Genomic DNA, 57,671 nt, shown 5'->3' with positions numbered 1-57,671 from the left:
CCGACGGCGACGACACACCATGGTCGAAAGGCTTCCTCGCCTCTTCCTACGCCTCTCGCGGCCTGAAAATGCGCTTTACTTCCGGCTCTGGATCTGAAGTTCAGATGGGTTATGCCGAAGGTAAATCGATGCTTTATCTGGAAGCCCGCTGCATTTACATCACCAAAGCCGCTGGCGTGCAGGGTTTGCAAAACGGCTCAGTAAGCTGCATCGGCGTGCCTTCCGCCGTGCCGTCCGGTATTCGTGCGGTTCTGGCCGAAAACCTGATCTGTTCTTCTCTGGATCTGGAATGCGCCTCCAGCAACGACCAGACCTTTACCCACTCGGATATGCGTCGTACCGCGCGTCTGCTGATGCAGTTCCTGCCAGGTACTGACTTCATCTCTTCCGGTTATTCCGCGGTGCCGAACTACGACAACATGTTCGCCGGTTCCAACGAAGATGCTGAAGACTTTGACGACTACAACGTTATCCAGCGCGACCTGAAAGTGGACGGCGGCCTGCGTCCGGTTCGAGAAGAAGATGTTATCGCCATTCGTAACAAAGCGGCCCGCGCGCTGCAGGCTGTGTTTGCCGGGATGGGATTACCGCCAATCACTGATGAAGAAGTGGAAGCTGCGACTTACGCTCACGGATCGAAAGATATGCCAGAGCGCAACATCGTTGAAGACATCAAATTTGCACAAGAGATCATCAGTAAAAATCGCAACGGTCTTGAAGTGGTAAAAGCGCTTGCTCAGGGCGGGTTTACCGATGTTGCGCAGGACATGCTCAACATCCAGAAAGCCAAGTTAACCGGGGATTATCTGCATACCTCCGCCATTATCGTTGGCGACGGACAGGTGCTATCCGCAGTAAATGACGTCAATGACTATGCCGGTCCGGCAACAGGTTATCGCCTGCAAGGCGAACGCTGGGAAGAGATCAAAAACATCCCTGGCGCACTTGATCCCAACGAACTTGGCTAAGGGGTGAAAAATGGAAATTAATGAAAAGCTGCTGCGCCAGATAATTGAAGACGTGCTGTCTGAAATGCAGACCAGCGACAAACCCGTCTCATTCCACGCATCGACAGCGGCAAGCGCGCCGCAGGCCGCAGCGATACAGGGCGACAGTTTTCTGACTGAGATTGGCGAAGCTAAACAAGGTCAGCAGCAAGACGAAGTGATTATTGCCGTAGGTCCAGCGTTCGGGCTCTCACAAACCGTCAATATCGTCGGGATCCCGCATAAGAATATCTTGCGCGAAGTGATTGCCGGGATTGAAGAGGAAGGCATTAAAGCACGCGTTATCCGCTGCTTTAAATCCTCTGATGTCGCGTTTGTCGCCGTGGAAGGCAACCGTCTGAGTGGTTCCGGGATCTCTATCGGCATCCAGTCAAAAGGCACCACGGTTATCCACCAACAGGGATTACCGCCGCTTTCTAATCTGGAACTGTTCCCTCAGGCGCCGCTTCTGACGCTGGAAACCTATCGTCAGATCGGTAAAAACGCCGCGCGTTATGCCAAGCGTGAATCTCCGCAACCGGTCCCTACTCTGAATGACCAGATGGCTCGACCTAAGTACCAGGCGAAATCGGCCATTCTGCACATTAAAGAGACCAAATATGTCGTGACGGGCAAAAACCCGCAGGAACTGCGCGTGGCGCTTTGATAAAGGATAACTCCATGAATACCGACGCAATTGAATCGATGGTTCGGGATGTGCTGAGCCGGATGAACAGCCTGCAAGGCCAGTCCGCAACTCCGGTTGCGGCAAGTTCATCAGCACATACCGCGAAAGTCACGGATTACCCTCTCGCGAATAAACATCCTGAGTGGGTAAAAACCGCGACCAATAAAACCCTGGATGATTTCACGCTCGAAAATGTTCTGAGCAACAAGGTGACGGCACAGGACATGCGCATCACGCCCGAAACGCTGCGCCTGCAGGCGGAAATCGCCAAAGATGCCGGGCGTGACAGGCTGGCGATGAACTTTGAGCGCGCCGCAGAGCTAACCGCTGTACCTGACGATCGCATCCTGGAGATCTACAACGCGCTACGCCCGTATCGCTCGACTAAAGATGAGCTGATGGCTATCGCTGACGATCTCGAAAATCGTTATCAGGCAAAGATCTGTGCGGCTTTCGTTCGTGAAGCGGCTGCGCTGTATGTTGAGCGTAAAAAACTCAAAGGCGACGACTAACTCAGGGACAGGATCATGCGATATATAGCTGGCATTGACATAGGTAACTCATCAACGGAAGTCGCTCTGGCTACCCTGGATGAGTCTGGCGCGCTGTGTATTACCAACAGCGCCCTGGCAGAAACCACCGGGATAAAAGGCACATTGCGTAATGTGTTTGGCATTCAGGAGGCACTTACGCTGGCAGCAAAAAACGCCGGCATCAATGTCAGCGATATTTCGCTCATCCGTATTAACGAAGCCACTCCGGTCATTGGCGACGTGGCGATGGAAACAATCACCGAAACCATCATCACTGAATCCACCATGATCGGCCATAACCCTAAAACGCCGGGCGGTGTCGGGCTGGGTGTTGGCATTACTATTACGCCGGAAGAGCTGCTCAGCCGTCCGGCGGATACACCTTATATTCTGGTGGTGTCATCAGCATTTGATTTCGCCGATGTCGCCACGATGATTAATGCCTCGGTACGCGCCGGATACCAGTTAACTGGCGTAATTTTGCAGCAAGACGATGGCGTGTTGGTCAGCAATCGTCTGACTCACCCCCTGCCCATCGTGGATGAAGTGCTTCATATCGACCGTATCCCATTGGGTATGTTAGCTGCTATTGAGGTCGCGGTTCCCGGAAAGGTCATTGAAACGCTTTCTAACCCCTACGGGATTGCAACTGTCTTTGGTCTCAATGCCGACGAGACTAAAAACATTGTCCCGATGGCGCGCGCGCTGATCGGCAACCGCTCTGCCGTGGTGGTGAAAACGCCGTCAGGCGATGTGAAAGCACGAGCCATTCCCGCCGGAAATCTGGAGCTACAGTCACAAGGGCGTACCGTACGCGTCGACGTTGCAGCAGGCGCTGACGCGATTATGAAAGCCGTTGGTGAGTGCCCGAAACTGGATAATGTTACCGGCGAAGCGGGGACCAATATTGGCGGCATGCTGGAACATGTACGCCAGACAATGGCTGAATTAACCAACAAACCCAGTCAGGAAATCTTTATTCAGGATCTACTGGCGGTTGATACCTCGGTTCCCGTCAGCGTGACCGGTGGACTTGCCGGTGAGTTTTCTCTGGAACAGGCTGTCGGTATTGCCTCAATGGTGAAATCAGATCGCCTGCAAATGGCAATGATTGCCCAGGAGATCACGCAAAAGCTCAACATTGATGTCCAGGTTGGCGGGGCTGAAGCCGAAGCGGCCATTCTCGGGGCCTTAACCACTCCGGGTACGACGCGACCACTGGCTATTCTGGATCTCGGTGCGGGATCGACCGACGCCTCCATCATCAACCCGAAAGGCGAAATTATTGCCACACACCTGGCGGGCGCGGGCGATATGGTCACGATGATTATTGCCCGTGAACTGGGGCTGGATGACCGTTATCTGGCCGAAGAGATCAAAAAGTACCCGCTAGCGAAAGTTGAGAGCTTGTTCCATCTTCGCCACGAAGATGGCAGCGTTCAGTTCTTCCCTGAGCCTCTTCCGCCAACGGTTTTTGCCCGCGTGTGCGTAGTAAAACCTGATGAGCTGGTGCCCCTGCCAGGCGAACTGGCGCTGGAGAAAGTACGGGCCATTCGCCGCAGCGCCAAGGAGCGCGTTTTTGTCACCAACGCGCTCAGAGCGTTACGTCAGGTGAGTCCGACCGGGAACATTCGGGATATTCCCTTTGTGGTGCTGGTTGGTGGCTCGTCCCTGGATTTCGAAGTACCGCAACTTGTAACCGATGCGCTGGCGCATTATCGCCTGGTTGCCGGGCGCGGCAACATTCGTGGCACCGAGGGTCCGCGCAATGCGGTCGCGACCGGGCTGATTCTCTCCTGGCACAAGGCGTTCGCTCATGGAAAGTAATCTCAACACGCCCGCTATCGTTATCTTCACCACCGGTGACTGTGCTGACACCTGGAACGATGTGCTGCTGGGTATTGAAGAAGAAGGGATCCCGTTTGTGATTCAGGAGAACCATTCAGCCGACGTTATCCACAACGCATGGCTCGCGGCATGCCAGTCGCCGCTGCTGGTTGGCATTGGCTGCAGTCGCGAAAAACTGGTCGTGCACTACAAAAATCTACCCGCGTCAGCGCCGCTTTTTACGCTGATGTATCAACAAGATAACCACGCTCGTCGCAGCATCGGTAATAACGCTGCGCGGCTGGTTAAAGGCATTCCATTCCGGGAATGCCACTCATAACCCACAGGAGACAAGCAGTATGAATAACGCACTGGGACTGGTTGAAACAAAAGGGCTTGTCGGCGCTATTGAAGCCGCTGATGCCATGGTGAAATCCGCAAACGTGCAGTTGGTCGGTTACGAAAAAATCGGCTCAGGCCTGATCACCGTTATGGTCCGTGGTGATGTCGGTGCGGTGAAAGCCGCAGTAGATGCAGGAAGCGCAGCTGCAAGCGCCGTTGGCGAGGTGAAATCCTGCCACGTTATCCCGCGTCCGCACAGCGACGTTGAAGCCATTTTACCTAAATCCGCATAAGTCGTTGCAACCAAGGAGCACAGCGTGAAGCAATCACTGGGATTACTCGAAGTTAGTGGTCTGGCATTAGCCATCAGTTGCGCGGACGTCATGGCGAAAGCCGCCTCCATCACGCTGGTGGGCCTCGAAAAAACCAACGGTTCAGGCTGGACGGTGATCAAGATAATCGGGGATGTGGCCTCCGTGCAGGCGGCCATTTCTACCGGTGTCAGTTTCGCGGACCAACGCGATGGGCTGGTGGCTCACAAAGTCATTTCCAGACCAGGGGACGGAATCCTGTCACATAGCGTTACACCGGAACCCGAGCCAACACCCGACCCCATCCAGGTCGAGCCGCAAGAAGAGATGTTGGTGGACAGCACAGCGTCCGAAGCGCCGCAAAATGCGGAGTTGATTAGCTGCAATCTGTGCCTTGACCCAGCCTGTACCCGCCAGAAAGGTGAGCCCCGCTCTCTTTGTCTGCACTCTGGCAAACGAGGTAAAGCGTGATGGATAAACAGCAACTCAAGTCAACGGTCGCCAAAGTTCTGGATGAAATGCGCGAGCGCCCTATTCCGCTGGGGATCTCTAATCGTCATATTCATCTTTGTACTGAAGATTACGTCCGTTTGTTTCCCAATCAGCCTATCAGCAAGAAAAAAGGGCTATTGCAGCCCGGACAATACGCTGCAGAGCAGACCGTCACGCTGGTTGGACCTAAAGGACAGTTAAAAAATGTGCGTTTACTCGGCCCGCTACGAAGCGCCAGTCAGGTTGAAATTTCACGTACCGATGCCCGTACGCTAGGTATTGCTGCCCCGCTGCGTATGTCGGGCAATATTCAGGGCACGCCGGGTATTCGCCTTGTCAGTCCATTTGCTGAACTGGACTTAACATCCGGCGTCATCGTTGCTCAACGACATATCCATATGTCGCCGCTCGATGCCCTGATTCTGCGGGTTTCCCATGGTGATAAAGTCTCGGTCGCCATTAATGGCGATGAACGCCGGCTGATTTTTGATAACGTCGCCGTACGCGTTTCGCCGGATATGCGCCTTGAGATGCATATTGATACCGACGAAGCCAATGCCGCAGGGGCGGATAATCCGCAGGCATTCGCCACACTGGTGACTTCACAATGAACAACGAACTGCTGCAACGCATTATCGAGGAGGTTGTTTCCCGATTAAAAAAACGCGCGGCAAGCACGATCTCCCTCAGCGTCGCGCAGTTACGGGAAGTAGACCCACGGATACTATGCTGCCAATACTCGTCACTGCACATTTTGCAGGCTGACCTGCTCCTGCTGGAGCAAATTGTCGAAAGCAGCCCTGCCAATATGTCGGTAGTCACGATCCACGAAGCGCTGGCATGCGGAGTCCGCGTGAAAATTTCTCTACATCACCAATTGTTACCCGCAGTACCCGTGAAAAAACTCGCGCGTCTGCCGCTGGAGTTTGGTGACGAACTGGGGCGAGCCATCGTTCTGCATCCTGAAAAACTTCTCAGTTACGCCGACGTCGCCCAATTGCACGATGCGGTTCTAGTGCTACGCCGTCGATGTGTCGTCACTGCGCTTGCTCAGGAAACTGTCAGTACGCGAAATGTCCAATTAATTAAGCAGGAGTGAGCTATGCATCTGGCACGGGTTACAGGCGTTGTTGTCTCCACGCAAAAGTCCCCCTCCCTGGTCGGGAAGAAGCTATTACTGGTACGTCGGGTGAGTGCTGACGGAGAGCTGCCAGCCTCCCCGACGACCGGGGACGAAGTCGCCGTTGATTCTGTCGGCGCAGGAACCGGCGAACTGGTTTTACTCAGCAGCGGCTCCAGTGCCCGGCACGTTTTCTCCGGCCCAAATGAGGCCATCGATCTGGCTATTGTCGGCATTGTCGACACGCTTTCTCGTTAGGAGGAACTATGGCGATTTATACCCGCACTGGCGATGCCGGCACAACGGTCCTCTTTACCGGGCAACGCGTAAGCAAAACGCATCCGCGCGTCGAGGCTTACGGGACGCTAGACGAACTCAATGCGGCGCTTAGCCTGTGTATTTGTGCGGCGAAAAGCCCACAGCACCGCCAGTTACTTGAAAACATTCAACTGCAGCTTTTTTGGTTCAGCGCCGAACTCGCCAGCGAGAGCGAACAACCAAACCCAGAGCAGCGCTACATCAGTTCAGAAGAAATTGCAGCGCTGGAAACCGCCATCGATACCGCGATGGGGAGAGTAACGCCGCTGCGCAGCTTTATTTTACCGGGCCGCAGCGAAGCGGCCAGCCGTCTGCATTTTGCCCGTACGCTGGCTCGCCGCGCAGAGAGGCGACTGGTGGAGCTTTCTGCCGATATCGCCGTCAGACATGTGCTGATGCGTTACATCAATCGTCTGTCCGACTGCTTATATGCGCTCGCACGGGCAGAAGATCATGACGCCCATCAAAACGACATTATTCAGAAAGTGGCTGAGCGTTATCTCGCCGCCATCCGTACATCAGCCACAAAGGAGCCGACTATGTCTCTGTCTTTTCAGGAGCTCCACCAACTGACTCGCGCTGCGGTGACGAGAGCAGAAGAACTTCAGGTTCCGGTCGTCATCAGCATTGTTGATGCGAACGGGACCCAAACGGTGACCTGGCGTATGCCTGACGCATTGCTCGTCAGTAGCGAACTGGCACCCAAAAAAGCCTGGACCGCCGTGGCGATGAAAACCGCCACGCATGAATTAACGTCAGCGGTGCAACCAGGCGCGGCGCTTTACGGTCTGGAAAGCCATATGCAGGGAAAAGTCGTCACTTTTGGTGGCGGATACGCATTATGGCGAGAGGGTCTACTCCTTGGGGGTCTTGGCATCAGCGGGGGAAGCGTTGACCAGGATATGGACATTGCAGAAACGGCCATTGCGGCGATTAACGTGAGAACACATCAATGAATACTTCAGAACTTGAAACCCTCATCCGTAACATTTTGAGTGAACAACTCGCCCCGGCAAAAACAGAAACCAAAGGAAACGGAATTTTTCCGTCCGTGGGTGAAGCTATCGAAGCCGCGCATCAGGCTTTTTTACGTTACCAGCAATCGCCATTGAAAACCCGCAGTGCCATCATTCACGCCCTGCGAGAAGAACTGACCCCTCATCTTGCTTCCCTGGCCGCTGAGAGCGCAGCTGAAACAGGAATGGGCAACAAAGAGGATAAATTCCTCAAGAATAAAGCTGCGCTGGACAATACTCCAGGGATCGACGATCTCACCACCACGGCACTGACCGGCGATGGCGGCATGGTGTTATTCGAGTATTCACCATTTGGCGTGATTGGCTCCGTCGCCCCCAGTACCAACCCGACGGAAACCATTATTAACAACAGCATCAGCATGCTGGCTGCGGGGAACAGCGTTTATTTTAGCCCGCATCCGGGCGCGAAAGCGGTCTCACTGAAACTGATTGCCATGATTGAAGATATTGTTTACCGCTGCTGCGGGATCCGGAATCTTGTCGTCACGGTCACAGAACCCACCTTTGAGGCTACCCAGCAGATGATGGCACACCCTAAAATCGCAGTTCTGGCGATTACCGGTGGCCCAGGCATTGTTGCTATGGGTATGAAAAGCGGGAAAAAAGTCATTGGCGCAGGCGCAGGCAACCCTCCCTGTATTGTCGATGAAACAGCCGACCTGGTTAAGGCGGCGGAAGATATCATCAACGGCGCATCTTTTGATTACAACCTCCCCTGCATTGCTGAGAAGAGCCTGATTGTTGTTAGTGCCGTTGCCGAACGCCTGGTTCAACAAATGCAGTCTTTTGGCGCACTGCTTCTCACGAGCGAAGAGGTAGACAAACTGCGGGCAGTCTGTTTGCCCGAAGGCATGGCCAATAAAAAGCTGGTAGGAAAAAGCCCGGCCACCTTACTGGAAGCCGCAGGAATACCTGTTCCGGCAAAAGCGCCTCGATTACTGATAGGTATCGTCAAGGCTGACGACCCGTGGGTTACCAGCGAGCAGCTAATGCCAATGCTCCCCATCGTCACGGTGAGCGATTTTGACAGTGCGTTAACGTTGGCTCTGAAAGTTGAAGAGGGATTGCATCACACCGCCATTATGCATTCACAGAATGTGTCGCGTTTGAATCTTGCCGCACGCACGCTTCAGACCTCCATTTTTGTGAAAAATGGCCCCTCTTACGCCGGGATTGGCGTGGGTGGTGAAGGCTTTACCACTTTCACAATTGCGACGCCGACCGGTGAAGGAACAACATCGGCACGTACTTTCGCACGTTCTCGTCGTTGCGTGCTGACAAACGGTTTTTCTATTCGCTAATGGGGCCGTTATGAAAAGCTTTTCACTGCAAACTCGATTATTCAGCGGCCAGGGAAGCCTGGATGTGCTCAAGCGTTTCACGAATAAGCATATCTGGATTATCTGCGATGGTTTTCTGGCGCGTTCTCCTGTGATTGAAAAGCTGCGCAACACGCTTCCTGCGGATAATCGCATCAGCATTTTCAGCGATATTACCCCCGACCCAACCATTAGCACGGTGGTGCAAGGGATTGCGCAAATGCAGTCCCTGCGACCGGATGTTGTCATTGGTTTTGGCGGAGGCTCAGCGCTGGATGCCGCGAAAGCCATCGTTTGGTTCAGCCGACAGTTTGGTATTGAAATCGAAACCTGTGTTGCTATTCCCACCACCAGCGGCACAGGCTCGGAAGTGACCAGCGCCTGCGTGATTAGCGACCCGGATAAAGGCATTAAATATCCCTTGTTTGATAATGCGCTTTACCCGGATATGGCCATCCTCGATCCAACGCTGGTTGTCAGCGTACCTCCTGCCATCACCGCGAATACCGGCATGGACGTCCTGACACATGCGCTGGAGGCTTACGTGTCCACGAAGGCCAGCGACTTTACCGACGCGCTGGCGGAAAAAGCGGCACAAATCGTCTTCCAGTACCTTCCCGTCGCCGTCAGCAAAGGCGAGTGTCTGGCAACCAGGGGGAAAATGCACAACGCGTCAACGCTCGCAGGAATGGCATTTAGCCAGGCGGGGTTGGGTATAAACCATGCGATTGCCCATCAGTTGGGCGGCCAGTTTCATCTGCCCCACGGACTTGCCAATGCACTGCTGCTGACCCCTGTTATTCATTTTAATGCCCGCGACCCCAGGGCCGCGAAGCGCTATGCCCGTTTCGCTAAAGCCTGCCATTTATGCCCGGATAACGCGAACGATACGGCTGCGCTGAATGCGCTCATTCATCACATTGAGCTTCTCAAAAAACAGTGTGCGTTACCTTCTTTCGTTGACGCACTCAAAGACGGAAAGCAAAACTGGTCACAGCGTATACCGTCGATGGTTCAGGCAGCGCTGGCTGATGTCACGCTGCAAACCAATCCTCGTGTTGCCGACACCAGTGCCATGCAGGAACTGCTTGAGGAATTATTATGAATACAGCCATGGCGGCAGAGTCCACGCTTTATGATGCGCAGACGATACGCGAACGCGTTCGGGCTGCTGGCGTTGTTGGAGCCGGCGGTGCAGGCTTTCCTGCGCACGTAAAATTACAGGCGCAGGTCGATACATTTCTGGTGAATGCCGCCGAATGTGAACCGATGTTAAAAGTTGACCAGCAATTGATGAGCGTCCAGGCAGGTCGACTTATTCGCGGCGTTAAATATGCCATGACGGCTACCGGAGCCAGTGCCGGTATTATTGCGCTCAAAGAAAAATACCAGAAGGCTATCAATGCGTTAGCTCCTCTGCTACCTGCCGATATCCGGTTACACATTTTACCTGATGTCTACCCGGCCGGTGACGAGGTGCTGACCATCTGGATGGCAACAGGCCGGAGGGTCCCACCTGCCGCACTGCCGGTCAGCGTCGGCGTGGTGGTTAATAACGTCCAGACCGTGCTCAACATCGCCAGAGCGGTTGAACAGCAATATCCCGTTACCCGTCGTACGTTGACCGTCAACGGCGCAGTAGCCAAACCCATCACACTCACTGTCCCTATCGGGATGTCACTTCGCGAGGTGCTGGCGCTGGCGGGAGGCGCAACCGTTGACGATCCAGGATTTATTAATGGCGGCCCGATGATGGGCGGTCTGATTACCTCCCTGGATACCCCCGTCAGCAAGACCACCGGTGGGTTGCTGGTTTTACCAAAATCTCATGCGCTGATTCAGCGGCGAATGCAGGATGAACGCACCGTGCTTTCCGTCGCAAAAACCGTATGCGAGCAGTGCCGTTTGTGTACGGATTTGTGCCCAAGGCACTTAATCGGCCATGAATTATCACCGCATCTGCTGGTTCGCGCGGTTAATTATCAGCAGGCGGCCACACCACAGCTGCTGCTCACGGCCCTGACCTGTTCAGAATGCAATGTCTGTGAAAGCGTTGCCTGTCCGGTTGGAATATCGCCGATGCGAATCAACCGTATGCTTAAACGCGAACTACGGGCGCTCAACCATCGTTATGAAGGGCCGCTAAATCCTGAGGATGAAATGGCGAAGTACCGGTTGATCCCGGTTAAGCGCCTTATTACCAAACTGGGTCTTAGCGACTGGTATCACGATGCGCCACTGGCTGAGACTGATTTTTCCACCGATGAAACGACGCTGTTGCTACGCCAGCATATTGGCGCCAGCGCCATCCCATGTGTGCAGCAAGGCGATCGCGTTGTTCGCGGTCAATGCGTTGCCGATGTGCCGACAGGCGCATTAGGTGCGCCTGTCCACGCCAGTATTGACGGTATTGTCAGCGAAATCACTGAGCAATCCATCACGGTAATAAGAGGTTAATCATGTCTCAGGCTATAGGGATCTTAGAACTCACCAGCATTGCCAAAGGAATGGAAGCTGGCGATGCCATGTTAAAAAGCGCGAATGTGAATTTACTGGTCAGCAAGACCATCTGCCCGGGAAAATTCCTGCTCATGCTCGGTGGTGACGTAGGCGCAGTACAACAGGCGATAGCCACTGGTACATCTCTTGCTGGCGATATGCTCGTCGACAGTCTGGTACTGCCTAATATTCATGCCAGCGTACTCCCGGCAATCAGCGGGTTAAATAGCGTGGATAAGCGTCAGGCCGTCGGGATTGTTGAAACATGGAGCGTGGCGGCTTGTATCTGTGCTGCGGATCGCGCTGTTAAAGCTTCCAACGTCACACTGGTACGCGTGCACATGGCATTTGGTATTGGCGGCAAGTGCTACATGGTTGTCGCTGGCGATGTATCCGATGTGAATAACGCAGTAACGGTTGCCAGTGAAAGCGCGGGTGAAAAAGGCCTGTTGGTTTATCGCTCCGTTATACCTCGCCCGCATGAAAGCATGTGGCGGCAGATGGTGGAGGGATAATGGAAAGACAGCCCACCACGGATCGTATGATCCAGGAATATGTTCCTGGCAAGCAGGTCACGCTGGCGCATCTTATCGCCAATCCCGGAAAAGATTTGTTCAAGAAGCTGGGGTTACAGGATTCAGTATCCGCAATCGGGATTTTGACGATTACCCCCAGCGAAGCCTCAATTATCGCCTGCGATATCGCCACGAAATCCGGGGCGGTAGAGATTGGTTTTCTCGACCGATTTACCGGCGCAGTGGTACTGACGGGCGATGTCTCCGCCGTTGAGTACGCGCTAAAACAGGTAACCCGAACGCTGGGCGAAATGATGCGTTTTACCGCGTGCCCCATCACCCGGACGTAATCTCATGAAACGCATCATGCTAATCGGACCCAGCCAGTGCGGAAAAACGTCGCTCACACAATGCATGCGGGGAGAAGCGCTTCACTATCAGAAGACCCAGGCCATAGTCTGGTCGCCCACAGCGATAGATACACCGGGCGAATATCTTGAAAACCGCTGTCTGTACAGTGCGCTGCTGGCCAGCGCCTGTGAAGCAGACATCATCGCGCTGGTCCTCAATGCTGACGCGCCGTGGTCGCCATTTTCTCCCGGTTTCACAGGCCCAATGAACCGACCCGTTATTGGCCTCGTCACTAAAGCCGATTTAGCCAATCCGCAGCGCATTTCCCTCGTTGAGAACTGGTTAGTCGAGGCTGGCGTGCAAAAAGTGTTTGTCACCAGTGCGCTGGAGAATACAGGTGTCGATGAGATGTTCATTTTTCTGAATGCAAAGGAACTTTCATGTCTCACAAAATAATGGCCATTAATGCGGGGAGTTCCTCGCTCAAGTTTCAGCTTCTGGCGATGCCACAAGGTGAAATGATTTGTCAGGGGTTGATCGAGCGTATTGGTATGTCTGATGCGCAGGTCACCCTTAAAACGCCTGCGCAAAAATGGCAGGAAATATTGCCCGTAGCCGATCATCGTGAAGCAGTGACGCTGCTCCTGGAAAAACTGCTCAACCACAATATTATCAGCAGTCTGCAGGAGATCGACGGCGTGGGGCATCGCGTCGCACACGGCGGGGAATCTTTTAAAGATTCCGCACTGGTAACCGATGAAACGCTGGCGGAAATTGATCGCCTTGCGGAACTGGCCCCGCTACATAACCCGGTAAATGCGTTGGGAATTGCAGTATTTCGCCAGCTATTACCCGAAACGCCGGCCGTGGCGGTTTTTGACACCGCTTTTCATCAGACGCTTGACGAGCCTTCTTTCATTTATCCCCTGCCCTGGCGTTACTATTCAGAGCTGGGTATTCGTCGTTACGGATTTCATGGCACCAGCCACAAATATGTCAGCGCCCAGCTTGCTGAAAAGTTAGGGGTGCCTCTCAGCGCCCTGCGCGTCGTTTGTTGTCATCTTGGCAACGGCAGCAGCATCTGCGCCATCAAAGGTGGTCAATCAGTTAATACCTCTATGGGGTTTACGCCACAGTCTGGCGTGATGATGGGCACGCGAAGTGGCGATATTGATCCGTCTATTTTGCCGTGGATTGCCCTGCGCGAGGGCAAGACACCGCAGCAGCTCAACCAATTGCTTAACAATGAATCCGGCTTACTCGGCGTTTCTGGGATCTCACCTGACTATCGCGACGTTGAACATGCCGCAGATACGGGCAATCATCAGGCTGCGCTGGCGTTGACGCTTTTTGCCGAGCGAATTCGCGCCACCATTGGTAGCTATATTATGCAGATGGGCGGTCTGGATGCGCTGGTGTTTACCGGAGGCATAGGAGAAAACTCAGCGCGGGCGCGCGGCGCAATTTGTCACAATCTGAATTTCCTGGGACTGGCCGTCGATGAAGAAAAAAATCAGCGAAACGCCACCTTTATTCAGACAGAAAATTCGCTGGTCAAAGTGGCGGTGATCAATACCAACGAAGAGCTGATGATAGCGCAGGACGTTATGCGTTTAGCGATAGCGGAAACTGTGACGTTGGGCATTCCAGCTTAATCCTGCCGCACTGCAAATTGCGGCAAATCATGGTAATAGCGCGATCGCCATGACACTATGCGCCGAGGATTGCTGATCACAAAGGTGAATACGTGGCTATTGCGCAATGTCCCGCATCATGCGGAGAACTTATCCAGGGCTGGATTCTGGGCAGTGAGAAATTAGTCTCCTGCCCGGTCGAATGGTATAGCACCGTTGAGGTCACTTCAGGCTCACCGCTGGCAGAGGAACGTCCACTTTCACGGGCGATGGTTAATCGGCTATTGCAGCACTGGCAATACCCGCCGCAGATGAGTGAGGATATCCGAATTGATGTCCAGTCAACTATTCCTATCGCTAAAGGAATGGCCAGCAGCACTGCAGATATTGCCGCCACTGCTGTCGCCACGGCACATCACCTGGGCCATCACCTAGATGAATCTACGCTGGCGCAACTTTGCGTTTCGCTGGAGCCTACCGACAGCACCGTTTTTCGTAAGCTTACCCTTTTCGATCATAACGACGCCTCCACGCAAATTGCCTGCGAAGCCCAGCCTCAACTCGATCTGCTGGTTCTCGAAAGCCCGGAAACATTGCGCACTGCTGATTATCACCGTATTCCGCGTCATTCCGGGTTACAGGCAGGTGCTCCGGCCCTCAAACGAGCATGGGAAAAGGTACAGGAAGCTTGTATCAGCCAAAATCCTTACCGGATGGGCGAAGCTGCCACGCTAAGCGCAACCGCCAGCCAGTTGCTGTTACCGAAACCAGATTTTGATTCGCTATTAGCGCTGGTAGAGGAATGTGATTTATACGGCGTTAACGTTGCGCACAGCGGCAGCGTTGTCGGCCTGATGCTGGACAGAACGCGTCATGATGTGGATTACATAAAATGGATGCTGACACAGAAAAAACTGACGGTTCACTGGCCAGAACAGCATTTATTGCGAATGGTCGCAGGCGGAGTGGAACTGCAATAAGGGTCGCCGCACAGCAGCGACCCGGACAAGCATAAATCGTTACTCAGCTTTCGCTTCGCCGTTTTTCAGTTCACCCATGGCTTTCAGCTTCTTAGAAATATCGCGGCGCTCTTTTGAGATCTCAGCATTTTTGATGATGTAATCATCAACGCGATCTTCGTAATCGCTTTTCATGCTAGCGATAATGCCCTGAATCGCTTCCACGCTCATGCCTGGCTTGATGTAGTCGCTCAGGTTGTCCAACAGCAGGACACGTTTCTGGTTGTCACGGATCTTTTTCTCAACGTCCTGGATTTCACGTTGCAGTTTGTTTTTACGACGGAACAGACGAACAAATTCCAGCACGTCCTGGAAAGAAGGCTTGGTAGTTTCCATTTTTACACCCCTGATAATGTGAGATTCGGATTCGTTTAAACAACGGCTAAAGTGGGTCAACATTACTTTCATGCCCGCCATACTTCAAGTTGCATCTGCATCGACAATGCATGGTTGAAACCTGAATTATCGAGGGTAAAGCCATTGCAGTTACCAATGGTTTTAGCCTTTTTCAGTATCATACCTCTAATCGTTGCTGAATCGAAGCAGCAGTAGAACCAATCCCCTCATCTGCTCTTTATTTGCGCAGCGCGCGACAGATTAAATGAGAAAGTAACTCCAGCTGTCGCGCCATCTCCATATTCAACCAAACGTAGCCGTGAATAGGCGTTTCCGCGACATTATCGCCCTTATGCTCAGCGATAAGCTGACGCAGCTCCACCACGGTATCATTGAGCTTCTCCGTATTGGCAAGTACTGGCTGTGGATTACCTTCATATAATGCATGCGTTATCGTCAGTAGCGCCTGCTGCGTCCTGAGCTGAGTTTCACGCAAAGTATGCGCATTCAACATAACAAAGTGACTGGTACGGCTGGCCCAGAGCGCATTGATTTGCAACTCGAGCATGCAGACGAGGTTACGATTAACCGTCTGAATAGCTTCAAAAATGGATTTTTGAATATGCGTTTCTTTACTGGCAGGGACGATGAGCCCGCGCATTTTGACAACCTCGCTCAACAGCTGTTGTAAATGCTTCTCCAGTCGCGGTTGTTCAAGCAGATTGGGGGAGAGCGCCGCCTGGTACACCCGATTGTACCCCGTGACGCAATGCGCCAGTTGAATACGCCAGTGTATAAATGCCCGTTGTGGCCACACGCCGGTAAACAGCATTGCCAGCAACGATCCAAGAATAACGTCGCCGCCACGCCATAACGCCGTATTCATATCCCCAGCGGGAGCGCCCACTACAACGGCAAGCGTAATACCAATCAACAGCGCCTGATACGGTTTTTTGCCCAATGCCAGCCAACCGCAGAGAAACATCGCCACCGCGCACCATATCAGCATCAGCGGAAGCGAAAAAAGCTCCAGACGCAGGGCCACCAGCCCAAGCACCGATCCCAGGATCGTGCCGCCAATACGTTCAAAAGCTCTGGGAACAACGTTCCCCCAAAAAGAAATAGGCCCCATGATCACCACCAGCGTGATCAGAGGCCATGTACCTTCAGGAATGTTTAACAGGCGTACCAACAGAAAAGTGAGAATAAACGCAAGCGCAATGCGAATACCGTGCACTACACGATAATGACGATACAAACGAATTTCAAAAGGGCTCAGTGACTTATTGGCACGCACTCATGCACTCCGTCAGCGAATAGCAAAGAACAGAATTGTACTCGTTTTTTGCCTGAAAATATCATCCTGATTTGCATCAAAAACAGTTACTTCGACTGCACCGGTATGTACATTTCAATGTCCCAGTAGTCATCCTCGATGCCATTGTTCATGTACACTTCAAAGCAGGGTTTAGCAGCTATTTCGAAAGTCGTATCTTGCATCAGGCAGTCAAAAAACTGGTACCACGGCGTCGCAAAGTCATGATTTTCTACACGCGCAACGGCAACAGCATAGTCGCCACCCGCCACTTCGGTCAGGATCACCCCTTCGCTGTTTTCCGGGATCGCAAAATCTTCAGGCACAGATACCACGGTATCGCAACGCAGTTTCTCCGCCGGGACAACGTCAGGATTGTCGTAATAAACGGCTATCCATTCCAGCGGAACAATTTGCTTCCCGTCGACCCACTTCATTAACTGCTCAAAACCTTGCTTTACCGTTTGTTCCCACGGACCAACCATGTGAAAACCGGCAATCCTGCGTTTATCGACCTGTTTAATCTCGTACTCCATATAACCTCCGTGATTACACTGTATGTATATACAGTGTAATTTTTAGGTATTTCGGCCACAAGTAAATAGTGATTATTATGTGAGCAGATTCGCACTCTTGCCAGTCAGGCATTCCAGGAAATAACTACGCCTTGTGGTGGAAATAATCGCTCAGACGCGAGAAAACGCCACCTTCGCTGACGGACTCCAGCGTAACCAGAGGCCAGTGCGCCACCAGCTTATCCCGATCGTAGAGTTCAATTTCACCCACACGCTGATGTGCCGCGATTGGTGCAACCAGTTCTTTCTTATCAAGGACATATTTTGCTTTAATGTTAGCCACTTCCGCTTTAGGCAGGGCCATCCAGAAATCCTGCTCGGTGCCCAGGCTGATTTTTTCTTTGTCGCCATACCAGATCCGTTCAGTACCGACCTGCTTACCGCTACGCAAAACCTGCACCGTATCGAAGTTTTGTTGTCCCCATTGCAGCAGCTTACGCGCCTGGTCTTCGCGCCCTTTCGCACTCTCTGCTCCCATCACAACCGCAATCAGTCGACGCTGTCCATCAACGGCGGAAGCGATCAGATTGAACCCGGCACCGGACGTATGCCCTGTCTTCAGACCATCCACGTTCATGGTTTTATCCCACAACAGGCCATTACGGTTTTGCTGCGTGATTCCGTTCCAGGTAAGGCTTTTCTCACTGTACATATGGTAGAAATCCGGTTCACCATGGATGATAGCTCGCGACAATACGGCCAGATCGTAAGCAGAGCTATGCTGACCAGGCGCATCCAGACCATGGACCGTTTCAAAATGGGTATCCTGCAGGTTCAGCTTTTGCGCATAGTTGTTCATCATCGCGACAAACTGCGGTTGTCCCCCGGCGATGTAATCAGCCAGCGCCACGCAAGCATCATTCCCGGAATCAACAATTAGCCCGCGGCTGAGGTCGCGCACCGAAACGCGATCGCCTTGTTTCAGGAACATCAAGGATGAACCGACGAATACCGGATTGTCTTTCGCCCAGGCATCGCGCCCAACAGTGACAATATCGGTTGGACTAATGCGCTTACTGTCGATTGCGCGGTCAACAACATAGCCGGTCATCAGCTTGGTCAGACTGGCGGGGTTACGTTGCTGGTGTTCATTACCGGCTGTCAGAATTTGGCCCGTGGTGTAATCCATTAATACCCACGCCCCGGCATTTATCGCAGGCGGCTGTGGGGCGAAGCTGGCGGCATCGGTCGCCCAGGCGGACGTAAAACTCATCGTGAATAGTGAAGCGGCAATAAACAAACGGCGTTTCAACAGCATGTCCTCAGAAAAGGGAGAAATAGCCGTTCTTTTTACGGAAGTTCTGTCGAACAAACTTGAATAAATTGCAAGAAAATGTGACATAAGGCACATTTTCTTGCTGTCATACAAGGCTGTCAGCGACAAACCGCGCGCGAAATTATCCTTTGCGTGGCGCAGTCTCTGCGTGATGGCTGCGATGGCGATGGTAGCCGTCGATCATACTGCGGAAAATTTGCCCTGGCGTGTCGCCCAGCGTGCACAGGTAAATATGTGCGCAGATAAACAGTAAGCCGACAATCGCTAGCGCCATATGCAGCACCAGCATTATCGGCCCTGCCCCTGACACCTGCGGGTAGAGGCATAACAACCCGGTGATGATCAACAGCGGAACCAGCGCGTACATAATGGCCAGGTAGGCCAGTTGTTGCAGTGGGTTAAATTTATCCTTTGCCGTTGCGGCAAACGGATGCGGCTCGCCTTTCATGATGCCATACAGATAAAAGCGCGTTTGCAGCAGGCAGCGTGATATTAACCCGTTTAACTTCACGCGATAATGGCAGCCGTTGCCGCTGGTTGCGTTTATTAACACAAAGCCAATCCAGAAGGCCAGCAATGCGAAGCCGCACCAGGTATGTACCTGCACCATCAACGCTACCGGTCCGACAGAGAAGTGGCCAAACAGGCCGCTCAGCAAAAGCAGAATAAAGAGCAGCGCATTTCCCCAGTGCCAACGGCGAACAGCCAGCGAATAGAGGTACTCCCGGTGCTCCTCTCCGGTTACCGTTTTCGGCGCCAGCATCCGACGTAACAGCGCGTGCGTGACCAGGCCCGCAATCATCAGCACAACAATAACGCCCGCATAAATGAGCCACAGCGGCCAGTAGTCCGGCGCATAGTTAAGTTCCGCTCCCCAGATAGAATTCATACTTTACCCTCCTGATGGATCTCTTTACGCCGATAAACACTCACCTGGCCACTACGCGTATCCTGCTGGCGATAAACCTCTTTTTGATTGATCCAGTGCTGGATTTCCGGGTCATCGCGACGACCAAACTTCAACGCATCCGTCGGACAAACGGAAACGCAGGCGGGCGACTGTTCAACATCCAGACGGGTATCCGCGCAGAAATTACATTTGTCTGCGATTCCCGTTTGTGGATTAAGGTAGCGCACATGGAACGGACAAGCAGCGACGCAGTAGTCACAGCCAATACAGCGGGACTTATCCACCTGCACAATGCCGTTTTCATCGCGGAATGATGCACCGGTTGGACAAACGCTGACGCACGGCGCATCTTCACAATGCTGGCAAGAAACACGAACAAACTGGAAATGGGAAAGCGCCTCGGGTTCATGTTCCGGTGAACGGATCTGCACCTGTAAGCGGCTAAAACCTTCAGGCACGTCATTCAGTACCTTGCAGGCAACCGTACACGCCTGACAACCAATGCAGCGTTTTTCGTCATGCAGCATGACATAAGGGTTTGTTGATTGATTCATGATGTACTCCTTTCTCATGCCCGACGAAGCGTAACGCCAGCGGTGTGGACCACCGTACCTGACACCGGACTGGTGACATGTGGAAGCAAATTACCGCAATGAATACCGTGCGTCGTCGCGGCTGTTTTGGCTCCTGCCTTGGCGCCAAATCCCATATAGACGAATAGCGTATCGGGTCGAATACCGGCGGTGACCAACGCTTTGCCTTTTTCCTTACCGGTTGCATTTTCCAGCCAGATGTCATCGCCGCTTTTGATGCCTTTTTCACGGGCCGTTTGCGGGTGGATCCACACCGCGTTGTCCCACATCAGCTCACTCAGCAGTGGCACATATTGCGTTGCGCCATTGGTATGAACCGCCACTTTCCCCTGAATAAAATAGAGTTCATTGTCGCCTTTGAGCGCAAAATTGCGGGCGCGAGGAACACCGTAGCCTGGCAGGAGTGTTTCCAGCTCGGCAGAGTAGAGTTCGATTTTTCCTGACGGGGATTTAAAACGCAGCTGCTCACCATAAGTGCCGTCGCTATCAACCGCTACCGCGCCCGGATAGCGTGCCACAAACTGACGCACCGCTTCGGGTTCGCGCAGCAATAGCGGAACGCCCCACTCGCGATACCCTTTCTGACGCAGCTCAGCAGATAACGCATGATCGCCATTAAGCTGGTACAGCTGGCGCGTTTGCATATCCTGCCATGGGTAGAATTGCCCAAGGCCTAACTGAACAGCCAGTTCTTTCCAGATTTGCCAGCTCGGACGCGCGTCACCGATAGGCTCAACCACCTGCTGACGCAAGGCATAGGCTGGATTCAGGCCCGACATATCAGAAACTTCTTCATCGCGCTCAAGGTAAGTACATTCAGGCAAAAGATAATCGGCATACGCCGCGCTTTCGCTTAAATAGACATCGCAACTGACCACCAGGTCGAGCTGTTCAACGGTCTTGACCAGGTCTGGTCGACAGGTCACGGTCTGGAAAGGGTTGTGTCGGGACATGATCCATCCCTTCACCGGATACGGCGTTTGCTTTAAGACGGCATCAATAATGCTTTGCACTACGCCGCCGCCGGCCGCGATGTACTTGAACTGCGGGGCCACCAGATCGATACGCTGCGCCGTTGGCTTGGGTAATTTGGCATCGGGTTTTGCCAGCACGGGAGCGACTTTCTCTCCGGCCAGCTTATTGTACGTTGCCGCCGCTTTTTTCTGATACAACCCACCCTCACGCTCAATATTTCCAAGTAACACATTGAGGGTGAAAATCATGCGCCGCATATCAATTTCTTCTTGCGAAAACGTCGCACGATGACCCGGACTGACAATGGCGTGAGGGGCGCTGGCTGCCATTTCGCGGGTGACCCGGATAATCACATCGGCAGGCACATCAGCGAGCTTTTGCGCCCATTCCGGCGTGGTCTCCTGGACCGCCTCAGCCAGTTGGTCAAACCCTGTGGTGTAGCGTGTAACAAAGTCTGCGTCATACAGCTTTTCTTTGATCATGACGTGACACATGGCCATCAGCACCGGTAGGTCGCCGCCAGGCTTAAGCGCATGCCATTCATCCGCTTTGCTGGAGAAGACGGATAAACGGGGATCAAAGCTGACCATTTTCGCGCCCTTTTCCTGCGCGGTCATCAGTTCATGGGTGTCGGCGACTTCAATACCTTCATAGAGGTTATGGCCAAAAGAGACCATATAACGGGTATTGACGATATCCATGGCTAAATCGCCACCCATCATAACTTTAGCGGCAATCGCTTTTCCGGCGGGGCATGTCGAGGCGTGAGTAAACGTGTTCGGCGATCCAAAAGCCGTCGCGAGGTGAAATAAATGGCCGGAAAGCGAACCGGACTTGGAAGAGAATACGACCCCCTCAGAACCATGCTGCGCTTTTATTGCCGTCATTTTTTCGGCAATTTCTTTATATGCCTGCTGCCAGCTAATTACCTGCCACTCACCGCTCCCGCGAGGTCCTGTGCGTTTCATCGGTTTAACAATACGATGCGGGTCGTTGACCAGGCTAACACCACTGCCTCCGCGCGCGCAGACACGCGTCCCCTGCTGAGGCGCATTAGGGTTTCCTTGAATAAAAACCGTCTTATTATTAATTACCTGAGCCTGAATTGGGCAGCGAAAAGAACACATTTCGCACAAACTTGGCGTCAGGGATGTTTTCCCTTTTATGTGCTCGGGAGAATTCCGCGCCAGTGCGCCTGGTGGAAAACTGCCTATTGCACAGGCTGAGCAACCTATACCCACCCCTCGTAAAAAATTACGCCGACTTATGCTCATATAACCTCCTGTTATTAGATATATCCAATTATTATATGGAGTTTATATTATTAATTTTTAACCTCACTCACATTTTATTACAATGCATACAAGCGCATTAATAGAAATATAAGGTCGTTGTTTTTAAAAGACTTTTAAAGAATCCAGAAAACAGAAGATGAAATAACAATAATGGTTATCAATTAACTTATTTCCCAAGGTGTGATTTTAAGAAAGTTTATTCCAGTAATTTCCTTTAACGGTAAGAAAATAATTAATCATTCGTTCGAAGCCGTGTTCAGCGCAATTTTCTTGCGTAGGCCATTCCGCATCGATAATCCTCTTGCTGATTACCTCGCTATTTTTTGGTATTCTTGGATAAGCGCTAAATTGATCCCGGACATAACTGAACAATGAATGACGGCAAGCAGCAACCTGGTTTTCTCTTCCACGATTACGAGACTTTTGGTACCCATCCGGCGCTGGACAGACCCGCGCAATTTGCGGCTATCCGCACAGATAATGATTTCAACATTATCGGTGAACCTGAAGTCTTTTATTGCAAACCCGCAGATGATTATCTGCCACAGCCCGAGGCGGTGCTGATTACCGGCATCACCCCGCAAGAAGCACGTGAAAAGGGAGAAAATGAAGCTGCTTTTGCTGCGCGTATTCACGCCCTGTTTACCGTACCGAAAACCTGTATTCTGGGCTATAACAACGTGCGCTTCGATGATGAAGTGACGCGAAATATCCTGTATCGCAATTTCTATGATCCCTATGCCTGGAGCTGGCAGAACGATAATTCGCGCTGGGATCTGCTGGATGTAATGCGTGCCTGCTATGCCCTGCGTCCTGAAGGTATTAACTGGCCGGAAAACGACGATGGCTTGCCCAGCTTCCGCCTGGAACATTTGACCAAAGCGAATGGGATTGAGCATGCCAATGCCCACGATGCAATGGCCGATGTGTATGCCACGATTGCGATGGCGCAATTAGTCAAGTCACGCCAGCCTCGTCTGTTTGAGTATCTCTATAGCCATCGTAATAAGCACAAACTGGCGGCGATAATTGATGTGCCGCAGATGAAGCCGCTGGTCCATGTCTCGGGCATGTTCGGCGCATGGCGCGGTAACACCAGTTGGGTGGCGCCACTGGCCTGGCATCCGGAAAATCGCAACGCGGTTATCATGGTCGATCTGGCCGGTGATATTTCACCGCTGCTCGAACTGGACAGCGACGCGCTGCGTGAGCGGCTCTATACCGCTAAGGCAGATCTGGGAGATAACCCCGCAGTGCCGGTTAAACTGGTGCACATCAACAAATGTCCGGTACTGGCACAGGCGAACACCCTGCGCCCGGAAGATGCCGATCGTCTCGGTATTAACCGCCAGCATTGTCTGGATAATCTCAAAATTCTGCGCGAAAACCCACAGGTACGCGACAAGGTCGTGGCTATCTTTGCCGAGGCGGAACCCTTTGCGCCATCGGATAACGTAGATGCCCAGCTGTACAACGGCTTTTTCAGCGATGCCGACCGCGCTGCGATGAAAATCGTTCTGGAAACCGAACCGCGCAATTTACCGGCGCTGGATATCACCTTTGTCGATAAACGCATTGAAAAGCTGCTGTTTAACTACCGCGCGCGTAACTTCCCTGGAACGCTGGATGAAGCCGAACAACAGCGCTGGCTGGACCATCGTCGTCAGGTATTCACGCCGGAGTTTTTGCAAAATTACGCCAATGAATTACAGATGCTGAGTCAGCATTATGCGGATAACAAAGAGAAGCTGACGCTGCTGAAAGCACTCTGGCAATATGCGCAAGAGATTGTCTAAATCCCACGTATAAAAAAACGGAGAACATGTCTCCGTTTTTTTTCAGCTAAATGCAGTTATTACGCGATATCTTCGTCGTACTGCGGTACCGGGTTGCGGAAGCTTTTGGTCACGCACGCCAGGTAGATCAGACCGATACCCGCCCAGATCAGGCCCAGAACCATTGAGCTTTCTTCCAGGTTCACCCACAGCGCGCCAACGGTCAGCGCACCGCACATTGGCAGGAACAGGTACTGGAAGTGATCTTTCAGCGTCTTGTTACGCTTCTCACGGATCCAGAACTGGGAGATTACCGACAGGTTAACGAAGGTAAACGCCACCAGCGCACCAAAGTTAATCAGCGCCGTCGCCATCACCAGGTCGAAGTTGATTGCCAGCAAAGCAATCGCCCCAACCAGAATGATGTTCATGGACGGAGTACGCCATTTCGGGTGTACATAACCGAAGAAACTTTTCGGGAATACGCCGTCACGACCCATCACGTACATCAGACGCGCAACGCCTGCATGCGCCGCCATACCGGACGCCAGTACGGTAATGGTAGAGAAAATCAGCGCGCCGACCTGGAAGAACTTACCGGCAACATACAGCATGATTTCCGGCTGCGAAGCATCCGGATCCTTAAAGCGCGAGATATCCGGGAAGTACAACTGCAACAGATAAGTGGAGACGATAAAGATCAGGCCACCAATCAGCGCGGTCAGGAAAATCGCACGCGGGATCACGCGTTCAGCGTCTTTGGTTTCTTCTGACAGGTTGCTGATACCGTCAAAACCGGTGAACGAGAAGCACAGGATGGTAGCCCCGGTGATCATCGGGATCACGTGCGCATCACCCGACCAGAACGGACGGCTGCTCGCCAGCGTACCGGCGCCTTCCCCTTCGAACACGCCATAAACGACCATGCCGAGGATCACTGCAATCAGCACCACCTGCAACAACACGATCACGGTGTTGAAATTAGCGACGGACTTGAGGCTACGCAGGTTGAAGGCGGTCATAAAGGCCACCAGCGCCACCACGAACATCCACGATGGAATCGAAGGCACCAGTGCTTCAAAATAAATTTTCGCCAACAGAATGTTGATCATCGGCGCGAACAGGTAGTCCAGCAGCGATGACCAGCCAACCATAAAACCAACGGTCGGGCTAATGGATTTCTGAGCGTAAGTGTAGGCAGAGCCTGCGGACGGATAACGGCGTACCAGTTTACCGTAGCTTAGTGCGGTAAAGAGGATGGCGATCAGTGCGAAGGCGTAAGCTGTCGGGACGTGACCATCGGTCATTCCTGAGACGATACCGAATGTATCGAACAGCGTCATCGGCTGCATATAGGCAAGGCCCATCATGACAACCGGAACCAGCGTAAGCGTTTTACGTAATTCCACGCGAGAGGTGTTTGGAGTAGCGTTATGCGACATGGTTATCCTCCATTACGGCGAAAACCGTCGCGTAAGCAAAAAATTGCCCCATTTTTTGTTAATCCTCAGCGACAACAACTGTCGATTTTTAAGTAAGTATCTATCCGGTACGAAGCCCGGCCTCTTTTATGAATGATTGGTTTGATGCAAAAAAATAACCGACGCGTATTAAAACGTCGGTTAATGTCATTTTTTGCAAGCGGCGTATTTTGCACTAATTTGGGGAGAAATAACAAGAGATTGAAGCAACTGTAAAAAAATATTTTTTCTCAACTGATTGATTTATCAGCATCCGTTTTAACGTACACCCCGGCAATAGCACTATTTGCTAAAATCTCGTCCCGCCACCAGGCGCTGGCAAGCCCGGCGGTCTGTTCATTCCACCCTATCCACACGGGTTCAAACAGAATTTGTCCGACCACTTTCTTCTCAATCAGCGCGCCGCTGTCCAAAAATCGCTGCGCCAGATAACGGGGAATATATCCGCATCCCAGACCACTGACTTGCAGCTCCAGCTTGGTTTTGAAGTCAAAAACGGTAATCGCTTCCTGATCGTCCAACACCTGAACGCCGGAGATGTTCGCTTGATGCACATTCTCTCCCACCGCGATGGCGCGAAATCGTCGAATAGTACGCCGATGTAACGGTTCCTGTTCCTGCGCCAGCGGATGATGCGGCGCAACCACAAACACCTGTTCCAGCGCGCCCAGCCGCGCAAAACCAAATTCGCTCCCCGCCGGCGGTTCGTGCATAGCGCCGACAATAATATCCGCCCGCCCCTGAGTAAGTGCATCCCAGGAACCACCCAGCACGCCGTTAATAAACTTCAGGCGCGTCACACTGTGATGTTGATAGAAGGATTCGATAAGGGGGGCCAGCAGTGAAAAGGGAAACGTATCATCGACGCCGATGACCAGTTCATTCTCCCAGCCTTCATGAAGTTTAATGGCTTGCTTTTCGAGTTCGCGGACGGAGTGCAATACCTCTCGCCCCTTTTCCAGCAGCATTCGACCGGTGCGGGTAAACTTAGCCCGGTGCCCACTGCGATCTAATAACTGAATATTAAGATCGCTTTCCAGTTTATGGACGGTGTAGCTAAGCGCAGACGGCGTCTTATACAATTTTGCCGACGCCGCCGCGAAACTGCCCTCTTTTTCTAACGCATCGAGGATGATAAGAACGTCCAGCAGTGGTTTCATACTCGCCCCCTGGCGGTATACAGCGACACTCTGCTGGCCTGTCACTCCATCGGCATCACCAGCGGATCGGGATACTGGTACTCAAATCCAAGCTCATTACAAATACGGCTGCCATCAATGACTTTACCTTTACCGTTATCCGCACCGCCGCGAAATTCCGGCGGTTCCATCCCCAACTGGCGGGCCATCTGCGGATAGAACACGTTACGCGCCGGATGCATAGGCGCACATATATTATAGATGTGTCCCCCTTTGGGCGCTTGCAGCAGCAACGTGATGGCAGAAACGACATCATCCAGATGCACCAGATTGACGCCATGGTGTCCATCTGGCGCCGTCTTGCCAGCGAAAAAGCGGCCAGGATGTCTTCCCGGGCCAACCAGTCCGGCCAGTCGCAGAATATCTACCGAGGTACCAGGCAGGTTATGCAACCAGTCTTCAAGATCTTTCAGAACACGCCCGCTGGCGGTGACCGGGTTACGCGGCGTTCCCTCTTTCACGATGCCCTGGATATCGCCATAGACCGACGTCGAGCTGGTAAAAATAATCCGCGGGATCCGGTACGCCAGCGCACTGTCAACCAGTTCCTGCATGGCCTGCAGGTAAAATGTCTCCCCCGGCCCGCTACGGCGCGCAGGTAGCGTTATAACCAGTGCATCAGCGTCCATGAGCGCGTCGAGATCGTCAGCCTCACAGACCAGTTCAGGCTCCAGGCGCAGCGAGTAACTCTCGATACCGCTCATACGGGCCGCTTCTACCCCATCCAGTGTGGTTTTGCTGCCGGTAACCTGCCAGCCTCTCGCCGCCAGCGACATGGCTAACGGCATGCCTAACCAACCTAACCCGACAATTGCGACCTTTTTCATGCCTTCTCTCCTGACTTTTGGCCTATAACGCAAGGCTACGCCAGCCCACGGTGGCTGACAATTCATAGTATCAATATGAAATGAATTAATGATCAAAAAAAGCCCTTGCTTTCCGTAGCTAAAGTGGTTTAGGTTAAAAGACATCAAATGAATAAACATTCATCGAGAAAATTTATGACACGCGCTCAATTTAAACACCATCATCACCATCATCCTGACTAGTCTTTCAGGCGATGTGTGCTGGGAGACATTTAAATCTTCCAGCGGTGCATGAGCGTATGAGAAAGCCCCCGGAAGATTTCTTCCGGGGGCTTTTTTTTGTGCGTGACCCAAACTGATTCAGACAGGATAACGAGGAACAAACAATGTTAGACAACACCCGTTTACGCATAGCTATGCAGAAATCAGGCCGTTTAAGCGACGATTCACGCGAATTACTGGCCCGTTGCGGCATTAAAATTAATCTTCACACCCAGCGCTTAATTGCGATGGCAGAAAATATGCCGATTGATATCCTGCGCGTGCGTGATGACGATATCCCAGGTCTGGTGATGGACGGCGTCGTTGATCTGGGCATTATTGGGGAAAACGTTCTGGAAGAAGAGCTGCTCAACCGTCGGGCACAGGGTGAAGATCCTCGCTATTTTACCCTGCGTCGTCTGGACTTCGGCGGCTGCCGTCTTTCGCTGGCGACGCCGGTTGATGAAGCATGGGATGGCCCGGCAGAACTGAACGGGAAGCGTATCGCCACCTCTTACCCGCACCTGCTCAAGCGTTACCTCGATCAAAAAGGGGTGTCATTTAAATCCTGTCTGTTAAACGGTTCTGTCGAAGTCGCGCCCCGCGCGGGCCTGGCCGATGCAATCTGCGATCTGGTGTCAACCGGCGCGACGCTTGAAGCCAATGGTCTGCGTGAAGTGGAAGTGATTTACCGCTCTAAAGCGTGTCTGATTCAGCGCGATGGCGAAATGGCCGCAGCCAAACAGCAACTGATCGACAAACTACTGACCCGCATCCAGGGGGTTATTCAGGCTCGCGAATCCAAATACATCATGATGCACGCACCGAGCGAGCGTCTGGACGAAGTTATCGCCCTGCTGCCTGGCGCTGAGCGCCCAACCATTCTGCCACTGGCGGGTGATCAGCAGCGCGTGGCCATGCACATGGTCAGCAGCGAAACCCTGTTCTGGGAAACAATGGAAAAACTGAAAGCGCTCGGCGCCAGCTCTATTCTGGTGCTGCCGATTGAGAAGATGATGGAGTAACGACCATGAGCTTCAATACCCTGATTGACTGGAATAGCTGTAGCCCTGAGCAGCAGCGCGAATTACTGATGCGCCCGGCGATTTCCGCCTCTGAAAGCATTAGCCGCACGGTGGCCGAGATCCTTGAAAATGTCAAAAACAACGGCGACCAGGCATTGCGCGAATACAGCGCGAAGTTTGATAAAACCGAGGTCGGCGCGCTGCGCGTCACTGAGGAAGAAATTCAGGAGGCCGGGAATCGTCTGAGCGACGAGCTGAAACAAGCCATGCAGGCGGCAGTACGTAATATTGATACTTTCCACAGCGCGCAGATCCTGCCGCCGGTGGATATCGAAACCCAGCCGGGCGTGCGCTGCCAGCAGGTTACCCGCCCCATCGCTTCCGTGGGCCTGTATATTCCAGGGGGATCGGCACCGCTGTTCTCTACCGTATTAATGCTGGCGACCCCGGCGCGTATCGCGGGCTGTAAAAAAGTGGGGCTGTGCTCGCCGCCGCCGATTGCCGATGAAATCCTCTACGCCGCGCAACTCTGTGGCGTGAAAGAAGTGTTTAACGTGGGCGGCGCACAGGCCATTGCCGCGCTGGCACTGGGCACGGAGTCTATTCCAAAAGTCGATAAAATCTTTGGGCCGGGCAACGCCTATGTGACCGAAGCCAAGCGCCAGGTCAGCCAGCGTCTTGACGGCGCGGCAATCGATATGCCCGCCGGACCGTCCGAAGTATTGGTTATCGCTGACAGCGGCGCAACGCCGGATTTTGTCGCCTCCGACCTGCTCTCTCAGGCCGAGCACGGCCCGGACTCGCAGGTGATCCTGCTGACGCCGGACGCTAAGCTTGCCGAAGGCGTGGCCGAAGCCGTTGAACGCCAGCTCGCCGAGCTGTCCCGAGCCGACACCGCGCGTCAGGCGCTCTCCGCCAGCCGTTTAATCGTGGCGAAAGATCTGGCACAGTGCGTTGAAATCTCCAACGCCTACGGTCCGGAGCACCTGATCATTCAGACCCGCAACGCACGTGAGCTGGTGGAAGGCATTATCAGCGCCGGTTCGGTGTTCCTTGGTGACTGGTCGCCGGAATCCGCAGGCGACTATGCTTCCGGTACTAACCACGTGCTGCCAACTTACGGCTATACCACAACCTGTTCCAGTCTGGGGCTGGCTGATTTCCAGAAACGGATGACCATACAGGAATTAACACCACAAGGTTTCTCTGCGCTGGCCGCCACCATTGAAACCCTGGCCGCGGCTGAGCTGCTGACCGCCCACAAAAATGCCGTCACCCTGCGCGTTAACGCCCTGAAGGAGCAAGCATGAGCACTGACAACTTTCTCAGCGTCACTGATTTAGCCCGTAAGAATGTCCGCGAGTTAACGCCTTATCAGTCTGCCCGCCGTCTTGGCGGTAACGGCGACGTCTGGCTCAATGCGAATGAATATCCCACCGCCGTTGAGTTTCAGCTAAGTCAGCAAACGCTGAACCGCTATCCGGAGTGCCAGCCGAAAGCCGTGATTGAGAATTACGCGCAGTATGCAGGCGTCAAGCCGGAGCAGGTGCTGGTCAGTCGTGGCGCAGATGAAGGGATCGAGCTGCTGGTGCGCGCTTTTTGCGAGCCGGGTAAAGATGCGATTCTGTACTGTCCGCCGACTTACGGCATGTACAGCGTCAGCGCTGAAACGATTGGCGTTGAATGCCGTACCGTCCCGACACTTGACGACTGGCAACTGGATTTACAAGGTATCGCGGACAAGCTTGATGGTGTGAAGGTGGTCTACGTATGCAGCCCTAATAACCCAACGGGCCAGTTGATTAAGCCACAGGATCTGCGTTCGCTGCTCGATATGACGCAGGGTAAAGCTATCGTGGTTGCCGATGAAGCATATATCGAGTTTTGCCCGCAGGCCACGCTGGCGGGCTGGCTGTCTGAATATCCGCACCTGGTAATTTTACGCACACTATCCAAAGCGTTTGCTCTCGCCGGTTTACGCTGCGGGTTTACGCTGGCAAATGAAGAAATTATCAATCTGCTGTTAAAGGTGATCGCCCCTTACCCGCTCTCTACACCGGTGGCGGATATCGCCGCCCAGGCGCTGACGCCGCAAGGGGTTGCCGCCATGCGCCAACGCGTCCAGCAGATCCTGCAAGAACGTCAGTACCTGGTGGAAAACCTGAAAACAATTCGCTGTGTAGAACAGGTCTTCGCTTCTGAAACCAACTATGTTCTGGCGCGCTTCACCGCATCCAGCAGCGTATTTAAATCTTTGTGGGATCAGGGCATTATCTTACGAGACCAGAACAAACAACCTTCGTTAAGCGGCTGCCTGCGTATTACTGTCGGAACCCGTGAAGAGAGCCAGCGCGTCATTGACGCCTTACGTGCGGAGCAAGTATGAGCCAGAAGTATCTTTTTATAGACCGTGATGGAACCCTGATTTCCGAACCGCCAAGTGACTTTCAGGTCGATCGCTTTGACAAACTGGCTTTTGAGCCGGAAGTCGTTCCTGTTTTGCTGAAACTGCAAAAAGCGGGTTTTAAGCTGGTGATGATCACCAACCAGGATGGACTGGGAACCCAGAGCTTTCCACAGGCTGATTTTGACGGCCCGCATAATCTGATGATGCAAATATTCACCTCTCAGGGCGTGAGGTTTGATGACGTGCTGATTTGCCCGCACTTGCCGGCCGATGAGTGTGATTGCCGTAAGCCAAAAGTGAAGCTGGTTGAGCAGTATCTGGTTGAACAGGCTATGGACACCGAGAACAGCTACGTCATTGGCGATCGTGCCACAGATATTCAACTGGCTGAAAACATGGGGATTAGCGGATTACGCTATCACCGGGACACCCTGAACTGGGCGATGATCGGCGAGCAGTTGACCAAACGTGACCGCTACGCCCACGTTGAGCGCAATACCAAAGAAACGCAGATTGATGTCAAAGTCTGGTTGGACCGCGAAGGTCAAAGCAAAATCAATACTGGCGTTGGCTTCTTTGACCACATGTTGGATCAAATCGCCACCCACGGCGGTTTCCGTATGGAGATAGCCGTCAAAGGCGATCTGTATATTGACGATCACCACACCGTAGAAGATACCGGTCTGGCGCTGGGTGAGGCCTTAAAGCTGGCATTAGGTGATAAACGTGGTATCAACCGTTTTGGTTTTGTCCTGCCGATGGACGAATGTCTGGCACGTTGCGCGCTGGATATCTCCGGACGTCCTCACCTGGAATACCGCGCTGAGTTTACCTACCAGCGCGTTGGCGATCTGAGCACGGAGATGATTGAACACTTCTTCCGCTCACTCTCCTACACCATGGGCGTTACCCTGCACCTGAAAACCAAAGGAAAAAATGACCACCACCGTGTGGAAAGCCTGTTTAAAGCCTTTGGCCGCACGCTGCGTCAGGCGATTCGCGTAGAAGGCGATACGCTACCCTCCTCAAAAGGAGTGCTGTAATGAACGTGGTGATCCTGGATACAGGCTGCGCCAACCTGAATTCGGTGAAATCCGCCGTTGCGCGCCATGGATACGACCCGGTTGTCAGCCGCGATGCGGATGTGGTGCTCCGGGCCGATAAGCTGTTTCTACCCGGCGTTGGTACTGCGCAGGCGGCTATGGACCAGTTGCACGAGCGTGAACTTATTGAACTAATTAAAGCCTGTACGCAACCGGTGCTGGGGATCTGCTTAGGTATGCAACTGCTTGGCCGCCGCAGCGAAGAGAGTAATGGTGTCTCCCTGCTGGGCATTATTGAACAAGACGTCCCCAAAATGACCGATTTTGGCCTGCCGCTGCCGCATATGGGATGGAACCGTGTGTATCCACAAGCAGGCAATCGTCTGTTCCAGGGTATTGACGATGGTGCGTATTTCTACTTTGTCCACAGCTACGCGATGCCAGTGAACCCATGGACCATCGCCCAGTGTCATTACGGTGAACCGTTTACCGCGGCAGTCCAAAAGGACAATTTCTTTGGCGTGCAGTTCCACCCGGAACGTTCGGGTGCGGCTGGGGCGCAGTTGCTGAAAAACTTTCTGGAGATGTAATGATTATTCCGGCATTAGATTTAATCGACGGCACGGTGGTGCGTCTTCATCAAGGTGATTACGCACAGCAACGTGATTACGGCAACGATCCACTGCCCCGCCTGCAGGAGTACGCGGCACAAGGCGCACAGGTACTGCACCTGGTCGATCTGACCGGGGCAAAAGATCCGCAGAAACGACAAATACCGCTGATTAAAACGCTGGTCGCGGGCGTCAATGTTCCGGTGCAGGTTGGCGGCGGTGTGCGTACTGAAGCGGACGTTGCGGCACTGCTTGACGCCGGCGTGGCGCGCGTGGTGGTCGGTTCGACGGCGGTAAAATCCCCTGAGGAAGTTAAGAGCTGGTTTACCCGTTTTGGCGCCGACGCGCTGGTGCTGGCGCTGGACGTACGCATTGACGAACACGGTAATAAACAGGTTGCGGTCAGCGGCTGGCAGGAAGATTCCGGGGTTTCGCTGGAAGAGCTGGTGGAAACCTATTTACCCGTTGGTCTGAAGCATGTGCTGTGCACTGATATCTCCCGCGACGGTACGCTGGCGGGTTCAAACGTCGCGCTTTATGAAGAAGTGTGCGCTAAATATCCGCAGGTGGCGTTTCAGTCATCTGGCGGTATAGGTGGAATTGAGGACGTAGCAGCCCTGCGCGGGACTGGGGTTGGCGGCGTGATCGTCGGACGAGCCCTGTTGGAAGGTAAGTTCACCGTTGAGGAGGCCATCCAATGCTGGCAAAACGCATAATTCCTTGTCTGGACGTTCGCGATGGACAGGTGGTAAAAGGCGTCCAGTTTCGCAATCACGAGATTATTGGCGACATCGTTCCGCTGGCAAAACGCTATGCCGATGAAGGCGCAGATGAACTGGTCTTCTACGATATCACCGCCTCCAGCGATGGCCGTGTAGTCGATAAAAGCTGGGTATCGCGCGTGGCGGAAGTGATCGACATTCCGTTCTGCGTTGCCGGTGGGATTAAGTCCATTGATGATGCGGCGCGTATTCTCTCCTTCGGGGCGGATAAAATCTCCATCAACTCCCCGGCGCTGGCTGACCCGGAGCTTATCACGCGTCTGGCGGACCGCTTTGGCGTACAGTGCATTGTGGTGGGTATCGATACCTGGTATGACGCCGCAACCGGTAAATATCACGTTAACCAGTATACCGGTGATGAGAGTCGTACCCGCATCACGCAGTGGGAAACGCTGGATTGGGTGCAGGAAGTGCAGAAACGTGGCGCAGGCGAAATCGTGCTGAACATGATGAATCAGGACGGTGTGCGTAACGGCTACGACCTGGAGCAGCTGAGAAAAGTGCGCGACGTTTGCCACGTACCGCTGATTGCCTCCGGTGGCGCAGGCACCATGGAACACTTTCTCGAAGCCTTCCGTGATGCTGACGTTGACGGCGCGCTTGCCGCTTCCGTTTTCCACAAACAAATTATCAATATTGGCGAGTTAAAAACGTACCTGGCAACACAGGGCGTGGAGATCAGGATATGTTAACGAAGCAACAATGTCGCGAGCTGGACTGGGAAAAAACCGACGGATTGATGCCGGTTGTGGTGCAGCATGTGGTATCCGGCGAAGTATTGATGCTGGGTTATATGAACCCTGAGGCGCTGGATAAAACGCTTGAAAGCGGTAAGGTAACCTTTTTCTCGCGGACCAAACAACGGCTGTGGACCAAAGGTGAAACCTCTGGCAACTTTCTTAATGTGGTTAACATCGCGCCTGACTGCGACAACGACACCCTGCTGGTGCTGGTTAACCCGATTGGGCCAACTTGCCACAAAGGCACCTCAAGCTGCTTTGCTGACACCAGTCATCAGTGGCTGTTCCTGTATCAACTAGAACAACTTCTGGCTGAGCGTAAAACCGCCGATCCGGCAAGCTCTTATACGGCCAAGCTGTATGCCAGTGGCACCAAACGCATTGCGCAGAAAGTGGGGGAAGAAGGCGTGGAAACCGCACTGGCCGCCACCGTGCACGATCGTTTTGAACTGACGAATGAAGCTTCTGACCTGATGTACCACCTGCTGGTTCTGCTACAGGATCAGGAGCTTGATCTGACCACCGTGATTGAGAACTTACGTAAGCGTCATCAGTAATCTGCAGACGTAAAAATACCGGGCGCTGTGAACTGCCCGGTTTTTTTGTGCTCAGAATAAAACTGCCTTCGACCTGCTACGCTCTGGCTTTGTAACCACGCAGCGCATTTCGCCCCAGCACGATACCTGCACCAATCATTCCCCCCAGCAGAACGGCCAGTACCAGGGTAATGGCTTTTTTCGGACTGTCACGACGAATCGGTAACGTTGGTTTCATCACGTAGCGATAGGAGTGCAACTCTGCCCCTTCAAGCTTAAGATTTCTGATATCCAGCAGTTTTTGTTTTGTCTGGAAGTAGTTATCAGACAATATCAAAGGACGCGTAGCCTCGTGTTCAACCATAGATTTCAGGGCATCGCTACCCAGCAACAGCATGCTGTCCTGCGTAACATCCTGGGTTTGTTGAATTTGCGGCTTAATCACACCAGCCTGTTCAGCATAACGCAGCGCTTCCTGGATTTGCTTAATTCGCAGATCTTTTTGTTCCTGAGCGACCACTTCCTGAGTCTTCAGAGAATCTTCTAGAGTACTGGTTTGCAGCTTGATGTTATCAGCCAGGTCAAGCTCCAGCTCTTTAGCAACATTTTCATCTGTTTGTTGAATGTACTCAGCCAGCTGACGCTGAGCATCTTCTGGAGAACTCGCCACATAGGAGAGCTCTAGCGGCAGTTGTTGGCCTTTAACAGACTGCTCAATCGACAGTTTCTGGGGTATTTCCTGATTAGCAAGCGTTTCTGCCAGGGCAGAGAAAGAGGTACTGAAACGACCAACCACATTTGTCTGAAGTTCAGTCACCTTAGGCGCGTTGGCGCCATACAACACGTTGAGCGCGTTGTTATAGGTGGCTATTTGACCAACATCCGGTTGAGTAATAATTGCGGTAGAGGTCCATTTCTCTTTAGCAACCGCCAGATAGCCCACCGCCAGAACAATGGTAACAACGATCGCGATAACGATTGTTGTTTTCCCACGCCATAACTGCAGCAGCAAATCAATCAGATCAATCTGTTCCGGATCGTTACCGCGCCCGGACATGTTGTTATCACTTACAGACATAGATACCCTAATTAAGGAAGGACTTAAACTCGAATTAGTTTAGCTAAAAATTGAAGCACTTCCATAGGATTAATGATAAAAAATCAAATTGATTGAGAGATTTTGATTGGTATTTTAGTCCCTTGAGAAAAAGGAAGGAATTTAAAAAAAGTGTCAATACTGAAAGGCCACTCTTTGCAGGAAAAGCGTCAAACAGCGGGTTAAATGTCATCAAGCGTAAATGCCAGACATTCTCGTTAATTAAATTCACGGCATGAATATTTATTAACTTACCACTAAAAATGGCATGCGTAAAAAGGATAACCATTAGCTTTTTTGCCATCTGACGGTATTATTTCACTTTTCGTCGCACCAAATAGTGCCTGGCTACTTTTTAGCCGAAAAGAGGAACGAACATGAAATACCTGGTTACGGGGGCCGCTGGTTTCATCGGCTTCCATGTTAGCAAACGCCTCCTTGAGGCTGGCCATCAAGTCGTCGGTATCGATAATCTGAACGATTACTACGACGTGAGTCTAAAGCAGGCCCGTCTGGAGCTGCTGGTACACCCCGGCTTCCAGTTTCATAAGAGTGATTTAGCCGACCGGGAAAGCATGTCAGCACTCTTCGCATCCGGGCATTTTGATCGTGTGATCCATCTCGCTGCACAGGCTGGCGTACGCTATTCACTCGAAAATCCTCATGCTTACGCAGACTCCAATCTCACAGGTTTTCTGAACATACTGGAAGGTTGTCGGCATAATAAAATTCAGCATTTACTTTATGCCTCTTCCAGCTCGGTATACGGCATGAATCGCAAAATGCCTTTCTCAACGGATGATTCCGTCGATCACCCCGTATCCCTGTATGCTGCGACCAAAAAAGCCAACGAACTGATGGCCCATACGTATTCTCATCTGTACGGATTGCCCACAACCGGCCTGCGTTTCTTTACCGTATACGGTCCGTGGGGTCGCCCGGATATGGCGCTGTTCAAATTCACCAAAGCGATGCTGGAAGGGAAAAGTATTGACGTCTATAACTACGGCAAAATGAAGCGTGACTTTACCTATATTGGTGATATCGCAGAAGCAATTATTCGCTTGCAGGATGTCATTCCTGCGCCCAACGAGGAGTGGACTGTTGAAAGCGGTTCCCCGGCAACCAGCTCCGCGCCGTATTGCGTCTACAATATCGGCAATAGTTCACCGGTTGAACTGATGGATTATATCAAGGCTCTGGAAGAAGCTCTTGGCATCGACGCGACAAAAAATATGCTCCCGCTACAACCCGGTGATGTGCTGGAAACCAGCGCGGACACCAAAGCACTGTATGACGTTATTGGTTTTAAACCTACAACAACGGTTAAAGATGGGGTTAAGAACTTTGTTGACTGGTACCGTGATTTCTACAACGTTTAATTAGTAACCTGCTTAAAATAAAAAGGCCTTTAATAAGGCCTTTTTTGTCGAGATGATGATTAATCACTACCGAACAAATCGCGGGTATATACTTTTTCTGCAACATCTGCTAATTCAGACGTCATTCGATTAGAAATAATAACATCCGCTTCATTTTTAAACGCGTTTAGATCGCGAACTACCCGAGAGTGGAAAAATTCATCCTCTTCCATGACCGGTTCATAAATAATAACGGGTACGCCCTTGGCTTTAATACGCTTCATGATCCCCTGAATAGAGGATGCACGGAAGTTATCAGAACCACTTTTCATGATCAATCTGTACACGCCAACCACTTTAGGCTTACGCGCCAGAATGGAATCTGCAATAAAGTCTTTGCGCGTACGGTTAGCATCGACGATCGCGCCGATAATGTTATTCGGCACAGACGCGTAGTTCGCCAACAACTGCTTAGTATCTTTCGGTAAGCAGTAGCCACCGTAGCCAAAGGACGGATTGTTGTAATGATTACCAATACGCGGATCCAGACATACGCCTTCAATAATTTGCCGGGTGTTCAGACCAAGGCTTTCGGCATAGCTATCAAGCTCATTAAAATAGGCCACGCGTAACGCCAGATAGGTATTAGCGAACAGCTTGATGGCTTCGGCTTCAGTAGAATCAGTAAACAGCGTCGGAATATCTTTCTTCACCGCACCTTCCTGCAACAGCGCGGCAAACCGTTCTGCACGTTCGGAGCTTTCACCTATAACGATACGCGACGGATGCAAATTGTCGTAGAGCGCACGACCTTCACGCAGGAACTCAGGCGAGAAGAAAATTTTATCAATGCCAAACTGTTCTTTAATTGAATTGGTAAAACCAACCGGAATGGTGGATTTGATGACCATCACCGCATTTGGGTTAATTGCAACCACATCGCGGATAACAGACTCGACGCTGGAGGTGTTGAAGTAGTTAGTTTTCGGATCGTAATCAGTCGGTGTCGCTATGATCACGTAATCCGCATCACGATAGGCATCATACTTATCAGTCGTTGCACGAAAATTCAGCTGCTTTGTCGCCAGGTACTCTTCGATCTCTTTGTCAACAATCGGCGATTTTTTCTGATTCAGCATCTCGACCTTCGCCGGGACGATATCCAGAGCAACCACTTCATGGTGCTGGGCGATCAGAATACCGTTGGATAAGCCGACATAACCTGTTCCTGAGATAGTTATCTTCATTCGCTCTGTAACTTCTTCCAGTTAAACATTGAGGTTGAGCACACCACCAGCCTTGTGGCGGATCGGCTCAGCATTGAATGAGTATATCGTGATTTGCTATAGCACCGCCTATCAGACCTGACCGAATCCCATTTTTTGACAATAAAAAAGCCCGGAGAAACGCTCCGGGCCTGGCTTTAGCAGTTGGCTATTTCAGATTAATCCAGCCATTCGGTGTGGAACACACCTTCTTTATCGATGCGTTTATAAGTGTGCGCACCGAAGTAATCACGCTGGGCCTGGATCAGGTTCGCCGGCAGTACCGCAGCACGGTAGCTGTCGTAGTAGGCAACTGCAGCAGAGAAAGTCGGTACCGGAATACCATTTTGCACAGCGTAAGCCACGACATCACGCAGCGCCTGCTGGTACTCATCAGCAATGTTTTTGAAGTATGGAGCCAGCAGCAGGTTAGCGATACCCGCATTCTCCGCGTAAGCGTCGGTGATTTTCTGCAGGAACTGCGCACGAATGATGCAGCCCGCGCGGAAAATCTTCGCGATCTCGCCGTAATTCAGATCCCAGTTGTACTCGTCAGACGCAGCACGTAGCTGAGAGAAGCCCTGCGCGTAGGAGACGATTTTGCCCAGATACAGCGCGCGACGCACTTTCTCAACAAACTCAGCTTTATCGCCAGCCAGTTTGGCCTGCGGGCCGGACAGCACCTTAGATGCCGCCACGCGCTGATCTTTCAGAGAAGAGATGTAACGCGCGAATACGGACTCGGTGATCAGCGACAGGGGTTCGCCCAGATCCAGAGAGCTCTGGCTGGTCCATTTACCGGTGCCTTTGTTCGCTGCTTCGTCCAGGATCACGTCAACCAGGTATTTACCCTCTTCATCTTTTTTGGTGAAGATGTCTTTGGTAATGTCGATCAGGTAGCTGCTCAGCTCACCTTCATTCCACTCGGTGAAGGTGGTTGCCAGCTCTTCATTAGACAGGTTCAGGCCACCTTTCAGCAGAGAATAGGCTTCCGCAATCAGTTGCATATCGCCGTATTCGATACCGTTGTGAACCATCTTCACGTAATGACCCGCGCCGTCAGCGCCGATATAGGTCACGCACGGTTCACCATCTTCCGCCACTGCAGCGATTTTGGTCAGGATCGGGGCAACCAGTTCGTAGGCTTCCTTCTGACCACCAGGCATGATGGACGGGCCTTTTAGCGCCCCCTCTTCACCGCCGGATACGCCGGTACCGATGAAGTTAAAGCCTTCTGCGGACAGTTCTCGATTACGACGAATAGTGTCCTGGAAGAAGGTGTTACCACCATCAATGATGATGTCGCCCTTATCCAGATACGGCTTCAGGGAGTCGATGGCAGCATCTGTGCCTGCGCCCGCTTTCACCATTAACAGGATACGACGTGGGGTTTCAAGAGACTCGACGAACTCTTTCACTGTGTAATAAGGAACCAGTTTCTTACCCGGGTTCTCGGCAACAACTTCTTCAGTTTTTTCGCGGGAGCGGTTGAAGATGGAGACGGTATAACCGCGGCTTTCGATGTTGAGCGCCAGGTTGCGCCCCATCACTGCCATACCGACGACGCCGATCTGTTGCTTGGACATTACATACTCCTGTCAGGTGTGGTTGCCCACCGGGCTGCCCCCGGGGGGCTTAAGTGACTAACATGTTAACTCAGAGACAAAGTAAGAAGGTAGCAATTGGTGTACTGATGCTTCCTTTTGGGTAGTAATCATCCATGTCTATACGCACTCAATACGCGCCGTCTCGATGCAAAACGACCTTCACAGTCTTAAACAAAATGGCAATGTCATTCCAGAGAGTCCAGTTTTTGACATACCATGAGTCAAAATAAACGCGTGTTTCATAGTCGACATCATTTCGGCCGCTAACTTGCCACAGCCCAGTCATACCAGGTTTTGCCATCAAATAATAATCAACGTCATCACAATAACGTTCCAGTTCATCTGAAATGATAGGCCGTGGACCAACCAGGCTCATCTCACCTTTTAATACGTTGAATAACTGGGGTAACTCATCAAGGCTGGTTTTCCGAATAAAACGCCCAACAGCAGTGATGCGTGGATCATTCTTTAATTTAAAATCTTTATCCCACTCAGCTCTTGCTGCCGGATCGTTATCCAAAAGTTCTTTTAACACTTCCTGAGAGTTCATCACCATTGAGCGAAACTTGTAGCATGGGAATAATTTTCCGTTTCGCCCAACACGCTGATGCCCATAAATAGCAGGCCCGCCATCACGAGTAACTTTGTACCATAAATAAATCTTGAGCGGGGATGCAATTAGCAGAATCAATAAGGAGCAAACAATGTCGAAAGTACGTTTAAGAAAACGAGAAGTCCGCTTTGCGAGATTATTTTGTATTCTCAGCAACATAACTTCATGACTAAAAATGAAGGACATATCGGTATTATACAAAGGTAACCCACGGAAAGAAGGAACCACAGTAACTGAGCGACAATGGTGCTTTGATAACTCACGGAGCCAGTATTGTGTTTTATCGAGTTCTGTATATTCATAAGCCAGAATGTAATGAACATCACCGGTGCGATTCAGATTCCAAATTTCTTCCACATCTTTTATTACAGGTAGTGAGCTAATCTCGCAATCAACAGAATCAGTATCAAAAAATGCGATAACTTCAAAACCCATCATCTCTTCACTTTGTAGGGCACTGTATGCACCAAGTGCATTTTGGCCGCTGCCGAAAATGATAGTTGTTTTTTTCCAGATACCTAACTTATTAAGTAAATGTTTTGTAAACACACGAAATAAGGGTACCAATATCAGCGCAAATGACCAGCAAAATACCCAAACATAGCGAGAAAACTGCCATTTCGTAAATGCGATTAACGCCAAATCAAATACGGCAAAGATCACAATAGTACGAAAAATCTCTTTCAATTCATACCAGAATGGTTTGCGGTAGGTGTAATGACGCAGACGTACCCAAAACCACCCTACACATACTATAGAAAGTATGAAATGGGATATGACGCGTGTATCCAGCTGTTCCTGTGGGACAAATCGTTGTACCTCATCAAAAATCAGGTATACGCATCCCAAAGAAAACCACAAAGCCACATTAAAAAAAACCAGATCTGATATCGCTAATAAGATCTTACATAGCTGTGGATTATACTTATTATCAATATTATCCATTAACCCTCACCCTCAAAATGGGTACCAGATAACCAAGCCAGGCGTTTCTGGAAAGAAACGCCTTATGACTACTGTATTTAAACATTCTGACTAACTTGCTTTTTAATATTAGCGAGTACTGTTTCAACTAATTTATATGCCTCGTCTGGCGAGTCAGCTTCAGCGTAGCAACGTAGCTCTGGAGCGTTACCTGAAGGGCGCAAGTGGACAATATTATTATTGTTAAGTGTAATTCTCAACCCATCAGTCATATCAGTATATAGTATATGGTGATCATTTAATCCGATATACTCTAAGAATGCTTTTGGGTCCGACAGTCCAACATTTATCATCGACATGCTTGTGTTGGCACTAACATTCTGTAATCTATTAGAATGGGTGTAGCGAACAGGAAGTTTTTCAACTACTGCACTAATACCTTTATCCTTACTTCTAAAAAGAAGCATAATAGCGGGTAATACCGCATCACGCGTTGGTAACGCTTTAAGTAACTGCTGATTAACACAGATATCACTGCCTAATAAAAAACCACCATTTGCCTCAAATCCTACAATGCGATTATAGTTTTCAGATAATGTAGAAAATGCAGCTATAACATAAGGCGAACCAATTTTAGTACGCTCCACATGTTTGAAGAAATTACCTGATGAAATTGTACTATTGCAGCTTACAGGAACAGCGACAGCATCAGCGGCTAACTCAAGTGAACACAAGAGGCCTAGCAAATCCCCTCTTAGCCAGTTCCCATTTTCATCCGAGATAAGAGGACGATCACCATCCCCATCGGTAGAAAATATAGCATCTAACTGAAATTCCGCGGCCCATTTGATTGCCTTATTTCTGTCATCTTCACTCACAGCTTCCGTATCAATAGGAACAAATTCATCACTTCTGGCTAAAGTGATGACAGTAGCGCCCAAAGCGTTAAACAGTGGCTTATAGAGATCACGTCCAGCGCTTGAGTGCTCATAAATACCAATACGCTTGTTTTTCAGAAAAGGTGTTGGGAACAATGAAGTATATCGTGAAATATAATTTTCAGCTGCAACTGGAGAGACTGTCAATTCCTCAGATTCTGTCTGGCTAAATGAAGCGTCGGCATGAATAATAGAAATCTCATCATCTTTAGTTATTTCACCATCAGGCCTATAAAATTTGAGGCCATTACGATCAAAAGGAATATGGCTCCCTGTGACCATAATTGCAGGTATACCATCAGAAATAGATTGATAAGCCAAGGCTGGTGTCGGAATTACACCATAGAAAACGATATTGATGCCTTTTTCCTGTAGTGCAGCGGCACAAGCTTGGGCCATTGAGTAGCTACTCGGACGATTATCTATGGCTAGCGCGATAGTATCGAATGAGAACTGTTGTTGCATCACAGTCAAAAATGAAACTGAGAAAGCAGCACAAACCTCAGGCGAAAAATTAGTGACAAGACCGCGAGCACCGCTTGTTCCAAAAACAATTCCAGAATTATTAATAATATCTCGACTATTATAAAAACTGTTCATCAATTTCTCACTCCGAATATCCAGAACGCTGTTCCAGGCGTATGATATCATCCTCACTAAGATAAGTACCTGACTGGATTTCAATTAATTCCAATGGGATAACTCCTGGATTTTCTAGCGCATGGATGGTATTAACTGGTATAAATGTTGATTCATTTTCCGAAACTATAAAGGTTAGTTCACCCTTAGTAACGAGAGCGGTTCCTGATACGACGATCCAGTGCTCTACTCGATGCTCGTGCATTTGCGCAACAAATTTCTCACCAGGCTTAACACTTATACGTTTGACCAAGTAATTATCACCACTATCAATTACAGTATATTTTCCCCAGGGACGGAAGGTTTCCAGATGTTTTTTATGTTCGTTTCTGTTGTTCTTTTTTAGATAATCAACGACTTTTTTAACATCTTGTACTGAAGCTTTATCAGAGACTAATAACGCATCCGCAGTCTGAATGATAACTAAGTTATTTACTCCTATTGTGCTAATAAATGCACTTTCGGAGTAAATATAGTTATCTTCACTGCTATGGGCAAATACATCGCCATGCAAGACATTTCGTTGCTGATCTTTATGTGAAATATCCCAAAGTGAAGACCAAGAGCCTACATCCGACCACCCAGCATCCATAGGTACAACTACTGCGTGTTGCGTATGCTCCATTACCGCATAATCAATGGAATTACTCGGACATAAAGTAAATGACTCTTTATCAATACGGATAAAATCAAGATCCGGATTAATACGACCAACTGCTCTCTTGCAAGCATGGTATATATCAGGAGATAATTGTTTTAGTTCATTTAAGAAGCTACTTGCACGAAATAAGAACATACCACTGTTCCAATAATATTTCCCAGATTCAATATAATGACACGCAGTATTATAATCTGGTTTCTCTACAAATTCTGCGACAGCATAAGCTTGTGCATCAATGGCCTCACCTCTGCGAATATAGCCATAACCCGTTTCTGCGTGCGTAGGGACGATACCAAAAGTAACTAACTTACCGAGAGTTGCATGAGATTCAGCATGGTTAATAGCTTCAATAAATGCCTTTTCATCACGGATAACATGATCCGCAGCCAAGATTAATAATAATGGATCTTCATCATCAGTATTTTGGAGTGCACAAAAAGCAGCGAGTGCGATCGCTGGGGCAGTATTACGCCCTACAGGCTCAAGAATAATATTATTCGCAAGTTTATCAATAGCGCGAAGCTGTTCAGCAACAAGGAATCGGTGACTATCATTACAAATAACAACCGGTTCGCTAACCAAAAGTGGAGACAGTCGCTTAATGGTGTTTTGCAGCATTGAGAACTCACCCTCAACGGTCAAAAACTGTTTGGGATGATGTTCGCGTGAGAGCGGCCACAAGCGACTACCCGTGCCACCAGCCATTATTACTGGTACTAATTTTGACATTTAATTAACCACTATTAACGTTTGATAATTTGCTCTGCTTTGAAAAGATTCCACTTTTCATCTACAAAGTTCGTAAATTCTTTATTAAATCTCGAACGAGAAAATCTTTCAGCATTATCTCTGCATGCTTGAGATGTAAAAAGTGAAGAAGCCTTTTCAAACTCGCAAATTGCTGCATGTAATGAAACAACTGTCTGTTGCTTAAAGAAAATACCTGTTGGCCCTTCTGTACCTATTGGACGAACAGTTTCTAACGCACCACCTTTGCCAAATGCGATGACAGGGGTACCGCAAGCTTGAGCCTCAACAGGAATTATTCCAAAGTCCTCTTCTGCTGCAAAAACAAATGCTTTAGCATTCTGCATATGTTCCTTTAAAACAGAAAAAGGCTGGTAACCAAGCAACTTTATATTATCTTTTACCTTACTCTTTATTTTCTTCATCTCTGGCCCATCACCAATAACGACTAGTTTTTTATCTGGCATTTCGCTAAAGGCTTCAACAATAAGATCAATACGCTTATAAGGAACCATACGGGATGCTGTAAAATAATATTCTTCTTTTTTATCTTTTACTTCGAAATTCTCTACGTCAACAGGTGGGTATATTACAGAAGCTTCGCGACCATAAACCTTTTTTATTCTACGCGCAATGTATTGAGAGTTAGCGATAAAGTGATCAACCCCATGCGCGGTACGATAGTCCCAAATTCGTATTTTATGTAAAAACCACTTAGCTAACCAGCCTTTAATTCCTTTATTCAGACCAGACTCTCGAAGATACTGGTGTTGTAAATCCCATGCATATCGGATTGGCGAGTGAACATAACTTATATGCAACTGATCTGGCCCAGAAATAACGCCCTTTGCAACAGAGTGAGCGCTGCTAATGATGATGTTTGCATCAGATAAATCAAGCTGTTCAATAGCCAAAGGCATTAATGGTAAATATTTTTGGTATAATTTTTTTGCTTTTGGCAAATTTTGAATAAATGTAGTTGTTGCATGCTTTCCAAGAAAATTACTCCTTTGTTCATCTGTTAAAAAATCAACAACAGAATATAGTTCAGCCTCAGGGAAAGCATGTAATATTGCAGATGAAACCTGTTCAGAACCTGCATAGCTTAATAGCCATTCATGAACAAGAGATATTTTTGCCTCATTTAGTTTCATTGCATGCCTCTGTAAGTACCATTTCGATCTCATTAACAACGTTTTTCCAACTAAACTTCTTAGCTCGTAAAAGCCCTTCATGGACTAAATGTTCACGCAGTTTCGTATCATTAACTAATTTTGTAATCCCGTCGCTAATAGCACACACCGACACAGGATCTACAAGTATCGCAGCCTCTCCAGCCACCTCAGGTAAGGATGACGTAGTTGAAGTTAATACTGGAACACCACATGCCATCGCCTCCACTACAGGCAATCCAAATCCTTCATATAGGGAAGGAAAAACTAAGCCTAATGAACCTTTATATAACGATGGTAAGTTACTTTCGGAAACAAAACCTAAAAAATTAACACGATCACTTATCCCGTACTGCACTATTAATTTTTCTAAATCACTACTCGGATTACCTGAAAAAACGAGTTTGATTGAAGGGTCTATCTCCGCTTTGGAAAATGCAGATAAAATACGGCTTTCATTTTTATGAGTTTTCCGATTTCCTACACATAACAGATATTCATATCCTAAATCCATAGGCTGAACATCAATATTAAATTCGTCAGATACACCATTATAAACGGTAACAATTTTGTCGGGTTCAACTCCCGACCACTTTGCTATTCTTTCTTTAGAAAAATTTGAAACCGTAAATATTTTATAAGCCTGATGACAGCCCCGTTTGATTATGAATTTATAAAATAGCTTTTTAAAAAAAGACGAGTTATCATTCAAATCAAGATGATTTAAATCATGTATTGTAACTATAAATTTTTTTGAACAAAAAAGTGGTGGTATATAGCCAGGAAGTAAAATCAAATCAACTTTTCCCTGAAAAAGGATATTTACAGCAAGTCCAAGTGGGGCAAAAGGAGAAGCACATTTTTTATATATTTTTGCACATGATATTCCAGTCAATAACTTCGAGATCTCGTCTGTGAAACGACCAATCCCCCCCATGTTAGACCAACTAATATCCATCAGTATTTTTTTATTATTCATTAAATTGTACACCGCCTATTAGACAAGTTCAAAAAAGGCATTAAAGCTAAAATTGTCCAATAATATATTGAAAAAGTTGATGACGAAGGTGCAGAACTCAATGCTGCACTAATGAAGAAAGTTATCCCAAGCAGAAAATATACTCTAAAATGCGCATAACTACGATGAGTATCATATCTTCTGTCTAAAGAAAATGAAGCATAAAACTGACTTGCCATATAAAAAATATTAATAATTAAGCCAACAATTCCAGTTTCTAGTGCCATCCAGAAGAAATAGTTATCCGTATTTAATCTGTTATCTTTAACGGAAAGCATGTTTCCTGAACCTTGTGTACCTAAACCTATACCAGATGGGTGCTCTGAAAGATAACTTAAGGAATTCATTGCCATATCTATTCGTCCCTGCGTAGACCCACGTGATGTCTGCGATGAGTCTGTAAATCTGCCAACTAACGTATCTATATACTTATCAAAAATATTTGTAGATACCATTAAGATAGGAATGATTATTAAAAATAATGTAATACCACTTAGTAGCATTTTTCGGTTTGAAATCATGTAAAAAGCATAGATGATAACTGCAATAAGGATTGCCCCTCGGGTCAAAGTCATACAGATTGCAGTAAAAATAACCAAACTAGCAATCAACATCCATGCCCTTTTATATCCTTGCGAAAAGCACTCCATGCATAGTAGAACACCTAATGCCAACATATACCCGAAATTAAGAGCATCACTGAAACCACCAGTTGCTCTAATCATCCCATCATAGCTGTTAATTAAGTTTAACTGGTCTCCCGCATAGTGTTCATCATAACCAAGCAGTTTAATAAGTTCACCTTTCATTAATACATCAATGATAGCTATCACTGCTACAGTAAGCATTAACAAAATAATATAATGAACCACTTTCTCAACGTTTAAAGATTCAGAATAGCAAACTTTTAAAATTGCTAATGCAATGAAAACGGCAGGGAACAAAATATAACTTCGCCCTCCCATAATGGCTTGAACTTTGTCAGATGAAAATATAGTTAATGCTATTACCCATAAAACTAGTGCCCCCCATGCAAAAATAGTAAAAATAAGGGAAAAGTGAATTTTCTTCCTCTCAGTGAAAAAACGCATCAGCACCAACACTACAAAAAGTGCATTCAGTACATCCCTAAGAATTGCTCCGGGAGGAAATGGTAATACACCAACCATCCACGAGCTAATGTATGGAGAGAATAAGTTGACACTTAATATCGCAGCATAGAATATATTCATATAACTACTATTTTTAATTTAGAGAGTTTAAATACCAAGACGCGGAGTGCCGCCATTTTTGCTACGAATATATTTAATCAACGCATCATAACCTTTTCGTTTTAATACATATCCCAAAATAGCATGAATATAAAACAACTTTTCATTAGCAAAACCGATTTTTCGGAAATCATTAATCATTTTTAAATATGTAGTTAATGGTAAATCAAGTTGATCTCGAATGTAAGGATAAAAATAGTTTGCTAAATCCCTTTTAATACCAGCATAGACACCATTAATTTTTGTTGTATTTTCTATATGTTTTGCTATGAGGAGAAGTCCTTCAACCATATGTATCCGCCCCTCAGGTTTATAACCACCTGGGGTGAAAATACCTTTTTCAGTTCCTGCATTACCAAAATCAGGAGCTTCTGTATCTCTTGACAAAGTAATTACATCACTAAAATAGTATCCTTGACCTTCAGCCATAAGCATTCCAGCCAGATACATTTGATAATATAATCGGCCATCAAAAATATCACAGGATAATCTATTTGCTTTCTCGGCATTCACTATAAAACCAGAAATAACACCAACTCTACGGAAGAAAAATTTAATAGCATCTATGCCTGGTTGGAATAATGTATCCTCAGTTAAATGGCGAACGGTATCGCATAATTCATTTGGATTTTCTTTAAACCAACCATACGCCCGCGTTGCCAATACAATATCAGGATTTGCCTTCAAGACAGTAACGATCTTAGATAAAGCTCCATCAGCTAACAGATCATCATTGCCCATGATCATGCAATATTTGCCAGTAGCAGAACTAATGCAATTTTTTAAATTTCTATCATACCCTAAATTGTCTTTGTTCAGATTAATATTAAGGTTAGCTTTATTGTTTTTTATCTTATATTTTTCAATAATAGACTTTATTTCATCTCTTTGTGGAGATTTGTCTTCACAAATAATAACTTCGAAGTCTGTATTATTAGTAGCATAGTCTTGATTGTATATGCTATCCAATAAGGGCTCTAAAAATTCTGCACGGTTATAGGAAGGTATGCAAATACTGATAAAAACATTCATTTTAAAAAACCTTTAATACTTTGGCAGGAACTCCACCAATTAAACATGGCTTATCAACTTTCAAATCTTTGACTACTGCATTAGCTGCAATTACACAACCACCACAAATTTCACTGCCAGCTAAAATTACTGCATTATCTCCAATCCAACAACAGCTCCCAATTTTAATAGGAGCAATATCACCTAACATTTTATTAGCTGGTGGTGCTAGTCCCGAACAGCCAGTTTTATAGCTACCATGGCTATGATCTCCTATGTAGACTTTGCTTCCTATTAATATGTCATTTTCTAAAATTAAAGACGATACACAAGAAATATGAACGTTGTCACTTGCACATAAACGCTCACCTATATGTAAGCAAGGTTCAAATTTTTCACCAGCGTAATCATATACAGCTTCAATCCAGCAGTTATCACCAATACGCATACTACCCCATTTGGGCCACCCATTATTTTTTTTGATGTAAGGTCTAACTTTAAATTTAAAATTTCTTCCAACCATTTCGAAATCGTATCCAGTAAGCATAGTAAAAAACTTTGCTTTAAGTTTCCGCCTAACTTTGCTCAACAACGATATAATATGAAATAATTGTAATCTTACACTATAGCCAAACATTAAATAGTCCTATAGCTAGTCGCATAGTTTAATTAATAGAAATTGAAGAGTCACTCATTGACTTTACATCAATTTATCTATCTGTAGCTGGTTGAGATTTATAAGACTCAAACCACACAGCCTCTCATTTTGAAAACTATACAATTGTATATTTATCACAGATATTGGATTCACCATAATAAATTATTAGGAGTATTTTTCATTTTTGCATTAAAACCATTTTTATAATCAATTTTATTTTTCTAAGTAATGGCACCATGTTAGGATACTTGTAGAAAAATCTTAGCCCATATTTATAAGGAGCCAGATCAATAAATGCACTATCGCAATCTTTTAAATAATTTTTTGTATCGAAGTTCTTAGTTTTATCTTCATCACCTATAAAGTTAAGTAGAAAGAAGCATGCCGATGTTCGAATTTTCTTACTTACACTGTTTTTTCTAGGATAAAATATATCAAAGATCGTCGCAAGATTATAGGAAAATACCTTGTATAGATGATACCCTCCAGAATTATCCGCTTCAGCCACAATTATATTATTGTGTATAACAGCAAAATCAGCTCCATGTTTAAGTAATGATAATTGCCATGTTAAATGCATGAGATATTTTCCAGAGATTCGAGGACTGAAAATGCTAACATCCCTAATAAGTTTATCAGTTCTCTTGCATATCATCCCAGAAATAAAAGTAAACATAATTTTTACATCTGAAATAAAATCCACATCATTTGAGTAAAATGATACCCTTGTGTCAATATCATGTCTCAATGCCGTCTTTGCTGCTGAACCTACATGAATCATATCTAACGACGGATGAGACTTTATTATCGACAAAACTTTAGAAACCCCCCCCTTAACAATTAGATCATCGTCTCCAATCATCCAAAGATATTTTCCATTTGATAACTCGAAACATTTTTTGAAATTACCATCCATTCCTAAGTTTTTTTGATTAAGATGATAAGTACAGTTTTTTATTTTGTCCGAGTAACTCTTGGCTATTGTTGCTGTTTCATCTACTGATGCATTATCACAAATGATAACTTCAAGTTCGTCACAGCAATAGTTATCCTGTTGAATTATGCTATCAAGCAAACGAGCTAAGCATGAAGAACGGTTATATGTTGGAATTGCAATAGTCAGAAGAGGTCTATTACTCATAAGTACTCTTAAATTTTCTAAATATCATATAAGTTTGTGGAATAAAATATCCCCATGTCAACACTGCAAACATTAACATGTAGAACCCAGAATATCCTGAATACGCTATAAACCACATTGTAGTTATAGTCAGTAGTGCCATAATGCATGACGCCAATGTCATTTTTTCAGTTTTATGGGCCCTTATATAGGTCGCACCGCAGGCTACAAGGTGGTTGCCAATAATTGCTACAGATAGAAAGAAGAAATCCTGTAATTCAAGGAATCTCTCTACAATGTTTGAACCAGATAATTTCAATAGCCATAGAGAAATGTACACACCAGCTAAACCAGCAAGAACAAAAAGGGTGGATTGCATTACTGCATTTTTAAAAGATTTACTCAGTTCTGCCTGCTGCTTGCTGGAAACCATTACTCCCCATCTTGGATATTTAGTAGATATCCAAGCCAAGCCTGTAGCCATCACCATATTGCATAATGTTAAAGACATCCCCAGTTGCCCTGCATAGGCGGCCCCAAAATACTTAAATGCAATTGGAGTCATTGCAAAATAGATAAAATACCCAGATATCCAACTCAGGGCAATTCGCCATTGCATAGGAAATATCTCATGCCTCCATGAAATCCCCTCCAAAATACATTCACTTTTACGCTTAAAAGATTGAATGAAAATATTTTTAAAATGCTTATATGAAAAGATAGAGAATATAATAGTACCAGCGAGAGCTATTGCAGAAGTAGCATACAGTCCAAAACCACAAACTAGAAAGCTTACAGCCAATATACCAGCTAACAGAGATTGGTACATTCTCATTTTATTTACATCGGCAACTAAACCAGTACCCTCAGCGACAGAAATAACTGAAACAAGAAAAATATTCAAAGCTGTTGCTATTGTTAATAATAGCCATGCCCCCTGCCAATGCACTCCCAAGTCATTTTCTTGCGTAAAAAATATATAACCAACGGGCCCTACTACTAATAGTATTAACAATGCTATTGCTGCATACCATTTTATTGCCAACTGAAATAGTGAGAGATAGCGTTTTTTATTTAAACTTTCGCCAATAATATTTTTTTCAGAAAAATCATATTTTAGACCTGACATTTCATGACTAGCGAATTGTATTATTACCGTTGACAATCCCAATTCAAAAATTATTTGCAATGCCACTACTGAATTAAATGTATAATAGTAGCCCTGTGTATCTTTAGATAAATAGTGCGATATCAGCAGTATCAGCAACAGTCCTGTTAAAACAGATATTACTTTACCAAAAATGACATAGCGAATTGCTTTATCTACACCCAATATTCTGATAATACGATTCATTGACCTTTCGTTCTCAACATTTTTTTCATACCATCATAAAGGGAAAAATCGGCACTCCATCCCAATCGATTCAAAAAAGAAGTATCTGCGTGAGACTCCATAATTTCATCATTACGCATCGTAATTGCTCCATAATTTATCTTGCTAATGCTATTTAGTTCTTTTTTTATTATCTCAAACACTTCTTTTAATTCAACCGATCGTCCAGTACCTACTTCAACATCATAATGCCCGGGATTAAATCCTTCTTTTAGAATTTTCAAATATGCCGAAACAACGTCATCTATATAAATGAAATCTCTTTTTTGCTTCGCGATTGTACAATCAATATCTTCGTTATTCTTCATTTTATTAATAATATAAGGAATCAGCTTACCTGCTTTGTCCTCTTCACCATATACATGTTCCAAGCGTAGGTTTATAAAACAAACGTCCGGATTTTCCTCTACATATATTTTAGAAAGTTCAATAAAGTGTCTTTTAGATGCCATATATGACCGCATATATCCATACTGCCTCTCATACTTTCCAAAAAAAGAGTCAGTGGAAATGAAAAATTTAGATTTTAGAGTTGGCAGTAGTTCAAGCAACCTTGTAGGCAACAGTACATTACATTTATATTGTTCCAATATAGATGTTCCATCCCGACCATAATCTGTTGCAATGTGTATTATTGCATAAATATTTTCAGGAAATTCACTTTTTTTTTCTATATCAGATATATTTACCCATTTAATCAAGGCATTAACAATCGTTGGCTCCGTAGTAGGACGCTTTAATGCAATAATGCTATAACCTTCCTTTATTAGACTCAGTAGCAGATGGGTACCTACAAAGCTAGTAGCACCTGTCATTAAGATTTTCTTATTCACATTAAGCGCCCTATATTAATAATTAGAAATTCAAACCAAAGAATTCTTCAAACTTATTAACCACATAATCTAAGTGTTCATTAGTCAGTCCTGGATAAATACCAATCCAGAAGGTTTGATTCATTATGCGGTCTGTATTTGTTAATTCACCCACTACTCGATACTTCACATTCGCGAAATACGGTTGACGAGTCAGATTACCTGCGAATAACAGACGGGTACCGATTTTGGCTTCATCAAGAAACTTCACTAAATCGATACGTTCAACACCGCTAGTTTCTTTAAGTGTTATAGGGAAACCGAACCAGGAGGGGTCAGATTTCGCTGTGGCTTCCGGCAACTCAAGAAACTCAGCACAGGATTGTAAACCTTGCTTAAGATATACAAAGTTCTCTTTGCGCTTTTGCACAAACTCTTCAACGCGCTCTAGCTGTGCCAGGCCACATGCAGCCTGCATATCCGTAATCTTCAGGTTATAACCCAAATGAGAATAGGTGTATTTGTGATCGTATCCGAACGGCAGAGAACCAAGTTGCTGACCAAAACGTTTCCCGCAGGTATTATCACAACCTGGCGCGCAGTAACAATCACGCCCCCAGTCGCGGAAAGACTCAATCAATTTCTTTAACTCACCCGATTTAGTGAAGACAGCCCCCCCCTCTCCCATCGTGATATGGTGGGCCGGATAGAAACTCACAGTCCCAATATCACCGAATGTACCTACCATCTGGCCATCATACGTCGAGCCAAGTGCATCACAGCAATCTTCGATTAACCAAAGATTATACTTATCTGCAATACGGCGAACTTCAGTTAAATCAAACGTGTTACCCAATGTGTGCGCGATCATAATCGCTTTTGATTTTTCACTAACAGCGGCTTCAATAAGAGAAGCATCAACATTATAAGTTGGGATATCTACATCAACAAAAACTGGAATCAATCCGTTCTGGATTGCTGGGTTAACAGTTGTGGGAAATCCTGCTGCGACAGTAATAACTTCATCACCTGGCTTCAGTGCACGGTTGCCTAATTTTGGTGAGGTCAATGCAGTTAACGCTAACAAGTTTGCTGACGAGCCTGAAGTGGTTGTTAATACGTGAGGCACGCCAATAAACTCACCGAGTTTCTTTTCGAAAGCATCATTAAAACGCCCCGTGGTAAGCCATCCATCTAAAGATGCTTCAACCATCAGCTGCAATTCTTTGGCGCCGATGACCTTTCCTGAAGGTGGTACAACACTCACACCTGCATTAAAAGGTTTTGGGCTTAACGCCTCATCGGCATACTCGGCAACGAGTTTGGAAATTTGTTCACGCAGGTTTTTTGCTGTCATTGCTATAATTCCTGTACTTATCTATTTTAGCTAAAAGTAGTAGTGGTCATGTAATCATGAATTTCACGTTTCGAATATTCCAGCATATCCGAGCCGATTATCCATGCTTTGTGCCATTTAACAATACGACCAAGTGTTTCAACTAGCGCCCATCGAGGGTGCCAACCTAATTGCATATGCGCTTTTGAGCAGTCCAGTTTGAGATAGTGTGCCTCATGTGGATGATCCTCGCCATCCAACAACCAACTCGCCCCCTCTCCCCACAACGTAACCATCTTATCGACAATAAACTCAACCGTTTTAGCATCCTCTTCACGAGGGCCAAAATTCCAACCTTCTGAGTATTTCACACCGTCAGTGTAGAGTTTTTGTGCAACCACGATATATCCTGAAAGTGGTTCAAGTACGTGTTGCCATGGCCGGATGGAGTGAGGGTTACGAATAACAACCTGCTGGTCATTCTCAAAAGAACGCAAAATATCGGGAATCAGACGATCTTCCGCCCAATCACCACCACCAATAACGTTTCCTGCTCTAACTGAAGCAAGGCCAACACCATGGTGAGCATAATTTTGAGGATTAAAAAACGAACGACGAAATGCAGAAGCAACTAATTCAGCACATCCTTTGCTATTAGAGTATGGATCATAGCCGCCCATAGCTTCGTTTTCGCGGTAACCCCAAACCCATTCACGATTTTCATAGCATTTATCGCTGGTGATATTAACTACAGCCTTTATGCCACCAACTTGTTTTACCGCTTCAAGTAAATGCACTGTACCCATGACATTCGTTGAATAAGTTTCAATAGGCTCTTTGTAAGACAGTCTGACAAGAGGTTGTGCTGCCATATGGAAAATAATTTCTGGCTTAAAAGATGCTATTGAGCCACGTAATTTTTCAAAATCACGAATATCACCTATTTCCGACTCCATCAGCGAACTGATATTGGCAATGTCAAATAAACTTGGGGTTGTGGGGGCATCAAGGGAATACCCTTTTAGCGTTGCGCCCATTTCACTTAGCCAAAGAGAAAGCCACCCCCCCTTAAACCCCGTATGACCGGTAATAAATACACGCTTGCCCTGCCAGAAGCTCTTATCAATCATGATATCACTCCCACGTTTTCCAAGGGGCAGTCCCTTTTTCCCATAGACCTTCAAGATACGTTTTATCACGCAGCGTGTCCATCGGCTGCCAGAATCCTGCATGCTCATAGGCCATGAGTTCACCCTGTTTCGCCAATGTCATCAACGGCTCTTGTTCCCAGGTAGTCGCATCATTTTCAATGAGATCAATTACCGAAGGATTCAGCACAAAGAAGCCACCGTTAATCATTGCACCATCGCCTTTCGGTTTTTCCTGAAATGATTGAACCTGGCCACCACGGATATCCAGCGCACCAAAACGTCCCGGAGGAAAAGTCGCCGTCAGGGTCGCTTTTTTACCATGTGCTTTATGAAAATCAATTGTCGCTCGGATATTAATATCAGCAACACCATCGCCATAGGTAAACAGGAAGGCTTCATCATCTTTTACATATTCGGCTACGCGCTTCAAACGTCCGCCAGTCATAGAAGAATCACCTGTATCAACCAAAGTTACGTTCCATGGTTCTACACGCTTGTGATGAACTTCCATTCGATTCTCTGCCATATGGAATGTTACATCAGACATATGCAGGAAATAGTTTGCAAAATATTCTTTGATTACATACCCTTTATACCCACAGCAGATAATAAAATCTTTAATGCCGTGGGCAGAGTACATTTTCATAATATGCCAAAGTATCGGTTTACCACCAATTTCAACCATTGGCTTTGGTTTTACTATTGTTTCTTCACTTAATCTGGTACCAAGCCCACCAGCCAAAATCACCGCTTTCATACCTAATCCTCTATTTTATTTAGATGCGGTAAAAGCATCACAATAGAAATTATCAACTGACATTTTTTTAGAAATAAAATCTTTTTTGCATGCTTCGATCATGATCGGTGAGCCACAAGCATAAATGTCAAATGGCTCCAGCGAATCAAAATCTTCTATTACTGCATGGTGAACAAAACCTTTTCGCCCACCCCATGTTGGATCATCACCAGACACCACCGGAACAAAATGAATTTGTTCAAATTTTTCATCTAGTTCTTGCGGTAGTGCAGAATAAAAATCTTTGGCTAAAGTCATACCCCAATAGATATAGATCTCGCGAGATGATGTTTTTTTCACCAAGTGCTCAACCATGGCTTTAACCGGGGCAAATCCAGTCCCCCCCGCGATAAAAATAATAGGACGGTCACTTTCTCTGATAAAAAAAGTTCCACATGGGCCTTCGATACGCATCAGAGTGTTAACTTGTAGTTCACTGAAAATCAATGAGCTCATTTGACCATTGGCAACATTTCTGATGTGCAACTCAATCCCATCAGCTTCATTGCTATTCGCAATAGAATAGCTACGCGTTACGCCCTTATGCTGCAGGTTAATAAATTGGCCCGGAAGAAAGTCCATTTTTGCAGTCGGTGGTAAACGAAGAGTTAACTTCATGACGTCCGCAGAGACAAGCTCAATACTATTTACTTTGCAAGGCACAATCTTTTTTACCTGTCCTTGCAATTCAGGATAGTACAAGGCCTGTAATTGCAGGTTACTCTTGGGCTTACAATTGCACGTCAGGATTTTATCACCTTGACCATATACTCTACCCTGAGGATCTGTTGCCTCTCCGGCGAGAAGTGTCGATTCACAAACTCCGCAATCCCCATTTTTACAACTGTGTTCCAGATGTATACCCGCAGCCAGTGCCGAATCAAGGATTGATGAGTCCTCTGCTCCAGAGAATTCGATATCTGATGGAAAAATTTTGATTAGATGTGACACAGTAATTATTTACTCAAATAAGGAAGCTTGTTTTAACAGCGGAGCAACCGCATCTTTTACTGAAAGTTCAGGCTGCTGTGTTATCGGCCATTCGATACCAATTGCGTCATCACTCCACAATATACTGCCTTCAGCAGATGGCGCATAATAATTAGTTGCTTTATAAAGAAACTCGGCAGTTTCGCTAAGAGTGACGAAA

The 57,671-nt window shown here is 48.1% G+C and carries 59 protein-coding genes, 1 pseudogene and 1 other annotated feature (2 of these 61 only partly in view); of the genes and pseudogenes, 30 read left to right on the top strand and 30 right to left on the bottom strand.

Translation table 11 applies throughout. The features are described 5' to 3' along the window. The 19 genes from pduC to M4I31_RS09050 form a co-directional block, all read left to right on the top strand. Positions 1-968 carry the 3' portion of a propanediol dehydratase large subunit PduC gene (pduC, locus tag M4I31_RS09140; protein WP_038641668.1) on the top strand. Its footprint begins 697 nt before the window's first position, so 968 of the gene's 1,665 nt are visible here — the last part of the coding sequence; the start codon falls outside the window, past its left edge; the stop codon is at positions 966-968. Between the two features lie 10 nt (positions 969-978). Further along, the gene (pduD, locus tag M4I31_RS09135; RefSeq protein ID WP_085047975.1) at positions 979-1,653 is read left to right on the top strand and encodes a propanediol dehydratase medium subunit PduD; all 675 of its coding nucleotides are present in this window, start codon (positions 979-981) and stop codon (positions 1,651-1,653) included. 14 nt (positions 1,654-1,667) lie between these two features. Then, on the top strand, positions 1,668-2,186 hold the full coding sequence (pduE, locus tag M4I31_RS09130; RefSeq protein ID WP_085047974.1) for a propanediol dehydratase small subunit PduE: 519 nt from the start codon (positions 1,668-1,670) through the stop codon (positions 2,184-2,186). A 15-nt stretch (positions 2,187-2,201) separates the two neighbouring features. Then, the gene (locus M4I31_RS09125; RefSeq protein WP_038641673.1) at positions 2,202-4,034 is read left to right on the top strand and encodes a diol dehydratase reactivase subunit alpha; all 1,833 of its coding nucleotides are present in this window, start codon (positions 2,202-2,204) and stop codon (positions 4,032-4,034) included. Beyond that, on the top strand, positions 4,024-4,374 hold the full coding sequence (locus M4I31_RS09120; RefSeq protein ID WP_038641675.1) for a glycerol dehydratase reactivase beta/small subunit family protein: 351 nt from the start codon (positions 4,024-4,026) through the stop codon (positions 4,372-4,374). Before M4I31_RS09125 ends, M4I31_RS09120 begins: the two co-directional genes overlap by 11 nt. A 19-nt stretch (positions 4,375-4,393) precedes the next feature. Continuing rightward, positions 4,394-4,669 (top strand): propanediol utilization microcompartment protein PduJ, encoded by a 276-nt coding sequence (gene pduJ / locus M4I31_RS09115; protein WP_001057752.1) that lies wholly within the window; start codon positions 4,394-4,396, stop codon positions 4,667-4,669. 24 nt (positions 4,670-4,693) lie between these two features. Continuing rightward, on the top strand, positions 4,694-5,158 hold the full coding sequence (locus M4I31_RS09110; protein ID WP_085047973.1) for a BMC domain-containing protein: 465 nt from the start codon (positions 4,694-4,696) through the stop codon (positions 5,156-5,158). Beyond that, on the top strand, positions 5,158-5,790 hold the full coding sequence (locus M4I31_RS09105; protein ID WP_038641680.1) for a phosphate propanoyltransferase: 633 nt from the start codon (positions 5,158-5,160) through the stop codon (positions 5,788-5,790). The genes M4I31_RS09110 and M4I31_RS09105 overlap by 1 nt, the downstream gene beginning before the upstream one ends. After that, the gene (pduM, locus tag M4I31_RS09100) at positions 5,787-6,278 is read left to right on the top strand and encodes a microcompartment protein PduM (protein WP_038641683.1); all 492 of its coding nucleotides are present in this window, start codon (positions 5,787-5,789) and stop codon (positions 6,276-6,278) included. Before M4I31_RS09105 ends, pduM begins: the two co-directional genes overlap by 4 nt. Positions 6,279-6,281: 3 nt before the next feature. Then, the gene (locus M4I31_RS09095) at positions 6,282-6,557 is read left to right on the top strand and encodes a EutN/CcmL family microcompartment protein (RefSeq protein WP_042307565.1); all 276 of its coding nucleotides are present in this window, start codon (positions 6,282-6,284) and stop codon (positions 6,555-6,557) included. Between the two features lie 8 nt (positions 6,558-6,565). Next, on the top strand, positions 6,566-7,573 hold the full coding sequence (gene pduO, locus M4I31_RS09090; RefSeq protein WP_085047972.1) for a two-domain cob(I)yrinic acid a,c-diamide adenosyltransferase PduO: 1,008 nt from the start codon (positions 6,566-6,568) through the stop codon (positions 7,571-7,573). Beyond that, positions 7,570-8,955, top strand: coding sequence for a CoA-acylating propionaldehyde dehydrogenase PduP (gene pduP, locus M4I31_RS09085; protein ID WP_085047971.1), 1,386 nt, complete (start codon positions 7,570-7,572; stop codon positions 8,953-8,955). Before pduO ends, pduP begins: the two co-directional genes overlap by 4 nt. Before the next feature lie 10 nt (positions 8,956-8,965). Further along, on the top strand, positions 8,966-10,078 hold the full coding sequence (locus M4I31_RS09080; protein WP_085047970.1) for a 1-propanol dehydrogenase PduQ: 1,113 nt from the start codon (positions 8,966-8,968) through the stop codon (positions 10,076-10,078). Beyond that, a complete protein-coding gene (gene pduS / locus M4I31_RS09075; protein ID WP_085047969.1) occupies positions 10,075-11,430 on the top strand; it encodes a cobalamin reductase PduS in 1,356 nt (451 codons plus the stop codon). The genes M4I31_RS09080 and pduS overlap by 4 nt, the downstream gene beginning before the upstream one ends. A gap of 2 nt (positions 11,431-11,432) precedes the next feature. Next, positions 11,433-11,987: a propanediol utilization microcompartment protein PduT gene (gene pduT, locus M4I31_RS09070; protein ID WP_003030201.1), complete on the top strand. Its 555-nt coding sequence runs from the start codon at positions 11,433-11,435 to the stop codon at positions 11,985-11,987. Further along, positions 11,987-12,337 carry a propanediol utilization microcompartment protein PduU gene (gene pduU, locus M4I31_RS09065; RefSeq protein ID WP_032939586.1) on the top strand — a complete coding sequence of 117 codons (351 nt, stop codon included), beginning with the start codon at positions 11,987-11,989 and terminating at the stop codon, positions 12,335-12,337. Before pduT ends, pduU begins: the two co-directional genes overlap by 1 nt. A gap of 4 nt (positions 12,338-12,341) precedes the next feature. Further along, positions 12,342-12,794, top strand: a complete 453-nt coding sequence (pduV, locus tag M4I31_RS09060) for a EutP/PduV family microcompartment system protein (RefSeq protein WP_085047968.1) — start codon at positions 12,342-12,344, stop codon at positions 12,792-12,794. Continuing rightward, the gene (locus M4I31_RS09055; protein WP_085047967.1) at positions 12,779-13,993 is read left to right on the top strand and encodes an acetate/propionate family kinase; all 1,215 of its coding nucleotides are present in this window, start codon (positions 12,779-12,781) and stop codon (positions 13,991-13,993) included. The genes pduV and M4I31_RS09055 overlap by 16 nt, the downstream gene beginning before the upstream one ends. Before the next feature lie 92 nt (positions 13,994-14,085). After that, positions 14,086-14,952, top strand: coding sequence for an L-threonine kinase (locus M4I31_RS09050; RefSeq protein ID WP_085047966.1), 867 nt, complete (start codon positions 14,086-14,088; stop codon positions 14,950-14,952). A 39-nt stretch (positions 14,953-14,991) separates the two neighbouring features. Here M4I31_RS09050 and M4I31_RS09045 read toward each other — a convergent pair whose 3' ends face one another. The 7 genes from M4I31_RS09045 to phsA all read right to left on the bottom strand — a co-directional run bounded on the left by M4I31_RS09045 (position 14,992) and on the right by phsA (position 22,245). After that, positions 14,992-15,327: a DUF496 family protein gene (locus M4I31_RS09045; RefSeq protein WP_032939582.1), complete on the bottom strand. Its 336-nt coding sequence runs from the start codon at positions 15,325-15,327 to the stop codon at positions 14,992-14,994. Positions 15,328-15,565: 238 nt separating this feature from the next. After that, entirely contained in the window at positions 15,566-16,624 is a 1,059-nt protein-coding gene (locus M4I31_RS09040; RefSeq protein WP_038641701.1) for an FUSC family protein, read from the bottom strand. 86 nt (positions 16,625-16,710) lie between these two features. Further along, positions 16,711-17,178, bottom strand: a complete 468-nt coding sequence (sbmC, locus tag M4I31_RS09035; protein ID WP_085047965.1) for a DNA gyrase inhibitor SbmC — start codon at positions 17,176-17,178, stop codon at positions 16,711-16,713. A gap of 124 nt (positions 17,179-17,302) precedes the next feature. Then, complete coding sequence (dacD, locus tag M4I31_RS09030; protein ID WP_069323527.1) at positions 17,303-18,475, bottom strand: serine-type D-Ala-D-Ala carboxypeptidase DacD; 1,173 nt, start codon at positions 18,473-18,475, stop codon at positions 17,303-17,305. Positions 18,476-18,614: 139 nt separating this feature from the next. After that, positions 18,615-19,382 carry a thiosulfate reductase cytochrome B subunit gene (phsC, locus tag M4I31_RS09025; protein WP_085047964.1) on the bottom strand — a complete coding sequence of 256 codons (768 nt, stop codon included), beginning with the start codon at positions 19,380-19,382 and terminating at the stop codon, positions 18,615-18,617. Next, on the bottom strand, positions 19,379-19,957 hold the full coding sequence (gene phsB, locus M4I31_RS09020; RefSeq protein WP_085047963.1) for a thiosulfate reductase electron transport protein PhsB: 579 nt from the start codon (positions 19,955-19,957) through the stop codon (positions 19,379-19,381). Before phsB ends, phsC begins: the two co-directional genes overlap by 4 nt. 14 nt (positions 19,958-19,971) lie before the next feature. Next, positions 19,972-22,245 carry a thiosulfate reductase PhsA gene (gene phsA / locus M4I31_RS09015; RefSeq protein ID WP_085047962.1) on the bottom strand — a complete coding sequence of 758 codons (2,274 nt, stop codon included), beginning with the start codon at positions 22,243-22,245 and terminating at the stop codon, positions 19,972-19,974. Between the two features lie 392 nt (positions 22,246-22,637). On the opposite strand from phsA, the gene sbcB reads away from it, so the two are divergent. Next, positions 22,638-24,062 carry an exodeoxyribonuclease I gene (gene sbcB / locus M4I31_RS09010; protein WP_085047961.1) on the top strand — a complete coding sequence of 475 codons (1,425 nt, stop codon included), beginning with the start codon at positions 22,638-22,640 and terminating at the stop codon, positions 24,060-24,062. Positions 24,063-24,121: 59 nt separating this feature from the next. Here the strand turns inward: sbcB and plaP are convergent, their stop codons facing one another. The 4 genes and pseudogenes from plaP to M4I31_RS08995 all read right to left on the bottom strand — a co-directional run bounded on the left by plaP (position 24,122) and on the right by M4I31_RS08995 (position 27,548). Continuing rightward, the gene (gene plaP, locus M4I31_RS09005) at positions 24,122-25,483 is read right to left on the bottom strand and encodes a putrescine/proton symporter PlaP (protein ID WP_003030167.1); all 1,362 of its coding nucleotides are present in this window, start codon (positions 25,481-25,483) and stop codon (positions 24,122-24,124) included. Continuing rightward, positions 25,473-25,535, bottom strand: a complete 63-nt coding sequence (gene yoeI / locus M4I31_RS24100) for a membrane protein YoeI (protein WP_110498811.1) — start codon at positions 25,533-25,535, stop codon at positions 25,473-25,475. Before yoeI ends, plaP begins: the two co-directional genes overlap by 11 nt. A gap of 162 nt (positions 25,536-25,697) precedes the next feature. After that, positions 25,698-26,682, bottom strand: a pseudogene (locus M4I31_RS09000) (LysR substrate-binding domain-containing protein). 41 nt (positions 26,683-26,723) lie between these two features. After that, complete coding sequence (locus M4I31_RS08995) at positions 26,724-27,548, bottom strand: SDR family oxidoreductase (protein WP_085047959.1); 825 nt, start codon at positions 27,546-27,548, stop codon at positions 26,724-26,726. 174 nt (positions 27,549-27,722) lie between these two features. Between M4I31_RS08995 and hisL the strand changes: the two genes are divergently transcribed. From hisL to hisIE, 9 genes are all read left to right on the top strand, one after another. Further along, entirely contained in the window at positions 27,723-27,770 is a 48-nt protein-coding gene (gene hisL / locus M4I31_RS08990; RefSeq protein WP_100250077.1) for a his operon leader peptide, read from the top strand. After that, positions 27,746-27,868: a sequence feature (His leader region), on the top strand. It overlaps the preceding gene by 25 nt. Before the next feature lie 45 nt (positions 27,869-27,913). Next, a complete protein-coding gene (hisG, locus tag M4I31_RS08985; protein WP_038641718.1) occupies positions 27,914-28,813 on the top strand; it encodes an ATP phosphoribosyltransferase in 900 nt (299 codons plus the stop codon). Between the two features lie 5 nt (positions 28,814-28,818). After that, complete coding sequence (gene hisD, locus M4I31_RS08980) at positions 28,819-30,123, top strand: histidinol dehydrogenase (RefSeq protein WP_085047958.1); 1,305 nt, start codon at positions 28,819-28,821, stop codon at positions 30,121-30,123. Then, positions 30,120-31,199, top strand: coding sequence for a histidinol-phosphate transaminase (gene hisC / locus M4I31_RS08975; RefSeq protein WP_085047957.1), 1,080 nt, complete (start codon positions 30,120-30,122; stop codon positions 31,197-31,199). The genes hisD and hisC overlap by 4 nt, the downstream gene beginning before the upstream one ends. Beyond that, positions 31,196-32,263 carry a bifunctional histidinol-phosphatase/imidazoleglycerol-phosphate dehydratase HisB gene (gene hisB, locus M4I31_RS08970; RefSeq protein WP_085047956.1) on the top strand — a complete coding sequence of 356 codons (1,068 nt, stop codon included), beginning with the start codon at positions 31,196-31,198 and terminating at the stop codon, positions 32,261-32,263. The genes hisC and hisB overlap by 4 nt, the downstream gene beginning before the upstream one ends. Then, positions 32,263-32,853: an imidazole glycerol phosphate synthase subunit HisH gene (hisH, locus tag M4I31_RS08965; RefSeq protein WP_038641727.1), complete on the top strand. Its 591-nt coding sequence runs from the start codon at positions 32,263-32,265 to the stop codon at positions 32,851-32,853. Before hisB ends, hisH begins: the two co-directional genes overlap by 1 nt. Continuing rightward, complete coding sequence (gene hisA / locus M4I31_RS08960) at positions 32,853-33,590, top strand: 1-(5-phosphoribosyl)-5-[(5-phosphoribosylamino)methylideneamino]imidazole-4-carboxamide isomerase (RefSeq protein WP_085047955.1); 738 nt, start codon at positions 32,853-32,855, stop codon at positions 33,588-33,590. The genes hisH and hisA overlap by 1 nt, the downstream gene beginning before the upstream one ends. Next, the gene (gene hisF / locus M4I31_RS08955) at positions 33,572-34,348 is read left to right on the top strand and encodes an imidazole glycerol phosphate synthase subunit HisF (RefSeq protein ID WP_038641731.1); all 777 of its coding nucleotides are present in this window, start codon (positions 33,572-33,574) and stop codon (positions 34,346-34,348) included. Before hisA ends, hisF begins: the two co-directional genes overlap by 19 nt. Further along, positions 34,342-34,953: a bifunctional phosphoribosyl-AMP cyclohydrolase/phosphoribosyl-ATP diphosphatase HisIE gene (gene hisIE / locus M4I31_RS08950; RefSeq protein WP_085047954.1), complete on the top strand. Its 612-nt coding sequence runs from the start codon at positions 34,342-34,344 to the stop codon at positions 34,951-34,953. The genes hisF and hisIE overlap by 7 nt, the downstream gene beginning before the upstream one ends. 76 nt (positions 34,954-35,029) lie before the next feature. Here the strand turns inward: hisIE and wzzB are convergent, their stop codons facing one another. Next, positions 35,030-36,010 (bottom strand): LPS O-antigen chain length determinant protein WzzB, encoded by a 981-nt coding sequence (gene wzzB / locus M4I31_RS08945; RefSeq protein ID WP_085047953.1) that lies wholly within the window; start codon positions 36,008-36,010, stop codon positions 35,030-35,032. Between the two features lie 395 nt (positions 36,011-36,405). Here wzzB and M4I31_RS08940 point away from each other — a divergent pair, with 395 nt between their 5' ends. Then, a complete protein-coding gene (locus M4I31_RS08940) occupies positions 36,406-37,410 on the top strand; it encodes an NAD-dependent epimerase (protein ID WP_085047952.1) in 1,005 nt (334 codons plus the stop codon). Positions 37,411-37,469: 59 nt separating this feature from the next. Here M4I31_RS08940 and ugd read toward each other — a convergent pair whose 3' ends face one another. From ugd to rfbC, 18 genes are all read right to left on the bottom strand, one after another. Beyond that, a complete protein-coding gene (gene ugd / locus M4I31_RS08935) occupies positions 37,470-38,636 on the bottom strand; it encodes a UDP-glucose 6-dehydrogenase (protein WP_085047951.1) in 1,167 nt (388 codons plus the stop codon). Positions 38,637-38,833: 197 nt separating this feature from the next. Continuing rightward, entirely contained in the window at positions 38,834-40,240 is a 1,407-nt protein-coding gene (gene gndA / locus M4I31_RS08930; RefSeq protein WP_069323513.1) for an NADP-dependent phosphogluconate dehydrogenase, read from the bottom strand. A gap of 148 nt (positions 40,241-40,388) precedes the next feature. After that, positions 40,389-41,819, bottom strand: coding sequence for an undecaprenyl-phosphate galactose phosphotransferase (locus M4I31_RS08925; protein ID WP_250856866.1), 1,431 nt, complete (start codon positions 41,817-41,819; stop codon positions 40,389-40,391). 77 nt (positions 41,820-41,896) lie between these two features. After that, on the bottom strand, positions 41,897-43,336 hold the full coding sequence (locus M4I31_RS08920; RefSeq protein WP_085047949.1) for a phosphomannomutase: 1,440 nt from the start codon (positions 43,334-43,336) through the stop codon (positions 41,897-41,899). A gap of 7 nt (positions 43,337-43,343) precedes the next feature. Continuing rightward, positions 43,344-44,765, bottom strand: coding sequence for a mannose-1-phosphate guanylyltransferase/mannose-6-phosphate isomerase (locus M4I31_RS08915; protein ID WP_085047948.1), 1,422 nt, complete (start codon positions 44,763-44,765; stop codon positions 43,344-43,346). 14 nt (positions 44,766-44,779) lie between these two features. Then, the gene (locus M4I31_RS08910; protein ID WP_085047947.1) at positions 44,780-45,937 is read right to left on the bottom strand and encodes a glycosyltransferase family 4 protein; all 1,158 of its coding nucleotides are present in this window, start codon (positions 45,935-45,937) and stop codon (positions 44,780-44,782) included. Beyond that, positions 45,924-46,934, bottom strand: coding sequence for a glycosyltransferase family 1 protein (locus M4I31_RS08905; protein WP_085047946.1), 1,011 nt, complete (start codon positions 46,932-46,934; stop codon positions 45,924-45,926). Before M4I31_RS08905 ends, M4I31_RS08910 begins: the two co-directional genes overlap by 14 nt. Further along, positions 46,934-48,205: an O-antigen ligase gene (locus tag M4I31_RS08900; RefSeq protein ID WP_286517108.1), complete on the bottom strand. Its 1,272-nt coding sequence runs from the start codon at positions 48,203-48,205 to the stop codon at positions 46,934-46,936. Before M4I31_RS08900 ends, M4I31_RS08905 begins: the two co-directional genes overlap by 1 nt. Before the next feature lie 27 nt (positions 48,206-48,232). Further along, complete coding sequence (locus M4I31_RS08895; protein WP_085047945.1) at positions 48,233-49,276, bottom strand: glycosyltransferase family A protein; 1,044 nt, start codon at positions 49,274-49,276, stop codon at positions 48,233-48,235. A gap of 1 nt (position 49,277) precedes the next feature. Then, positions 49,278-49,892, bottom strand: coding sequence for a transferase (locus M4I31_RS08890; protein WP_085047944.1), 615 nt, complete (start codon positions 49,890-49,892; stop codon positions 49,278-49,280). A 199-nt stretch (positions 49,893-50,091) separates the two neighbouring features. After that, the gene (locus M4I31_RS08885) at positions 50,092-51,054 is read right to left on the bottom strand and encodes a glycosyltransferase family 2 protein (RefSeq protein ID WP_085047943.1); all 963 of its coding nucleotides are present in this window, start codon (positions 51,052-51,054) and stop codon (positions 50,092-50,094) included. Beyond that, on the bottom strand, positions 51,047-52,387 hold the full coding sequence (locus M4I31_RS08880) for a hypothetical protein (protein ID WP_085047942.1): 1,341 nt from the start codon (positions 52,385-52,387) through the stop codon (positions 51,047-51,049). The genes M4I31_RS08885 and M4I31_RS08880 overlap by 8 nt, the downstream gene beginning before the upstream one ends. Beyond that, on the bottom strand, positions 52,384-53,241 hold the full coding sequence (gene rfbJ, locus M4I31_RS08875; RefSeq protein ID WP_085047941.1) for a CDP-abequose synthase: 858 nt from the start codon (positions 53,239-53,241) through the stop codon (positions 52,384-52,386). Before rfbJ ends, M4I31_RS08880 begins: the two co-directional genes overlap by 4 nt. 40 nt (positions 53,242-53,281) lie before the next feature. Then, positions 53,282-54,595: a lipopolysaccharide biosynthesis protein RfbH gene (rfbH, locus tag M4I31_RS08870; protein ID WP_085047940.1), complete on the bottom strand. Its 1,314-nt coding sequence runs from the start codon at positions 54,593-54,595 to the stop codon at positions 53,282-53,284. Positions 54,596-54,621: 26 nt separating this feature from the next. Next, positions 54,622-55,704, bottom strand: coding sequence for a CDP-glucose 4,6-dehydratase (gene rfbG, locus M4I31_RS08865; protein ID WP_085047939.1), 1,083 nt, complete (start codon positions 55,702-55,704; stop codon positions 54,622-54,624). 4 nt (positions 55,705-55,708) lie between these two features. After that, a complete protein-coding gene (rfbF, locus tag M4I31_RS08860; protein WP_085047938.1) occupies positions 55,709-56,482 on the bottom strand; it encodes a glucose-1-phosphate cytidylyltransferase in 774 nt (257 codons plus the stop codon). A gap of 15 nt (positions 56,483-56,497) precedes the next feature. Further along, the gene (locus tag M4I31_RS08855; RefSeq protein ID WP_085047937.1) at positions 56,498-57,472 is read right to left on the bottom strand and encodes an FAD-binding oxidoreductase; all 975 of its coding nucleotides are present in this window, start codon (positions 57,470-57,472) and stop codon (positions 56,498-56,500) included. Positions 57,473-57,481: 9 nt separating this feature from the next. After that, positions 57,482-57,671, bottom strand: partial view of a dTDP-4-dehydrorhamnose 3,5-epimerase gene (rfbC, locus tag M4I31_RS08850; protein ID WP_085047936.1) — the 3' end only. Its footprint extends 359 nt past the window's final position; only the last 190 of its 549 coding nucleotides appear in the window; its start codon lies beyond the right edge, outside the window — the gene reads right to left on this strand; it ends in the stop codon at positions 57,482-57,484.

Origin of the sequence: Citrobacter sp. XT1-2-2 (assembly GCF_023516235.1) — a bacterium.
GTDB classification, from domain to species: Bacteria; Pseudomonadota; Gammaproteobacteria; order Enterobacterales; family Enterobacteriaceae; genus Citrobacter; species Citrobacter werkmanii.
Note: the sequence above shows the minus strand (reverse complement) of the source record. Positions and strands in the feature narration are given on the sequence as shown.

What these genes read in the sequence shown, in the direction of transcription:
- pduD (WP_085047975.1), top strand. Translation starts at nt 979, where the DNA reads ATGGAAATTAATGAAAAGCTGCTGCGCCAGATAATTGAAGACGTGCTG.
- pduE (WP_085047974.1), top strand. Translation starts at nt 1,668, where the DNA reads ATGAATACCGACGCAATTGAATCGATGGTTCGGGATGTGCTGAGCCGG.
- M4I31_RS09125 (WP_038641673.1), top strand. Translation starts at nt 2,202, where the DNA reads ATGCGATATATAGCTGGCATTGACATAGGTAACTCATCAACGGAAGTC.
- M4I31_RS09120 (WP_038641675.1), top strand. Translation starts at nt 4,024, where the DNA reads ATGGAAAGTAATCTCAACACGCCCGCTATCGTTATCTTCACCACCGGT.
- pduJ (WP_001057752.1), top strand. Translation starts at nt 4,394, where the DNA reads ATGAATAACGCACTGGGACTGGTTGAAACAAAAGGGCTTGTCGGCGCT.
- M4I31_RS09105 (WP_038641680.1), top strand. Translation starts at nt 5,158, where the DNA reads ATGGATAAACAGCAACTCAAGTCAACGGTCGCCAAAGTTCTGGATGAA.
- pduM (WP_038641683.1), top strand. Translation starts at nt 5,787, where the DNA reads ATGAACAACGAACTGCTGCAACGCATTATCGAGGAGGTTGTTTCCCGA.
- M4I31_RS09095 (WP_042307565.1), top strand. Translation starts at nt 6,282, where the DNA reads ATGCATCTGGCACGGGTTACAGGCGTTGTTGTCTCCACGCAAAAGTCC.
- pduO (WP_085047972.1), top strand. Translation starts at nt 6,566, where the DNA reads ATGGCGATTTATACCCGCACTGGCGATGCCGGCACAACGGTCCTCTTT.
- pduP (WP_085047971.1), top strand. Translation starts at nt 7,570, where the DNA reads ATGAATACTTCAGAACTTGAAACCCTCATCCGTAACATTTTGAGTGAA.
- M4I31_RS09080 (WP_085047970.1), top strand. Translation starts at nt 8,966, where the DNA reads ATGAAAAGCTTTTCACTGCAAACTCGATTATTCAGCGGCCAGGGAAGC.
- pduS (WP_085047969.1), top strand. Translation starts at nt 10,075, where the DNA reads ATGAATACAGCCATGGCGGCAGAGTCCACGCTTTATGATGCGCAGACG.
- pduT (WP_003030201.1), top strand. Translation starts at nt 11,433, where the DNA reads ATGTCTCAGGCTATAGGGATCTTAGAACTCACCAGCATTGCCAAAGGA.
- pduU (WP_032939586.1), top strand. Translation starts at nt 11,987, where the DNA reads ATGGAAAGACAGCCCACCACGGATCGTATGATCCAGGAATATGTTCCT.
- pduV (WP_085047968.1), top strand. Translation starts at nt 12,342, where the DNA reads ATGAAACGCATCATGCTAATCGGACCCAGCCAGTGCGGAAAAACGTCG.
- M4I31_RS09055 (WP_085047967.1), top strand. Translation starts at nt 12,779, where the DNA reads ATGTCTCACAAAATAATGGCCATTAATGCGGGGAGTTCCTCGCTCAAG.
- M4I31_RS09045 (WP_032939582.1), bottom strand. Translation starts at nt 15,327, where the DNA reads ATGGAAACTACCAAGCCTTCTTTCCAGGACGTGCTGGAATTTGTTCGT.
- sbmC (WP_085047965.1), bottom strand. Translation starts at nt 17,178, where the DNA reads ATGGAGTACGAGATTAAACAGGTCGATAAACGCAGGATTGCCGGTTTT.
- dacD (WP_069323527.1), bottom strand. Translation starts at nt 18,475, where the DNA reads ATGCTGTTGAAACGCCGTTTGTTTATTGCCGCTTCACTATTCACGATG.
- phsC (WP_085047964.1), bottom strand. Translation starts at nt 19,382, where the DNA reads ATGAATTCTATCTGGGGAGCGGAACTTAACTATGCGCCGGACTACTGG.
- phsB (WP_085047963.1), bottom strand. Translation starts at nt 19,957, where the DNA reads ATGAATCAATCAACAAACCCTTATGTCATGCTGCATGACGAAAAACGC.
- phsA (WP_085047962.1), bottom strand. Translation starts at nt 22,245, where the DNA reads ATGAGCATAAGTCGGCGTAATTTTTTACGAGGGGTGGGTATAGGTTGC.
- sbcB (WP_085047961.1), top strand. Translation starts at nt 22,638, where the DNA reads ATGAATGACGGCAAGCAGCAACCTGGTTTTCTCTTCCACGATTACGAG.
- plaP (WP_003030167.1), bottom strand. Translation starts at nt 25,483, where the DNA reads ATGTCGCATAACGCTACTCCAAACACCTCTCGCGTGGAATTACGTAAA.
- M4I31_RS08995 (WP_085047959.1), bottom strand. Translation starts at nt 27,548, where the DNA reads ATGAAAAAGGTCGCAATTGTCGGGTTAGGTTGGTTAGGCATGCCGTTA.
- hisG (WP_038641718.1), top strand. Translation starts at nt 27,914, where the DNA reads ATGTTAGACAACACCCGTTTACGCATAGCTATGCAGAAATCAGGCCGT.
- hisD (WP_085047958.1), top strand. Translation starts at nt 28,819, where the DNA reads ATGAGCTTCAATACCCTGATTGACTGGAATAGCTGTAGCCCTGAGCAG.
- hisC (WP_085047957.1), top strand. Translation starts at nt 30,120, where the DNA reads ATGAGCACTGACAACTTTCTCAGCGTCACTGATTTAGCCCGTAAGAAT.
- hisB (WP_085047956.1), top strand. Translation starts at nt 31,196, where the DNA reads ATGAGCCAGAAGTATCTTTTTATAGACCGTGATGGAACCCTGATTTCC.
- hisH (WP_038641727.1), top strand. Translation starts at nt 32,263, where the DNA reads ATGAACGTGGTGATCCTGGATACAGGCTGCGCCAACCTGAATTCGGTG.
- hisA (WP_085047955.1), top strand. Translation starts at nt 32,853, where the DNA reads ATGATTATTCCGGCATTAGATTTAATCGACGGCACGGTGGTGCGTCTT.
- hisF (WP_038641731.1), top strand. Translation starts at nt 33,572, where the DNA reads ATGCTGGCAAAACGCATAATTCCTTGTCTGGACGTTCGCGATGGACAG.
- hisIE (WP_085047954.1), top strand. Translation starts at nt 34,342, where the DNA reads ATGTTAACGAAGCAACAATGTCGCGAGCTGGACTGGGAAAAAACCGAC.
- wzzB (WP_085047953.1), bottom strand. Translation starts at nt 36,010, where the DNA reads ATGTCTGTAAGTGATAACAACATGTCCGGGCGCGGTAACGATCCGGAA.
- M4I31_RS08940 (WP_085047952.1), top strand. Translation starts at nt 36,406, where the DNA reads ATGAAATACCTGGTTACGGGGGCCGCTGGTTTCATCGGCTTCCATGTT.
- ugd (WP_085047951.1), bottom strand. Translation starts at nt 38,636, where the DNA reads ATGAAGATAACTATCTCAGGAACAGGTTATGTCGGCTTATCCAACGGT.
- gndA (WP_069323513.1), bottom strand. Translation starts at nt 40,240, where the DNA reads ATGTCCAAGCAACAGATCGGCGTCGTCGGTATGGCAGTGATGGGGCGC.
- M4I31_RS08925 (WP_250856866.1), bottom strand. Translation starts at nt 41,819, where the DNA reads ATGGATAATATTGATAATAAGTATAATCCACAGCTATGTAAGATCTTA.
- M4I31_RS08920 (WP_085047949.1), bottom strand. Translation starts at nt 43,336, where the DNA reads ATGAACAGTTTTTATAATAGTCGAGATATTATTAATAATTCTGGAATT.
- M4I31_RS08915 (WP_085047948.1), bottom strand. Translation starts at nt 44,765, where the DNA reads ATGTCAAAATTAGTACCAGTAATAATGGCTGGTGGCACGGGTAGTCGC.
- M4I31_RS08910 (WP_085047947.1), bottom strand. Translation starts at nt 45,937, where the DNA reads ATGAAACTAAATGAGGCAAAAATATCTCTTGTTCATGAATGGCTATTA.
- M4I31_RS08905 (WP_085047946.1), bottom strand. Translation starts at nt 46,934, where the DNA reads ATGAATAATAAAAAAATACTGATGGATATTAGTTGGTCTAACATGGGG.
- M4I31_RS08900 (WP_286517108.1), bottom strand. Translation starts at nt 48,205, where the DNA reads ATGAATATATTCTATGCTGCGATATTAAGTGTCAACTTATTCTCTCCA.
- M4I31_RS08895 (WP_085047945.1), bottom strand. Translation starts at nt 49,276, where the DNA reads ATGAATGTTTTTATCAGTATTTGCATACCTTCCTATAACCGTGCAGAA.
- M4I31_RS08890 (WP_085047944.1), bottom strand. Translation starts at nt 49,892, where the DNA reads ATGTTTGGCTATAGTGTAAGATTACAATTATTTCATATTATATCGTTG.
- M4I31_RS08885 (WP_085047943.1), bottom strand. Translation starts at nt 51,054, where the DNA reads ATGAGTAATAGACCTCTTCTGACTATTGCAATTCCAACATATAACCGT.
- M4I31_RS08880 (WP_085047942.1), bottom strand. Translation starts at nt 52,387, where the DNA reads ATGAATCGTATTATCAGAATATTGGGTGTAGATAAAGCAATTCGCTAT.
- rfbJ (WP_085047941.1), bottom strand. Translation starts at nt 53,241, where the DNA reads ATGACAGGTGCTACTAGCTTTGTAGGTACCCATCTGCTACTGAGTCTA.
- rfbH (WP_085047940.1), bottom strand. Translation starts at nt 54,595, where the DNA reads ATGACAGCAAAAAACCTGCGTGAACAAATTTCCAAACTCGTTGCCGAG.
- rfbG (WP_085047939.1), bottom strand. Translation starts at nt 55,704, where the DNA reads ATGATTGATAAGAGCTTCTGGCAGGGCAAGCGTGTATTTATTACCGGT.
- rfbF (WP_085047938.1), bottom strand. Translation starts at nt 56,482, where the DNA reads ATGAAAGCGGTGATTTTGGCTGGTGGGCTTGGTACCAGATTAAGTGAA.